We start from the raw sequence: 44,206 nt of genomic DNA on the forward strand, positions 1-44,206 counted from the left end.
GTTTTCCACTGGGCTGGCTGCATGGAAGACTCCCGTTTGTCTGCTATGTACCGTCAGACAGCAGGGCCCCAGGAAAATTCTCGGAATTCCCCTACTTATCGGGGACAGAGCCAAAAAGAACGCCTGCGCCGGAGTCCGGTGCAGGCGTTCTGTCTTGCCAGGTGCCGTCAGGCCCGTTTTATTTGAGCTGCTCCAGCAGGAAGGTGTAGGTCAGCGCCCACATCAGCGCCTGCTGGTCGTTGTTGGCGGCGCCTGCATGACCGCCTTCCGTGTTTTCCCAGTACAGCACGTCGTGGCCTTGCTCCTCCATCTTGGCCACCATCTTGCGCGCATGGCCAGGGTGGACCCGGTCGTCGCGCGTCGATGTGGTCAACAGCACGCGCGGATATTTTTTATCCTTGAAGACGTTCTGGTACGGCGAGTACTTGCTGATGTAGGCCCATTGTTCCGGCACGTCCGGGTCGCCGTACTCTCCCATCCACGAGGCGCCCGCCAGCAGCTTGTTGTAGCGGCGCATGTCGAGCAGCGGCACCTGGCTGACGACGGCGTTGAACAAATCGGGACGCTGCACCAGCACGGCGCCCGTCAGCAGACCGCCATTGCTGCCGCCCATGATGCCCAGGTGGCGCGGGCTGGTGACCTTGCGCTTGATCAGGTCTTGCGCCACGGAGATGAAATCGTCATACGCGCGCTGGCGGTTTTCCTTCAGCGCCGCCTGGTGCCAGCGGGGGCCGAATTCGCCGCCGCCGCGGATATTCGCCAGTACATACACGCCGCCTTTTTCCAGCCAGGCCACGCCCGTGGTGCCACTGTAGCTTGGTTTCAGCGACACTTCGAAGCCGCCGTAGCCATATAGCACGGTGGGGTTGCGGCCGTCGAACTTCGTCTTCTTGCCCATGATGGCGAAATACGGCACCTTGGTGCCATCCTTCGACGTCGATTCGAACTGCTCCACCTTGTATGGCGCCGCGTCGTAGTAGGCGGGCAGGGACTTGATCTTTGTGCGCTTGTCGCTTTGCGCCGTGGCCAGGTACAGGGTGGTGGGGTTGAGGAAGTCCGTCACCGTCAGGAAGTACTGGTCCGAGTCGACCGGATCGAGCGCGCTGACGGCCAGGGTGCCCAGTTTGGGCGCATCGACGGCGCGGCGCTGCCACTTGCCGTTCACGTGGCGCAGTTCCGTCAGGCGGTTCTTGACCTTGTCCAGGGTCGTCACGAGGATGGCTGATTTCGTTGGCGTGACATTGTCCAGCGAAGACGTGGCCGTGGGCGCGTACAGCACTTCCAGCTCTTGCTTGCCTTCCATGAAGGCCTTGAAGTCTGTGGCCAGCAGGGAGCCTTGCAGGTAGGTCTTGCCGTTCACTGTCCAGTCCGAGCGCAAGGTGATGATCAATTGATCACGCACTGTAAACACGGTGGCGTCATCCGGTTTCGGCACTTTCTTCAGGCTTGCACCGTCGCGCAAAAAGGTTTCGCCGCTGTAGAAATCGATTTGCCGCTCGATGAACTGGTGCTCGTGGCCGGGCGTGAAGTCCTTGTAGGCGCCGGCGCTCAGGTCGTCGGCCTTGGCTTCGTACAGTGTTTGCGCCTGCGCCAGCGGCGTGCCGCGCTGCCACTGCTTGATGATGCGCGGGTAGCCGGAACTGGTCATCGTGCCGGGGCCGAAATCTGTGGAGACGAACAGGGTATCCTGGTCGATCCAGCTGGCGCTGCCCTTCGCTTCCGGCAGGCTGAATCCGCCGTCGACAAAGGCGCGTTTTGCCACGTCGTATTCGCGCACCACCTTGGCATCTCCGCCGCCGCGCGACAGGGAAATGAGGCAGCGTTCGCCCTTTGGATACAGGCAGGACGCGCCGCCCCAGACCCAGTTTTCATGCTCGCCGGCGGCCAGCTGGTCGAGGTCGATTACGGTTTCCCAGGTCGGTTCGGCCAGCTGGTACTGCGCCAGCGTGGTGCGGCGCCAGATGCCGCGCACATGCTGGGCGTCGCGCCAGAAATTATAGTAATACTCGCCTTCCTTGCTGACGTAGGGAATGCGCTCCTTTGAATTGAGGATGGTTTTCAGGCGCGCCTGCAGGGCCGGGAAGCCGGGCCGGGCTTCCAATTCCTTGGTGGTGACAGCATTGTGCTGTTTGACCCACGCCAGCGGCTTGTCGCCGAGGACTTCTTCCAGCCACAAATGGGGATCGGCCGGCGCAGTGGAAGCGGCGGGTGCGGGTGCTTGTGCATGGGCGATGCCCGCTGCGGCCAGGCCGAGCAGCATGCTGCTGGCAAAGGTACGATATGACGTCATGTAGGGTTCCTGGTTGGTCCGATGGAGGCCGCGTTGCAGGCAAAACGGCGCAGCCATGGTGCCATGGATTGCTGTAAGGAACCAGTGTCTATGGACGACTACTTAAAAAATAGCATGCTTTTCCAATATTGTTTGCTGGAAAAGGGCAAGGCCGTATAGTCTGCGGCACATGGTGTACCAGTTCTTGCCGTTGCCGTTCCCTGATCCGCGGCGTTCACGGCAACTGATTGACCCACACGGGCGCCGACCAGACGATGTTGCCATCGTCCTGCGTCAGGCGCGCGTAATAGAAATGGGGGCCGGGCGCGGGCGTGACGGTGGTCTCGGCCTGGTCCGATATGGGGGTGACTGAGCCGTTGCCGCCCGGCACGCCGTGCAAGATGGTGACGGCGGCCGCTTGCCGCCCCGCGCTATTGGTGAAATGGATGGCCAGGTGCAGCGGTCCCCGGTTCTCGAAGCGTTCACCCATCAGCCTGCCATTCGCCGTGAACAGCAGCTGCGCATGCTTGTCCATGGTGGCGAAGACGCGGCGCGCGCGCAGCGCTGCGAGGAAACTGTCGCGTGACACGGGCATGCCGGCGGCCGGGCTGGCCACCAGCACGGCCGTGCGGTTGCCATACGCCGCGCCCCAGTTGGCGCAGTGGTTATCCTGGTTGCTGCTGAAGGCCACATGGTAGCCGCCCGCCAGGACCCGGTTGCAAGCCGCTTCGTAATTGCTGCGCCGCGTTTCCGATTCGTCGTCGTTGGTGGAAAAGGCGGAAGTATTCATCACTTCGCACAGCACCATGGCCGCGTCGCCGTCCGGCGTGTAGCCCAGCGGCTGGCCGTCGACGAGAAACTGCCCCGCATAGGCAGGGTGGTTGAATTGCCCGATCCAGCCCTTTTCGCGCATCAGCGCGTACAGGCCCGCATAGTCGCCCTTCGGCGTTTCCACGTCGGCCAGCAGTTCGCCGCTGGCATTTCTTTCCCAGCCCAGCAACTGTTCGCTGTTGACAATGTTTACATGGCCGCCCTTGTTGATGACGCCCCATTCCATGCCGTACAGGGCCAGGAATCCCGGGTGGGCAGCCGTGTAGGCGGCTGCTTCGGCCAGGCCCGTCTGGTACAGGGCCTTGGCTTCGGCAGGCACGGCGGCGGTGTTGGTGCCGTCCGAGCCGTCATACATATGGTTGTGCTCGGATGTCAGCAGCGCGTCGAGCCCATGTTGCTGCGCGTAGACATACGCGTCGATGGGGCCGAAGGGCGCCGTTTGCGGTTCCTGCGCGCCACGGCAAGCGTCCAGCGCCGCGCCGCCGTCGCTGTGGCGCGTCTGGCTGTGCAGGTTGGCGTAGACGATGCGGTAATCCACCTGGCCATCCAGGCTGGACAGGTGTTGTTGCAGTCCCACCTGGAAGGCTGGCACTCTGAGCGCCGTGCCGCGTCCCCGCTGCACCTGGATGTGCCATTGCTGTTCCACCTGCGTCTCCTGTGGCGTATTGGCGTCCGCCACGGCCAGCAGGCGCAACTGGTACAAGCCGTCAGGAACCCGCGCGCGCCGTGCGCGCGTATCGACGGCGGCGCGGCCATCCCAGGGCAGGGCCAGGCTGACGCCACCGGCCACCAGTTGTTTGCTTCCCGACCAGCGCCGCAGCACGGCGCTTTGCGGGCCAGGGCCGGACAGTGTCAATGTCCAGCGCACCGCATGGGTGCGGCCCTCGTCCGGATAGACTAGGCGGATAAGAAACGTACGTGCCTGCGTGGCACTTTCAGCGCGCGCAGCGCGGAAGGGCGCAACGACGGTGGCATCGAGTTCGCTGTGTTCCTTCGGCCCTTGCGCAGCAGCAGTGTTGCTCCACGTAATGAGCAACACGCCGGCGCACACGCAAGCGAGCCATGGTGGCCAAGGTGACCAAGGTGACCGTAAGCGGCGGCGCAGTGTCTTGACCATCGTGGCCTCCCGCGACTGCATCAGATGGTAGTTAGACAAGAACTGCCACGTACTGGTTCTCGCATGCACCAGCAAGTGGCGTGCTTGCACCGTGATTGGCCATGATCTGGCGCAAAGTCCTTGCGAATGGTGCTGCGTGCCCCTCACGGTAGCTGGCACGGCGCTTGCTCAACAGAAGGTACGGATCAACGGCGATCCCCTGAATAAACGCACAACGGTCCAACGACGGACCACATGGACAACGGCGTCCGCTCTGGCTGATTTTTTTCATCGGCGGGGGCGGGCGCCGTTTTTGTTTGCATTTTTGTTATTTTCGGGATACTTCGGGAACCTATCATGGCCAGCCAAAAAGCAACGCGCATCGCGCTCTTCTCCCTCGCCACGCCGCCCATGCGGGCATTCCACCTGACGTGGATGGCATTTTTCGTGTGTTTCTTCGCCTGGTTCGCCTGTGCGCCGCTGATGCCTGTCATCAAGGGCGAGTTTGGACTTTCCCTCGCGCAAGTGGCGAATATCAATATCGCGGCTGTCGCCATCACCATCCTCGTGCGCCTGATCGTGGGGCCATTGTGTGACCGCTACGGCCCGCGCAAGACGTATACGGGTTTGCTGCTGCTGGGTGCCATTCCCGTGCTGGGCGTGGCCGCTTCGCAAAGTTATGAAAGCTTTCTGTTCTTCCGCCTGGGCATTGGCGCCGTCGGTGCCAGCTTTGTCATTACGCAATATCACACCTCCGTGATGTTCGCGCCCCGCGTGGTGGGAACGGCGAATGCGGCAGCTGCCGGCTGGGGCAATGCGGGTGGCGGGGCGGCGCAGGCGCTGATGCCGTTGCTGCTCGGCGCCGTGCTGATGCTGGGCGTGTCCGAATCGCTGGGCTGGCGCATCGCCCTGCTGGTGCCGGGCGTGCTGATGCTGGTGATGGCCGTGCTGTACTGGCGCTATACGCAGGATTGCCCCGAAGGAAATTATTCAGACTTGCGCAAGGCTGGCGTGGCCATCGAGGGTGGCAAAGGTGGTGGCAAAAGCGGTGGCTGGGCCAGCTTCAAGGCCGCCAGTTCCAACTACCGCGTGTGGCTGCTGTTCGTCACCTACGGCGCCTGCTTCGGCATCGAGATTTTCATCCACAACATCGCCGCCGTGTACTACGTCGACCATTTCGGTCTGTCCCTGAAATCGGCGGGTCTTGCCGCCGGCAGCTTCGGCTTGCTGGCCCTGTTTGCCCGCGCCCTGGGCGGCTGGATGTCCGACAAATTGGCCCTGCGCGGCAACCTGAACAGCCGCGTGACCCTGCTGTTCATGCTGATGATAGGCGAAGGCGTGGGCTTGCTGTGGTTTGCGAAAGTCGACAGCGTCACCTATGCCATCATCGCCATGCTGGTCTTCGGCCTGTTCACTCACATGGCTTGCGGCGCGACCTATGCGCTGGTGCCCTTCATCGACAGTAAGGCGCTGGGCGGCGTGGCCGGCATCATCGGCGCGGGTGGCAATGTGGGCGCCGTGGCGGCCGGTTTTCTGATGAAGGGCACGGGCGATATCCGCCAGACCCTGATCATCTTGAGCGCGCTGGTGGTGATCTCGGCCCTGTGCGCCATCGCCGCCCGTTTTACGGGGCTGGCGGCGGAACCGAACATGGCCGCGGCCTGAGGAGAGCAGCATGAACCACCCCTTGAAGATCGTCGTCCTCGGCCATGGCATGGTCGGGCATAAATTCCTCGAACGGCTGGCATTGGAAAATGCGCCGCACCTGCATGTCACCGTGCTGTGTGAAGAGCCGCGTCCCGCCTATGACAGGGTGCACCTGTCCGAATTTTTCAGTGGCAAATCGGCCGAAGACCTGTCCTTGGTGGTGCCCGGCTTTTTCGACAAGGACAACGTCGTGTTGAAGCTCAATGCGCGCGCCGTGTCCATCGACCGCGTGGCGAAAACCGTTACGGCCAGCACGGGCGAAGTGCTGGCCTACGACAAACTGGTGTTCGCCACCGGCTCCACGCCGTTCGTGCCGCCGCTGCCGGGCAAGGAGCGCGATGGCTGCTTCGTCTACCGCACCATCGAAGACCTGGAAGCCATGCTGGCCTGGGGCGCCAAGTCCACCACGGGCGTGGTCATCGGCGGCGGGCTGCTGGGCCTCGAATGCGCGAAGGCCTTGCGCGATTTGAAGCTCGATACTCACGTGGTGGAATTTGCTCCGCGCCTGATGGCCGTGCAGGTCGATGAAGGCGGCGCGCGCATCTTGCGCCGCAAGATCGAGGAACTGGGCGTGACCGTGCACACGCAAAAGAACACCCTGGCCATCGTCGACGGTGTAGCGGCCACGCACCGCATGCAGTTTGCCGACGGCAGTCACCTGGAAGCGGACATGATCGTCTTCTCGGCGGGTATCCGCCCGCGTGACGAGCTGGCGCGCGCCTGCGGCCTGGACGTGGGACCACGCGGCGGCATCGCCATCGACGACAGCTGCGTCACCTCCGACCCCGATATCTACGCGATAGGCGAATGCGCGTTGTGGGGTGGCTTGATCTTCGGCCTGGTGGCGCCCGGCTATGACATGGCGCGCATCGCGGCACGCCACGTGTTGCAGGAGGAAGAGGGCGAAGCCTCGTTCAAGGGCGCCGACATGAGCACCAAGCTCAAACTGATGGGTGTGGACGTGGCCAGCCTGGGCGACCCGCACGGCAATGCGCCCGGTAGCCGCTCCTACCAGTTCATGGACGAGCGCAAGCAGATCTACAAGAAGATCGTCGTCTCCGATTGCGGCAAATACCTGCTGGGCGGTGTGATGGTGGGCGACGCCAGCGAATACGGCACGCTCTTGCAAATGATGCTGAATAAAATCGAGCTGCCGGCATCCCCAGAATTCCTGATCCTGCCGCAGGCGGACGGCCAGCAAAAGGCGGGCCTGGGCGTGGACGCCTTGCCCGATGTGGCGCAAATCTGCTCGTGCAACGACGTCTCGAAAGGCGCGCTGTGCGCCGCCGTGGCCGATGGCGCGACGACGATAGGCGCGCTCAAAAGCTGCACTAAGGCGGGCACGGCCTGCGGCGGCTGCGTGCCGCTGGTGACGCAGATCATGAAGGCGGAAATGCAGAAGCAGGGCCTGGCCGTCAACAACCACGTGTGCGAACACTTTGCTTACTCGCGCCAGGAATTGCACCACCTGGTCCGCGTCGGCAAGATCCGCAGCTTCGGCGCGCTGCTGTCCGCGCATGGCCAGGGTCTCGGTTGCGACGTGTGCAAGCCCGTGGCAGCAAATATCCTCGCTTCGTGCTGGAACGATTTCGTCCTGTCGCCCGTGCATGCCAGCCTGCAGGACAGTAACGATTATTTCCTGGGCAATATCCAGAAGGATGGCACCTACTCCGTCGTGCCGCGCATGCCGGGCGGCGAAGTGACGGCAGACGGCTTGATCGCCGTGGGCATGGTGGCGAAGAAATACGGCCTGTACACCAAGATCACGGGCGGCCAGCGGGTCGACCTGTTCGGCGCGCGCATCGACCAGTTGCCCGCTATCTGGGAGGAATTGATCGCGGCCGGCTTCGAGTCGGGCCACGCCTACGGCAAATCCTTGCGCACGGTCAAATCATGCGTGGGTTCCACCTGGTGCCGCTACGGCGTGGCCGACAGCGTGGGCTTCGCCATCCGCCTGGAAAACCGCTACAAGGGCTTGCGCACGCCGCACAAGATCAAGTTCGGCGTCTCCGGTTGCACGCGCGAATGTGCCGAGGCGCAGGGCAAGGATATCGGCCTGATTGCCACGGAAAAAGGCTGGAATCTGTACGTGTGCGGCAATGGCGGCATGAAGCCGCGCCACGCGGAACTGCTGGCATCTGACCTCGATGAGGACACGCTGGCGCGCTATGTCGACCGCTTCCTGATGTTTTACGTGCGCACGGCCGACCGCCTGCAGCGCACCAGCGTGTGGCGCGACAATCTGGAAGGGGGTCTCGATTATCTCAAGCGCGTCATCATCGACGACAGTCTGGGCATCGCCCACGAGCTGGAAGCGGACATGCAGCACGTGGTCGACACCTATGCATGCGAGTGGCAGGAAGCCGTCTCCAGCCCCGCCGTGCGCCAGCGTTTCCGCCACTTCGTCAACAGCGAGAAAAACGATGAAAACGTGGTATTCGTGGAAGAGCGGGGCCAGATCCGGCCCGCCACGCCCATCGAACGCCGCACCACTGTGATCCCCATCCTTGCCGTGGAGGCGTGAAGCATGAATGCGATGAATGAACTGACCGGCGCCAGCGCCGACAACTGGGTGGCCATCTGCCCCTTGACCGACATCGTGCCCGACACGGGCGTGTGCGCGTTGCTCAATGGACGCCACGTGGCCGTATTCCGCATCGGCGATGCCGCGCCGCGCGTGTACGCGATCGACAATGTCGACCCGAACGCGGGCGCCTCGGTGCTGTCGCGGGGCCTCGTGGGCAGCATCGGCGAGCGCGTCGTTGTCGCCTCGCCCATCTACAAGCAGCATTTCGATCTGGCCAGCGGCGAGTGCCTGGAAGCGCCCGAGCATTCGGTCGCCTCCTGGCCCGCGCGCGTGTTTGCGGACATGGTGTGGGTGGCCATATGAACCCGCCAGCCAAGGCAACTGCGCGCCCCTCGCTGGTGGTGGTCGGCAATGGCATGGCCGGCATGCGCACGGTCGAGGAACTATTGAAACTCGCGCCGGACCTGTATGACATCACCGTGTTCGGCGCCGAGCCGCATGGCAATTACAACCGCATCCTGCTGTCTCCCGTGCTGGCTGGCGAAAAGACGGTGGACGACATCATGCTGCACACGCGCGACTGGTATGCGCACAACGGCATCACCCTGCATGCGGGCGACCCCGTGGTGCGCATTGACCGCAAGGCGCGCACAGTGCAATCGCTGTCCGGCATTTCGGTCAGCTATGACCGCCTGCTGCTGGCTACCGGTTCCACGCCGTTCATCGTGCCCGTGCCGGGCCACACGCTGCCCGGCGTGATCGGTTTTCGCGATATCAGCGATGTCGACACCATGCTGCAGGCGGCGCGCACGCACCGCCACGCGGTGGTCATCGGCGGCGGCTTGCTGGGGCTGGAAGCGGCCAACGGGCTGCAGCGCCAGGGCATGGACGTGACGGTGGTGCACATGAGCGGCGCCCTGATGAACCAGCAGCTCGACGCACCCGCATCGATGTTGCTGAAATCGGCGCTGGAAGCGCGCGGCCTGCGTTTCCTGATGCACGCGCAAACCAGCGAAATCACCGGAACGCACAGGGTGGAAGGCGTGCGTTTTCTTGACGGTAGCAGCATTCCCGCCGACCTGGTGGTGATGACGGCTGGCGTACGCCCCAACATCGCCCTGGCGCAGGCGGCCGGCCTGCACTGCGAACGGGCCATCGTCGTCGATGACTGCCTGCAAAGCTATGACCCGCGCGTGTATGCGGTGGGCGAATGTGTGCAGCACCGGCGCGCCACCTTCGGCCTGGTGGCGCCGATCTGGGAACAGGCGCGCGTGTGCGGCGCGCACCTCGCTGGCGCCGGACACCGGCGCTACGTGCAGCAGGCCAGCGCCACCAAATTGAAAGTGACGGGTATCGACCTGTATTCGGCCGGGGACATCATCGGCGGCGAGGGCAGCGAAGACCTGGTGCTGCGCGATCCGCGCCGTGGTGTCTACAAGCGCCTGGTGGTGCAGGGCAGCCGCCTGGTGGGTGCCGTGCTGTATGGCGAGGTGCAGGACGGTCCCTGGTATTTCGACCTGATCCAGCAGCGCCGCGACATCAGCCAGCTGCGCTCCCATTTATTGTTTGGCCAGGCCCTGTGTGGCCAGGCTGCCTGACAGCGACCAACAGGATACGCCCATGACCACGTGCACGCCCGTAAAAACCACTTGCCCGTACTGCGGCGTCGGCTGCGGCGTGGAAGCGACACGCCTGCCCGACGGCGCCATCCGCATCGCCGGCGATAGCAGCCACCCCGCCAACCAGGGACGCCTGTGCGTGAAAGGCTCGGCCCTGGGCGATACCCTGGGCCCCGACAACCGTTTGCTGCGGCCGCAGGTGCGCGTCGATGGCGTCTTGCAGCCGGCTTCATGGGACGTGGCGCTGGACCAGGTGGCTGGCGGCTTGCGCGCCATTATCGATGCGCACGGCCCTGACGCCGTGGCCCTGTATGTCTCGGGCCAGCTGCTGACGGAAGACTATTACATCGCTAACAAATTCATGAAGGGCTATGTGGGTAGCGCGAATATCGACACCAATTCGCGCCTGTGCATGTCGTCGGCCGTGGCGGGCCACAAGCGCGCGTTTGGCGAGGATATCGTGCCGGGCTGCTATGAAGATCTGGAACTGGCCGACATGGTGGTGCTGGTGGGTTCGAACACGGCCTGGTGCCACCCGATCCTGTTCCAGCGCATCGCCCGCATCAAGGAAAGCCGGCCGGAGATGAAACTGGTGGTGATTGACCCGCGCCGCACCGCTACCTGCGAGCTGGCCGACCTGCACTTGCCCGTGAAGCCGGGCACCGACGTGTGGCTGTTCAACGGCTTGCTGTGCCATCTGGCGCGCGAAGGCGTGGTCAATGAGGCTTTCGTCACGCAGCACAGCTCGGGGCTCGACGCAGCGCTGGCGGCCGCGCACGTGGATTGCGGCGACCCGCTGCAGGTGGCGCGCATTTGCAAGGTCGACCCGCAAGCCTTGCTGGCGTTTTATCAGGCGTTTGCCGCCACGCGCAAGGTCGTCACCGCATTTTCGCAGGGCGTGAACCAGTCATCCTCCGGCACGGACAAGGTCAACAGCATCATCAACTGCCACCTGGCGACGGGGCGCATCGGCCAGCCGGGCATGGGGCCGTTTTCGCTGACGGGCCAGCCGAACGCCATGGGCGGGCGTGAGGTAGGGGGCCTGGCCAACATGCTGGCGGCGCACCTGGAGCTGGATAATCCGCTGCACCGTGATACCGTACAAACATTCTGGGACTCTCCCCGCATCGCCGGTACACCTGGCTTGAAAGCCGTGGAACTGTTCCATGCGATCGAAGCGGGCAAGGTGAAAGCCGTGTGGATTATCGCCACCAATCCGCTGGTCAGCATGCCGGACGCCGAGCAGGTACGCCGCGCGCTGGATAAATGCGAACTGGTGGTGGTGTCGGACATCAGCGCGCAGTCGGATACGAACGCGCATGCCGACGTGCTGCTGCCGGCGCTGGGCTGGGGCGAGAAAGATGGCACGGTGACCAATTCCGAGCGGCGCATCTCGCGCCAGCGCGCCTTCTTGCAGGCGCCCGGCGCGGCGCGCGCCGACTGGCAGGTGCTATGCGACGTGGCCACGCGCATGGGCTATGCAGGCTTCGATTTCACCTCGCCGCAGGCGATCTTCGACGAGCACGCGCGCCTGTCTACCTTCCGCAATGTGGGCGAGCAGGCTCGCCTCTTCAATCTGGCGGGCCTGGACAAGCTGGATGCGGCGCAATACGATGCCCTGGCGCCGCAGCAGTGGCCGCAGGGCCGGGCGCGCCTGTTCGGCGACGGCCGTTTCGCGCATGCGGACGGGCGCGCGCGCTTCGTGCCCACGCCGCCCCGCGCGCCGCAGAACATGCCCGATGAGGACTATCCGCTCATCTTGAATACGGGCCGGGTGCGCGACCAGTGGCATACGATGACGCGCACGGGCAAGGCGGCCAAACTGTCGGGCCATGTCGCCGAAGCGTTCATCGACATCCACCCGCAGGATGCGCTGCTGTACAGCGTGCGCGAAGGCGAGCTGGCGCGCGTTTCCAGCGCCTGGGGCGCCATGGTGGCGCGGGTCGTGCATGGCGGCGGCATCGCGCGTGGCCAGCTCTTCGTGCCGATACACTGGAGCGACGCGAATGCCTCCGACGCGCGCGTGGGCGCCGTCGTCAATCCCGTCGTCGACCCCGTTTCGGGCGAGCCCGAATTCAAGCACACGCCCGTGCGCATCGAGCAGTTCCGCGTGCACTGGCATGCGTTTGTCCTGAGCCGCACGCCCTTGAACCTTGACGGCGTGGCGCACTGGACGCGCATCCAGGGCGAGCAATTCCTGCGCTACGAGCTGGCCGGTCGCCAGCGCATCGAGGACCTGGGCGCCTGGGCACGCACGCTGCTCGGCGTCACGGACGACAACGCCGACTGGCTCGATTATGCGGACGCCAGCGCAGGCGTGTACCGCGCCGTGCACCTCGACGAGGGGCGCATCGCACAATGCGTGTATGTCTCGCCCCGTCCCGACCTGCCGTCGCGCAGCTGGCTGGCTGGCCTGTTTGCGCACGCGCAAATGGATGCGGCGGATCGCGCCGGCGTGCTGCTGGGCCAGCCCATCGGCAAGGGCGTCGATGCCGGTGCCACCGTGTGCTCGTGCTTTGGCGTCGGGCGCAACACCATTTGCGCTGCCATCCAGGATCAAAAACTGACGACGACGGCGCAGGTAACTGCCTGCGTCAAGGCGGGCGGCAATTGCGGCTCCTGCGTGCCGGAGATACGGCAGTTGCTGCTTGAGGCGCGCAGCGCGGCCTGAAAATCTGTCCTTTCCGGTACGGCTTTGTTATATTGCCAGCTCTATCATGGAGAGGCAGTGTGATGACAGCAGCACAACACCCCACGGTCTGGCTGACGGGCTTGAGCGGCGCCGGCAAGTCCAGCATCGCCGACGCACTGGCGCGCCAGCTCAAGGCGCAGGGCTGTGCCGTGGCGCTGCTCGACGGCGACCAGCTGCGCCATGGCTTGAACCGCGACCTGGGTTTTACGCCGGAAGACCGGCATGAAAACATCCGCCGCGTGGCCGAAGTGGCACGCCTGATGAACGCGGCGGGCCTGACCGTCATCGCCGCCTTCATCTCACCCTACCGCGCCGACCGGGCCATGGCCGCCGCCATCATCGGCGCGGCGCATTTCATTGAAGTCCACGTCAGCACGCCGCTGGCCGTGTGCGAGGCGCGCGATCCCAAGGGCCTGTATGCGAAGGCGCGCGCGGGGCAGCTGGCGCAATTCACGGGCATTTCCGCACCTTATGAAGCGCCGCTGGCTGCCGCGCTGACCCTGGACACGGGCACGCTGGCGCTGGACGAGTCGGTCGAGCGCCTGTGCCGGTACTTGCAGCAGCGGCTGTGACGGCGTGGCGACGATGCGACGATGCGCATGAGATTGCGCACATGGCTGCGTGGTCGCCTGCCGGCCAGCAGTATGTATCGCTGGCCAGCGCCGCCGTCTTCATCGATGAAGAACTCGACGCCAGGCGCAACCTGCTGCGCACGATGGCGGACAGCCTGGCGGCCAGCGGCGCGCTGCCGGTGACGACCAGCATCGGCATCGCCATCTTCCTCGAAGGCGCGCTGACGCCGGCGCATTTGCTGGACCTGGCGGACCAGGCCATGTATGCCGCCAAGGGGCAGGGCCGCGATGGCGTGGCGCTGCTCGAGGCGGCGTAGCCGGAGTTACAGGGTGGCGCTCCAGTGGTCGAGCTGCTGCGTGGTGGCCGTGACGCCGCCGCAGACGATGACCAGCACCTTGCGATAGGGCGCCAGTTCCGGCACCTTGCCGTAGACGGCCGCCAGCGCCGCGCCGCAGGCCGGTTCCACCACCAGGCGCTGGTCGCTAATGAAACGCTGGCAGGCATCGACGGCGGCCCTGTCCGAGACCACCACGCTGTGCAGCAGGCGCGTCTGGCTGATGGCGTAGGCTTGCGCGCACACCTGGCGCGCGGCCAGCGAGGTGGCGATGCTGCTCACGGCTGGCAGGGCCACGTGTTCGCGCGCGGCCACGGCGGCGGCCAGCGAGGCCGCGCCTTGCGTCTCCACGGCCACCAGGGCCACGTCGTCCCAGCCGTTGCGCTGCAAGCCTTCGGCCACGCCGGCCAGCAGGCCACCGCCGCCCACCGACAGCACCACCGCGTCCGGTTTCAGGCCCGCGCCGGCTACTTCATCGATCATGCCGGCATGCCCCTGCCACAGCAGCGGGTCGTCGAAGGGATGCAGGAAAGCGTCTTGCGCCGTGAGCATGGCTTGTGCCAGCGCGTTGGCTTCTTGCCAGGCGGCGCCGTGCACGATGACTTCGGCGCCTTCCTGCGCGATCAGGGCCCTGGCCCGCGCGCTGGTCGTTTCCGGCACCACGACGATGACGGGAATGCCCAGCTGGCGTCCCGCGTAGGCCACGGCGATGCCCGCATTGCCGCCGGAAGAAGAGATGAAGCGGCTGGCGCCGCGCCGCGCGTATTCTTCGCAGGCGAGGCCGATGCCGCGGATCTTGAAGGAGCCGGGCGGCTGCAAGGCTTCGAGCTTGAGCCAGATGGCGCGGTCGCTGTGCAGGCTCAGGGCGCGCGAGTTGAGCAGAGGGGTTTCGATGTGCAGGGCCATGCGTGTTCCTGGTAGACGGTCAGGCCTGCATCATAGCCGAAGGGCCTGTGCCACCGTCTCACCCTTGCCGCAAGCCGCTTTAATTCAGGGGCGCGCTCTTGAGCTGATGCGTGCGCGCCACTTCCTTCATCGCCTCAAGCAGGTCGTCGCGCAGCTGGCGCGGCAGTTTGCCGAAGAATTCCTCGTCGTTCTGGTCGGCCATCGCGGCCAGTACGGGCACCAGCGCTTCGCCTTCCGTGGTCAATTCGATCGAGTGCTGGCGGCGGTCGGCCAGCAGGATCGACTTGCTGACCATGCCCTTGCTTTCCAGGCGGTCGATCAGCTTCGATACGGCACCCTTGCTCATGCCGGATACTTGCGCCAGCACCGTGGGCGAAGTGCAGCCCAGGCGGAACATTTCGCGCAGCACCACCCATTCGGACACTGTCACGCCGTTGGCCTCGGCTTTTTTCTGGAAGCTGTGGGAAACGTGGTTGGACACGAAACGCAGCCAGTAGCCGAGATGGGCTTCCAGCTCGCTGACGGGAACGCTGTTGGGATGGGCGGCTTGCGTGGCGGCCGTTTCAAAATTATGGCTCATTTTTCTTCCTTCACTGGGCGGCGTTACCGGCATGGTCAAGGCCTTCACGCTTGCTGTCGAGTGGTTTGTTTCAAAAAAATCATCGTGCTTGAGGTAGTTCTAACACTGTTTTCACAGGAAATCACTGACCGGCAAAGAGTTTTCCCTTTTTTTCTTGCTCTGGGTAAATAAAAAGCAATATCAAGCAAATAATCGTATTGCCAGACAGGAAGATAAAAAAAATAACTCATGTTGCATCAATGGTAACATGATTTTTGCTGAATTGATAAATATTTCAATGGCGATTGATGTCGAATGGCACATGCCTGTTGCGGCGTCCATCAGTTGAACCGTTCCATCAGAAAATCGACGAAGCTGCGCAACTGGGGCGAGCGGTAGCGGTCCGGCAGGTCGACCACGCGGTCGCTCAGGGCCACATCGATGCTCACCTCGGGATAGCGCTCCAGGTACACGGCCATGGCGGGCATCAGCGCTTCCGCGCCGAAGGTGAGGGGGGCCGTGATGCACAGCTTGCCGGTGGGCGCCACTTTGGCAAGCTTGCTATCGCGCAATGAGGCGTGGAGGCCAGGTCTTGGCCGGCGATGGCGCCCGCCACCAGCCGTGGGACGCTCTGCCTCAGGCGGCCACCACCACCTTCACGCCCGCTTCGCGCAATACTTCGGCAAAGCGTGCTGGCGGCGGCGCATCCGTAAACAGGATGTCGATTTGCGCCAGGTCGGCCAGGCGCACCAGCGCCTTGCGGCCGAATTTATGCTGGTCAGCCACCAGCCACACTTCGCGTGACTGCTCGATGATGGCTTGCGCCACCTTCACTTCACGCGCATCGAAGTCGCGCAAGCTGCCGTCTTCGTCGATGCTGGAAATGCCGATGATGCCGATGTCGACCTTGAACTGGCGGATGAAGTCGATGGTGGCTTCGCCCACGATGCCGCGGTCGCGCCCGCGCACCACGCCGCCTGCCACGATGACTTCGCAGGCGGCATTGTCGGCCAGGATGGCCGCCACGTTGAGGTTGTTCGTCACCACGTGCAAGCCTGTGTGTCGGCCCAGCGCGCGCGCCACTTCCTCGGTGGTGGTGCCGATATTGATCAGGAGCGAACAGCCATGCGGCACTTGCGCCGCCACGGCGGCGGCGATGCGCCGCTTGGCTTCGCTGTTGAATACCTGGCGCTGGCTGTAATCGATGTTTTCCACGGACGAAGGCAGACCGACCCCGCCGTGGTAGCGGGCCAGCAGGCGCGCATCTTCCATCTGCTTGACGTCGCGGCGTACGGTTTGCGGCGTCACCTCCAACTGCTGGGCCAGCTCTTCGACGGACATGGTGACCTTCTGGCGCACCACGTCAAGCAGGCGGCGCTGGCGGGGATTCAAAATCATGGGCTTGTCTCTTTAAAAATCACAAACGAATATAAACGAACAAATAGTGATGAAAATATGTTGCTATGGGTTCGTATTATGGCGTAACCTTATTCATATTGCATTCGAATTACATCTGTATTGATCTTAACGACAGTCGCCGGCGATTCCTAGTCTTTCCTCGCCAGCCTTTCCCTGACATACACGGAGTCCCGATGGCCGCAGCACAGCAAGGTGTGGAGACAACGATGGCATGCGACGTGCTGGTGGTCGGCGGCGGTATTAACGGCGCCGGCATCGCGCGCGACGCGGCCGGGCGGGGCTTGTCCGTGGTGCTGTGCGAAAAAGATGACCTGGCTGCCCACACCTCGTCGGCTTCCACCAAGCTGATACACGGCGGCCTGCGCTACCTCGAATACTATGAATTCGGCCTCGTGCGCAAGGCGCTGATCGAGCGCGAAGTGCTGCTGCGCTCGGCGCCGCACATCATGTGGCCGCTGCGCTTTGTCATGCCGCATGCGCAGGGCCAGCGTCCGGCCTGGCTGATACGCGCCGGCTTGTACCTCTACGACATGCTGGCGAAGCGGGAAATCCTGCCTGCCTCCAGCGGAATCGACCTGACCCGTCACGCGGCCGGCACACCGTTAAAACCCCAGTTCAAGCGCGGCTTCGTGTATTCCGATGGCTGGGTCGACGATGCGCGCCTGGTGGTGCTCAACGCCATCGATGCGGCAGACAAGGGCGCGCACGTACTGACGCAGACGCGCTGCACGGCCCTGTCACGCGACGGTGCGGGTGAGGACGCTTCCTGGCTGGCCACCTTGCAACATGCCAGTGGCAGGCAGACGGTGGTGCGCGCACGCAGCGTCGTGAATGCGGCCGGGCCATGGACGGCCGAGTTCCTGCAACAGGCGGCGCCCGGTGGCAAGGGCCGCCATTTGCGCCTGATCAAGGGTAGCCATATCGTCGTCAAGCGCCTGTTCGAGCATGATCATGCGTACATCTTCCAGCATCCGGACGGGCGCATCGTATTTGCCATTCCGTATGAGCACGATTTCACCCTGATCGGCACTACCGACCTCGACTATCACGGCGACACTGGCAAGGTGGAAATCGATGACGAGGAAATTCGTTACTTGTGCGAACTTTCCAGTTATTATTTCAGCAAGCCCATTGTGCCGGCTGACGTAGTCTGGACGTATGCCGGCGTGCGTCCGCTGGTGGAAGACGCGGCGGCCGATGCCAAGGCCGTCACGCGCGATTACCGCTTCGAGCTGGATCAGGACGGTGCGCCGCTGCTGAGTGTTTTTGGCGGCAAGATCACCACCTTCCGCAAGCTGGCCGAGGAGGCGCTGAATTTGCTCGAACCGTTGCTGGTGCCCGAGCCAGGCAAGAGGCGGCCCGCCTGGACGGCCAACGCCTGCCTGCCCGGCGGCGACGTGTTCGGCAGCACGCCGCAGAACAGGTCGGTGCGCGAGTTCGGCCAGTTCGTGCAAGGCTTGCAAGGCGAGTACTCTTGGCTGCCGGCGCCGCTGGTGGCGCGCTATGCACGCGCCTACGGCACGCGCACCCATGTGCTGCTCGATGGGCGCAAGAACCTGGCGGCCATGGGCGAGGAAATCGCCGCCGGCCTGTACGCGGCAGAAGTGGATTATTTGCGGCGCCATGAGTGGGCCGTCAGCGCGGCCGACATCCTGTGGCGGCGCTCCAAGCTGGGCCTGCACCTGCCGCGCGAGACGGCAGGCAGGCTCGACGCCTGGCTGTTGCTGCATCCGTTAGTGTCGTAAGAAGAGCACAGAATACGTTGGCGACCGCGCCCCGCAGAGGGTGCGGCGAAGAATAAGAAACCATCACTGGAGGAGAAGCGCGTGCAACTGGTACTGGACAAGATCAGCAGGAAGCAGGGGGCTGACGACTATTTATATCCGATGTCGCTGGCGCTGGTGCCGGGCGCCATCAACGTCTTGCTGGGCACCACGCGTGCCGGCAAGACAACCCTGATGCGCGTGATGGCGGGCCTGGACAAACCCAGCGGGGGCACCGTCACGGCCGACGGCGTCGACGTGACGGGCGTGCCCGTCAGCCGCCGCAACCTGGCCATGGTGTACCAGCAATTCATCAACTATCCGGCCTTCACCGTGTACGACAATATCGCCTCGCCGCTGCGCCTGCGCAAGGTGCCCGAGGAGCAGATACGCACGAAAGTGCTGGCGCTGGCCGAGCGCCTGCATATCACCCCGTATCTGCAGCGCACGCCAGGTGAACTGTCGGGCGGCCAGCAGCAGCGCACGGCGTTGGGACGCGCACTGATCAAGGATGCCTCGCTGTTGCTGCTCGATGAACCGCTCGTCAATCTCGACTACAAACTGCGCGAGGAGTTGCGCCGCGAATTGACGGAACTGTTTTCCAGTGGCAGCACGACGGTCGTGTATGCCACCACGGAACCGCTGGAAGCGCTGCAGCTGGGCGGCCACGTGGCCGTGCTGCACGAGGGACGCTTGTTGCAGCAGGGACCGACACTCGATGTCTTCAACGCGCCCAATTCCATCGCCGTGGCGCGCACCTTCAGCGATCCGCCCATCAACCTGATTCCCGCGCGCGTGGATGCGCAGGGCGTGGCGCAGGCAGCCGACGGCTTGTCGATTCACCTGAGCGGCGAGCAGCGCGCCCGCCTGGGCGACAGCACGCAGGTGATCCTCGGCGTGCGCGCGCACAGCCTGCATTTATCTCCCCAGTCCGATGGCGACGTGGCCATCGCGGCGCAGGTGGACCTGGCGGAAATCAGCGGCTCGGAAACCTATGTGCATGCGCGCCGTGGCGAGCTGGCCCTGGTGGCGCAGCTCGGTGGCGTGCACAACCTGGACATCGGCAGCGCCTGCACCGTGTATTGCCAGCCCCATGCCTTGCTGATCTTCGCGCAAGACGGCGGGCTGCTGTTTGCTCCTGGGCAATCGACGACAGGAGGAACTTGACATGGCGCGCATCGAACTGGTCGACCTGGCCCACGCCTACAAACCGAACCCGACGGCACCCGCCGATTATGCGCTGCGGCCCATGAGCATGGAATGGCGTGACGGCGGCGCCTACGCCTTGCTGGGGCCGTCCGGCTGCGGCAAGACGACCTTGCTCAATATCATTTCCGGCCTGGTGAAACCGTCGCATGGCAAGGTGTTGTTCGACGGTAAGGATGTGACGCAGCTGCCCACCGAAGCGAGGAATATCGCGCAAGTGTTCCAGTTTCCCGTCATCTACGACACCATGACCGTGCACGACAACCTGGCTTTTCCGCTGCGCAATCGCGGCTGGAAAGAGATCGACGTGAAAAAGCGCGTGCAGCAGGTGGCGCAGATGCTGGAGTTGACGGGCGACTTGAAACTGCGGGCCAGCGGTCTGTCCGTGGACGTCAAGCAAAAGATCTCGCTGGGGCGTGGCCTCGTGCGCCCCGACGTGGCGGCCGTGCTGTTCGATGAACCGCTGACGGTGATCGACCCGCATTTGAAATGGCTGCTGCGCAGGAAGTTGAAGGAAATCCACCACGAACTCAAATTGTCGCTGATCTACGTCACGCATGACCAGGTGGAAGCGCTGACCTTTGCCGATCAGGTGGTCGTCATGACGCAGGGCGAAGTGGTGCAGACGGGCAGCGCGCAAGCGCTGTTCGAGGAGCCCGAGCACACGTTTGTCGGCTATTTCATCGGCAATCCGGGCATGAACTTGCTCGATTGCACCCTGGACGATGGCGGCGTGCGCGTGGCGGGGCAGGTGCTGGCCGTGTCCGCTGCGGCGCGCGCGGCGTTATCGGGTGCGCCAGGCAAGATCACCGTGGGGGTGCGGCCCGAGTTTGTCGAGTGCATCACGACGGGGGAAGGCGGCGAAGACACCCTGGCCGCCACCGTCACGGCCGTGCGCAATATGGGCACGCATTACCTGGCGGAATTCCAGCTGGGCAGCGCCACGGTGGCGGCCAAGCTGCGCGCCATCGAGGCCCTCGCCGGTGATGCTGTGCGGCTGCGCTTTCCGCCGCAACGTACCCTTTTCTATGTCAACGATAAGCGGGTGGCCTGATGATACATAACGGTAAAACCGATAACAACCGCCGCGCCTGGCTACTGATCCTGCCCGTGCTGCTGTGCGTGGCATTTTCCGCCATCCTGCCCCTGATGACGGTGGTGAACTATTCCGTGCAGGATATCCTGAGCCCCACGCAAAAGGTGTTTGTGGGCACCGAGTGGTTCCGCATGGTCATGCTCGACGGCGACTTGCACAGCGCCTTGCTGCGCCAGCTGCTGTTTTCCGGCTCCGTGCTGGCGATCCAGATTCCGCTGGGTATCCTGATCGCCCTGTGCATGCCGGCCGATGGCTGGAAGGCGTCGCTGGCGCTGGTGCTGATCGCACTGCCCTTGCTGATTCCCTGGAACGTGGTGGGCACCATCTGGCAAATCTTTGGCCGCGGCGACATCGGCCTGATGGGCTATACGCTGAACCAGTTGGGCTTTGATTACAACTACAACGGTAATTCGCTCGACGCCTGGCTGACGGTGATGGTGATGGATATCTGGCACTGGACGCCCCTGGTGGTGCTGCTGTGCTATGCGGGCTTGCGTGCCATTCCCGACGCGTATTACCAGGCCGCGCGCATCGACGGCGCTTCGCGCCTGGCCGTGTTCCGCTACATCCAGCTGCCGAAACTGCGCAATGTGCTGATGATCGCCGTCTTGCTGCGCTTCATGGACAGTTTTATGATTTACACGGAACCGTTCGTGCTGACGGGTGGCGGGCCCGGCAATGCCACTACCTTTTTGTCGCAATACCTGACGCAAAAGGCCGTGGGCCAGTTCGACCTGGGTCCGGCGTCCGCGTTTTCCCTGATTTACTTCCTGATCATCCTGCTGTTTTGCTTTGTGCTGTACACGTGGATGCAACGCGTCGGCACGGGAGACCAGAAATGATGCACAAGAAAATGAGCAGCGCCATCCTCGTCGTCTTTTTGCTGGCGTCATTGTTGCCCATCTACTGGATGCTCAATATGTCGCTCAAGACCAACGAGGAAATCGTGGGGGTCTTGAGCCTGTGGCCCCAGCAATTGACGTTCGCCAACTACCACACGATCTTTACGGACCGTTCCTGGTACAGCGGCTACATCAATTCCATGCTTTACGTGGCCTTGAACATGGTGATGTCGGTCACCGTCGCCTTGCCGGCCGCGTATGCGTTTTCGCGCTATAACTTCGTGGGCGACAAACATTTATTCTTCTGGCTGCTGACCAACCGCATGACGCCGCCGGCCGTGTTCCTCGTGCCTTTCTTCCAGCTGTATTCGACGGTGGGCCTGATGGATACGCACCTGGCTGTGGCGCTGGCGCACATGGTCTTCAACGTCCCGCTGGCCGTGTGGATACTGGAAGGCTTCATGTCCGGCGTGCCCAAGGAAATCGACGAGACGGCGTATATCGACGGCTACAGCTTCCCGCGCTTCTTCATCCGCATCTTCTTGCCGATGATCAAGTCGGGCGTGGGCGTGACGGCCTTCTTTTGCTTCATGTTCAGCTGGGTGGAGCTGCTGTTGGCGCGCACCTTGACTTCCGTCAATGCCAAGCCCATTGCCGCCACCATGACGCGCACCGTATCGGCGGCCGGCATGGATTGGGGCGTGCTGGCGGCGGCGGGCGTGCTGACCATCGTGCCCGGCGCGCTGGTGATCTGGTTCGTGCGGCATTACATTGCCAAGGGTTTCGCGATGGGGAGGGTGTGACATGGAAAATACAAGCGATAGCACTGCCAGCCTGTTTGGCTGGATGGCCTGGACGCCGGAAGTGGCCATTTTCTTCATTTGCATCGGCTTGATGCTGGCCGGCATGACGGTGTGGCAAATCCGCTCGCCCAGCATCGAGCGCAAGGGCTTCCTGCCCATGCCGACCACGCGCGGCGACCGCCTGTTCATCGGCTTGCTTACGGCCGCCTACGTGAATCTGGCGTGGGCCGGTTTCACGGAAATGCAGCAGGCCATCGGGGCTGCCATCAGTTTTGCACTTTTAGTAGTGGTAATGCGTTGGGGGTGAGCCGGCTTGCCGGTGTTGATGGAGGCCGGACCGTCAGCAGGCGGCCGGTAATAAAATAAAAGGAGATTCACGATGAAATTGAAGTTCACGGTCTTCGCGGCTGCAGCCATGCTCGTGTCGAATGCGGCCCTGGCAGACGCCAAGCAGGCGCAAACCTGGATCGACAAGGAATTCCAGCCATCCAGCCTGAGCAAGCAGCAACAGCTTGCTGAAATGAAATGGTTCATCGATGCGGCGGCCAAGCTGAAAGCCAAGGGCATCAATGAAATTTCCGTGGTTTCGGAAACCATCGACACCCACGTCTACGAATCGAAGACCCTGACCAAGGCCTTCGAGGAAATCACGGGCATTAAGGTGCGCCACGACATCATCCAGGAAGGCGATGTGGTGGAAAAGCTGCAAACGTCGATGCAGTCGGGCAAGAGCATCTATGACGGCTGGATTTCCGATTCCGACCTGATCGGCACGCACTACCGCTATGGCGCCGTGGAACCGTTGTCCGACTACATGGTTGGCAAGGGCAAGGAATTCACGAATCCCGGCCTGGACTTGAAGGATTTCATCGGTATCAGCTTTACCACGGCGCCCGATGGCAAGGTATATCAATTGCCCGACCAGCAATTTGCCAACCTGTATTGGTTCCGTGCCGACTGGTTCGCGCGCAAGGATCTGCAAGCCAAGTTCAAGGCCAAGTATGGTTACGAGCTGGGCGTGCCGCAAAACTGGTCCGCCTATGAAGACATCGCCGATTTCTTTACGAATGACGTGAAGGAACTGGACGGCAAAAAAGTCTATGGCCACATGGATTATGGCAAGAAAGATCCATCGCTGGGCTGGCGTTTCACCGATGCCTGGCTGTCGATGGCTGGCGCAGCCGACAAGGGCATTCCGAACGGCATGCCGGTCGACGAGTGGGGCATCAAGGTAGCGGCCGACAAGTGCACACCCGTGGGCGCATCGATGTCGCGCGGCGGCGCCACCAATTCACCGGCGGCCGTGTTTGCGCTGACGAAATATATCGACTGGATGAAGAAATATGCGCCGCCGCAAGCGAACGGCATGAATTTCTCGGAATCGGGCCCCGTGCCGGCGCAGGGTGAAATCGCCCAGCAAATCTTCTGGTACACGGCATTTACGGCTGGCATGACGAAGCCGGGCTTGCCGGTGGTCAATAAGGACGGTACGCCGAAATGGCGCATGGCGCCGTCGCCGCATGGCCCGTACTGGAAAGAGGGCATGCAGAATGGCTACCAGGACGTGGGGTCCTGGTTCCTGTTCAAGTCCACGCCGGATGACCGCAAGGCCGCTGCCTGGCTGTATGCGCAATTCGTGACCTCGAAAACCGTGTCGCTGAAGAAATCCATCGTCGGCCTGACCTTCATCCGCGATTCGGACATCCGCCACGATTACTTCACGAAACATGCGAACGAGTACGGCGGTTTGATCGAGTTCTACCGCAGCCCGGCCCGCGTGGCGTGGACGCCGACGGGCAACAATGTGCCCGACTATCCGAAGCTGGCGCAGCTGTGGTGGAAGAACGTGGCCACGGCCATCACGGCGGAAAAAACGCCGCAAGCCGCCATGGATAACCTGGCCGAGGAAATGGACCAGGTCATGGCGCGCCTGCAGCGGGCGGGCATGAAGGCGTGCGCGCCCAAGCTCAATGCCAAAGGCGACCCGAACCAGTATCTGTCGGACCAGCACGCACCATGGAAAAAGCTGGCAAATGAAAAACCGAAGGGTGAAACGATTGCCTACGATAAATTATTGCAGGCGTGGAAAGAAGGCAAGGTAAGGTAGTCGTGTAAGCTTCTGCCGCCGCTTTCCCGGGGCACGGGCGTTTGCCCGTGCCCCTTTCACTGTATAGACGTAGTAGCGACCATGACCAAATACATACTTGCTGTAGATCAGGGCACCACCAGTTCGCGCGCCATCCTGTTTGACCATGCGGGCCGGCCGCACGCCAGCGCGCAGCGTGAATTCCGCCAGATATTTCCCCAGCCGGGCTGGGTCGAACACGACGCGGGCGACATCTGGGCTTCGCAAGAGGGCGTGCTGCAGCAGGTGCTGCGCGACAGCGGCGTGGCCGCATCCGACGTGGCCGCCATCGGCGTGACCAACCAGCGCGAAACGACGGTGCTGTGGGACCGCGCCACGGGCGAACCTGTCGCCAACGCTATCGTCTGGCAAGACCGGCGCAATGCGGCTTACTGCGAGCAACTGGTCGAGCAGGGCAAGGCGGACCTCATCCAGCGCAAGACGGGCCTCGTGCTGGACGCCTATTTTTCCGCCACCAAGCTCAAATGGCTGCTCGACAACGTGCCTGGTGCCCGCGCGCGCGCCGAGCGGGGCGAGCTGGCCTTCGGCACCGTCGACAGCTGGCTGATCTACAAGATGAGCGGCGCCCACATCACGGACACGAGCAACGCGGCGCGCACCATGCTGTTCAATATCCATACGCTGCAATGGGACACGGATTTGCTGGCGCTGCTGGACATTCCCGGCTCGCTGTTGCCCGACGTCGTGCCATCGAGCGGCGTGGCCGCGCACACGCACGTCGACTTGTTGGGCGTGTCCGTGCCGATCGCCGGCATCGCGGGCGACCAGCAGGCCGCCACCTTCGGCCAGGCGTGCCTGAAACCGGGCATGGCAAAGAATACCTACGGTACCGGCTGCTTCATGCTGATGAATGTGGGCAAGCGCCCCCTGTCCTCGAAAAACCGGCTGTTGACGACGGTGGGCTGGAGCCTGGGGCCGGGAACAAATAAAACTGACTACTTGCTCGAAGGCAGCGCCTTTATCGCGGGTGCGGCCGTGCAATGGATGCGCGATGGGCTGGGCATCATCCGCGACTCGTCCGAAGTGGAAGCGCTGGCCACCAGCGTGCCCGATTCGGGCGGCCTGGTCTTCGTGCCCGCCTTCGCGGGCCTCGGCGCGCCGTACTGGGACCCGTATGCGCGCGGCACCCTGATCGGCATCACGCGCGGCACGGGCAAGGCGCACATCGCGCGCGCCGCATTGGAGGGCGTGGCTTACCAGAACGTGGACGTCTTGTCCGCCATGCAGGATGACGCGGGCATCGCCTTGAGCGAGCTGCGCGTCGACGGCGGCGCGGCCCGCAACGACATGCTGATGCAGTTTCAGGCCGACATATTAAATGTGCCCGTGGTGCGCCCCGTGGTGACGGAAACGACAGCTCTGGGCGCCGCCTACCTGGCGGGCCTGGCCGTGGGTTTCTGGGAATCGCAGGAAGAAATCGCCGCGCAATGGCAGGTGGGACGCCGTTTCGAACCGTCCATGGCGGCCGACGAGCGCCTGACGCGCCTGCACAAATGGCAGCGCGCCGTGGAGCGCTCGCGCGACTGGAGCGAGTGAAAACGGGCGCTCAGGGCCGCATGAAATACACGGCATAGCCCACCGTTTCGCGCGGCACGGAATACAGGTCGCGCAGCTCGAAATAGGGCGCATGCACCTGGCCGCTGACGGCGATGCCGCTGCGCTCCAGCGCCAGCCGGAAGCGGGGCACATGAAAATATTGCGTGGCGACCATGGCTGTCTTCCAGCCGTGCGCGCGCATCAGGGTCGCCGCGTTGCGGGCCGTGGCATCCGTGGTCCAGCCTTGATTATCCTCAATGATGGCGCTGGCCGGCACGCCACGCGACTGCAAATAGCGTGCCATCGATGCCGCCTCGTCAAAACCTTCCTTGCCCGTGGCTCCGCTGACGAGGATGCGCGGCGCCCTGCGTTGCTGGAACTGCTTGAGCGCCACGTCGAGCCGCGCCTGCAGGCGGGGGCTGGGCGTGCCATCGGGCGCGATGGTGTTGCCGGGCACGACGATCACATCGGCCGGGGCCAGCTTGTCGTGCAGTCCCGCCAGCACCAGCGCGGCCGTGGCCAGCAGGAAAACACCGACAGTGCTTGAACCGAGCACAGTTATTTTTCGCATCGTTCATCATCAAGTAGGGAATGGACGCATGATACCCGTCCATTCCCTCCGGCGTCAGTTCGCCTGCGCTTTGCGCGCGCGCTGGTTCGACAGGTAAATATTGTCCTTTTCCAGCGGCTTGCCTTCACGCACGGCAGCCAGCCAGTCCTCGGTGCTGGCGACGGCGGCGAAATTCGAATGAAACACGGTGCTGAAGACGCGGTGGATTTCCTCGGCGCTGGCAGTGCCGCCCGCGTTGGCGTAGGGCAGGGAGCCGGTGGCGTCCTGCAGGAACTCGACTTGCAAGCCGTCGTGCGCGGCCTGGTAAATGGTGGCGGCGTCGCAGTTGTGCGTCATGTAGCCAATCACCGTCAGGGTGTCGATGCCGTGGCCCTCCAGCCAGGCGCGCAAGTCTGTACCCGCAAACGCGCTGGCCATGGTCTTGTTGATGCGGTGGTCGGCAGGGAATGCTGAGACGGCCGGATGCAGTTGCCAGCCATCGCTGCCCTTGGCGAAGATGGGGGAGGTTTCCGGCGCATCGTGCTGGACGACGATGACGGGCACGCCGGCGGCGCGGGCGGCAGACATGGCCTGCACGATGTTGGGCAGGGAAATGTCGACGGATGGGTATTCGATGGGCATGTCGCCCGTGAAGTATTCATTTTGTACATCGATGACGAGCAGGGCGCGGCGTGGGGTAGTGGACATGGGTTCTCCTGGAAGGTTGAAAGGAGGAAACAGCTCCTCGATACGGCCATTGTCAGGCTGCGCGATGCAAACAAAAAGTGGCCTGAAGGCCGATATACGATAAAATCGGGCCATGTCTATTATTCCTGCTTCTTCCTCCCCCTTGAGCGTGGCCGTGATCGCCTTCGACGGCATGACGCCGTTTCACTTGTCCGTGCCTTGCCTCGTGTTTGGCGCTCAGACGGACGAGGCCGATCTACCGCCTTTCCACGTGCGCGTGTGCGCCGCCGAACCCTCACCCTTGCGCACGGCGGCCGGCTTCGACATCACGCCCGAGTTCGGGCTGGAAGGATTGGAGGGGGCCGATATCGTCATCATGCCTGCCTGGCACGACGATTGCCGCGACGCGCCGGCGCCATTCATTGAGGCGCTGCAGGCGGCCAGCCGGCGCGGTGCGCGCATGGTGGGCCTGTGTCTGGGCGCGTTTCCGCTGGCGCAGGCGGGCTTGTTGGATGGCAAGAGCGCGGCCACGCACTGGGGCATGGCGGACCGGCTGGCGGCCCGTTATCCGAAGGTCAGGGTGGACCGGGAAGTGCTGTACGTGGACGATGGCGGCGTGCTGACGTCGGCCGGCGTGGCGGCCGGCCTCGACTGCTGTCTGTACCTGCTGCGCCAGCTGGCCGGCGCCGAGGTGGCGAACCGCGTGGCGCGCCGGCTGCTGGTGGCGCCGCACCGCCAGGGCGGGCAGGCGCAATTCATCGAGCGCCCGCTGCCCGTGTCCGGCAGCGAAGGGCGCTTTGCCGACGTGCTCGCCAGCGTGAGCGCCAAGCTGGACCAGGCGCACAGCATCGACGCGCTGGCCGAGCGGGCCGCCATGAGCCGGCGCAATTTTACGCGCCATTTCCGCCAGGTCATGGGCACGTCGTTCAAGCAATGGCTGCTGAACCAGCGCCTGGCGCATGCGCAAGGCATGCTGGAAAAAAGCGCGGCCTCGATCGACGTCGTGGCGCAAGAGGCCGGCTTCGGCACGGCCCTGTCGCTACGCCAGCATTTCCGGGCGAATTTGCAGACGTCGCCCTCGGCGTATCGCAAGCTGTTCCGGCAGCAACTAGGCCAGGTCGGGCAGCCATAGCGCCGCCGGGTCGCGGCTGCCCTGGGCCAGCTTCGCGCTGACGGCGATTTGCTGCGCAATGAAGGCGGCCGGTTCGAAGGCGTAGCGTTCCTGGAAGGACACGGTTTCCGCGCTCATCAGTTCGGCATACGTTTGCATCAGGGTCGAGGCGCAAAGGTAGTTGCCGTGCTCCAGATAGCTTTCTATGGCGGCCATCAGCACGGGGTAGTCCGCATTGTCCTTGCTGCCGCCAAAGTGGAACGACAACTGCTTGCACGCGCGCCAGATGGGATCGAGTTCCCCCGCCGGCACCGCCTGCGTGCGCAGCCATTGCAAGGCCTTGAATGGCGGGCCGCCCAAGGACGGTGGTGAAATGATGGCCTGGATGGCCACTTTGACGGCTGCATCGACTCTTCCCGCGCGCACATACTGGCCATGCAGCAAGGCCAGCGCATCCGTATATTCGGGAACGATGGCCAGCGCCGCTTCCAGCAGCGCGATGGCCGCGTCCGGGTTGCGTTGCGCGATCTGTTCCTTGGCTTCCAGAAAGGCAGCGCGCGGCGAAGCGGGGTCGTCGGCCAGCGACGGCGTGCCGACACACTCGTCCTCCGCGGCTGCATGGGCTTGCAGAAACGCCGCCAGGCTGGAAAAGTGTGGCTGGATACGCCACTCGTCGTGCCACGTCTCGACCACGATCGGTTCGGACGCTTCGCGGCCGATGGGCCAGTACAGGCCGAAAGTGTCGCCATTGCCCAGCGCGCCTTCGGAAAAGGGAGTGAATCCGAGCGGTGGGTACGCTGTCGTGTGTTGCCAGTCCTGGTCTGTCGAGATGTGCGTGAGGCTTGCGGGTAATTGCATGGTGGCACCGGAGCATAAAACGCCAGTGTAGAACAAGAGGACGCAGCGGGCGCGTCCCCGTGGCTTGCTTGCGCGGCTTACTTGCGCGGCTCGTGTATCCGGAATTTCTTCACGACACCCGCCTGGTCGAACATGACGGCCACTTCGCGCGTGCCTTTTTCACCCAGCAGGGGGATCAGCCGCGTCACCTTGGGCGCTTGCAGCTGGTTTTTGTAGACCCAGACTTCATAGCCGGGATCGAAGCTGACGACGGTGGCGTTGCCCAGGGCCGCGTCGAGGTCGAGGCGGGTGGTCTTGCCGACCTTGATGTTCTGATAGATGGCGCCATTGTCCGGCGCGCGGTTGACCTTGTATTCACTGGCGGTGCACATGGCCACGGCCAGGCCCGCGAGGCAGGAAGCTGCCAGTTTTATCAATGTGTTCATATGGACTCCCAGTGTGCATCACTGCTTCCAGTCTCAGAGGGGACGGGCGTGATGTCAGGATAGGAGTGTGCTTGCGTCGCCACGAATGTGCTACGAGATTATACAAAGGCGTAAAAAATGATGCCGACGGTGCCGGCAGGCGGTACCTTCAGCGGTTTTGCAGCACTTCGGTCGAGAGCGCCAGGGTTTCCTTGATTTCTTCCATCACCACATAGCTTTTCGATTGCGCGGCGCCGGGCAGCTGCAGCAGCATGTCGCCCAGCAGCTTGCGGTACTCGGCCATTTCATGGATGCGCGCCTTGATCAGGTAGTCGAAGTCGCCCGACACCAGGTGGCATTCCTGCACTTCGGGAATTTGCAGCACTTCGCGGCGGAATTGCTCGAAGGCGGACGCCGATTTTTGATTGAGCGTAATCTCTACAAAGACGAGCAGCTTGGCGCCCAGCGCGGCCGGGTTCACCTTGGCATGGTAGCCAGTGATGACGCCGTCGCGCTCCATGCGCTTGACCCGTTCGATGCAGGGTGTGATGGACAGGCCCACCTGTTCGCCCAGGTCTTTCATCGAGATGCGGCCATCCTGTTGCAGGATGCGCAGGATGTGGCGGTCCAGCTTGTCGAGGCCACGTGCCGATTCTTTAAGGATTCTCATGATTTATTGCTGAATATCTCGATTTATACGTGAACAAATACTGGCTCTTTCCCAATATGATAGCGGTTAATCTGGCGTCAGCCTAAAAAATATAATGAGGAAACTATGCGTATCGTGATTCTGGGTAGCGGCGTCATCGGCGTCACCAGTGCTTACTATCTGGCCAAGGCAGGACATGAAGTGACCGTCATCGACCGCCAGCCGGGCCCGGCACTGGAAACCAGCTTCGCGAATGCGGGGCAAATCTCGCCCGGCTACGCCTCGCCATGGGCTGCGCCCGGCATTCCCTTGAAAGCCGTGAAGTGGATGATGCAGCGCCACGCGCCCCTGGCCATCTCGCTCGACGGCAGCGCCGCCCAGCTCAAATGGATGTGGCAGATGTTGCGTAACTGCACACCGGAAGCGTATGCGGTGAACAAGGAACGCATGGTGCGCCTGGCTGAATACAGCCGCGACTGCTTCAAGGTGCTGCGCGCGGAGGCGGGCATCACGTATGAAGGCCGCCAGCAAGGCACGATGCAATTGTTCCGCACTGAAAAGCAATACAACGACGCCGCGAAAGATATCGAAGTGTTGAAAGATGCAGGCGTGCCGTATGAAGTGCTGCAGCGCAACGAGCTGTCGCGCGCCGAACCGGCACTGGAAGCGGTCAAGGATAAACTGTTCGGCGGCTTGCGCCTGCCCAACGATGAAACCGGCGATTGCCAGCTGTTTACCACGCGCCTGTCGGAAATGGCTGTGGCGCTGGGCGTGAAGTTCCGTTATGGCGTGGCGATCGACGCGTTGCTGACGCAGGGCGACGAAATTGCTGGCGTGCAATGCGGCGCGGAAATCGTCAAGGCCGATTCCTATGTGGTGGCCCTGGGTTCCTACTCGACCGGCTTCATGAAGCCGCTGCTGGACATTCCTGTGTATCCATTGAAGGGCTATTCGATCACCGTGCCGATCGTCAACGCGGCCAAGGCCCCCGTATCGACCATCCTCGATGAAACCTACAAGATTGCCGTGACGCGTTTTGACGACCGCATCCGCGTGGGCGGCATGGCGGAAATCGCCGGCTACAACCTGAACCTGAACCCGCGCCGCCGCGAAACCCTGGAAATGGTCGTCAACGACCTGTTCCCCGGCGGCGGCAACACGGCGGAAGCCACGTTCTGGACTGGCCTGCGCCCGATGACGCCGGACGGCACGCCGATCGTCGGCCGCACGCCGCTGCGCAACCTGTTCCTGAACACGGGTCACGGCACCCTGGGCTGGACCATGTCCTGCGGTTCGGCGCAATTGCTGGCCGACCTGATGTCGTCGAAACAGCCGGCTATTTTGGCAGACGACCTGTCCGTCAGCCGCTACAGCGGCGCGCAGGGCAATGGCAAACTGCAACACGCGGTGGCCTGAGATGGCGGCCAGCATGCCTCCGAAGGAACGTAGCGGCGCCATCCTGACGGTCGACCTGGACGCCGTGCGCGCCAACTACCGCTTGCTGCGCGACAAGGCCCATCCGGCCGCCTGCTCGGCCGTGGTGAAGTCCGATGCGTATGGCCTCGGCGCCGCGCAAGTGGGCGCGGCCCTGTATGAAGAGGGTTGCCGCCATTTCTTCGTGGCCCACCTGGAAGAGGGCATCAGCCTGCGCCCGCATGTGGCGCCGGACGCGGAAATTTTCGTGCTGCACGGCCCGCCCGTCGATACGGAAGGCGAATTCACCGCCCACGGCTTGATACCCGTGCTCAACAGCGAGCCGCAGGTGGCGGGCTGGCGCAAGCATGCAGCAGCGCTGGGCACCACCCTGAACGCCGTCGTGCAAGTCGATACGGGCATGTCGCGCATGGGCTTGTCGCCGCAGGAAATCGACGCCTGGCTGCTTGACCCTCACTTTCTCGACGGCATCAAGGTGCGCTACATCATGAGCCACCTGGCGTGCGCCGACGAGCGCAACAACCCGATGAATGGCGAGCAACTGGCCCGTTTCAGCGCCATCCGCGCCCGTTTGCCGCAGTACCGCGCCAGCCTGGCCAATTCCTCGGGCATCTTTTTGTCGCCCGACTATCACTTTGACCTGGTGCGCCCCGGTGCGGCCCTGTACGGCATCGCGCCGCAAGGCGACGCGCCCAATCCGCTGCGCTCCGTGGTGCGCCTGCAGGGCAAAGTGCTGCAGACGCGCACGATCGCCGCCGGCGACCACGTGGGCTACAGCCGCCGCTACACGGCCAGCGAGCCGCGCCAGGTGGCGACTATTTCCGTCGGCTATGCCGATGGCTGGCTGCGCAGCATGAGCAACCAGGGCCTGGCCATCGTCGATGGCGTGAAAGTGCCGCAGATCGGCGCCATTTCCATGGATTCCATCACGCTGGACGTGAGCGCCATCGCGCAGGAGCGCGTCGCGCCGGGCAGCCTGGTCGACCTGATCTGCGCCGAACACCCGGTCGACGCCGTGGCGGCCATGGCCAATACCATCGGCTATGAAGTGCTGACAAATCTTGGCGGGCGCTACTACCGCGAGTATCAGGGATTAGCCGGCGCCGCACGCTAAGCAGCGCGAAACCGATGATTGTGTGGCAAGATAGCCCTGACGTGCGTCGCACTTCAGGGCTTTTTTTTAACCATCATCGGGGACTTTCATGAGCCAATATCAAGTTGCAATCATCGTCGGCAGCCTGCGCAAGGATTCCTTCAACCGCAAGTTGGCCGACGCCATCATCAAGCTGGCGCCGCCCGAGTTTTCCTTCAAACATATCGACATCGGTGACTTGCCGCTGTACAACCAGGACGATGATGGCGCGCAGGCTGAGCAGGTGCTGCGCCTCAAATCCGACATTTCCGCTTCGCAAGCCTTGCTCTTCCTCACGCCCGAATACAACCGCTCGATCCCCGGCGTGCTGAAAAACGCCCTCGACCACGGTTCGCGCCCGTACGGCCAGAGCGTGTGGGGCGGCAAGCCGGGCGCCGTGCTCGGTGTTTCCGTGGGCGCCACGGGCACGGCCCTGGCGCAGCAGCATTTGCGCAATGTGCTGGCCTACCTGGACGTGCCCCTGCTGGGCCAGCCAGAGATGTTTATCCAGGCCAAGGACGGCCTGTTCGACGAGCATGGCGGCATCGGCCCGGCCAGTCTGGGCTTCTTCCAGGGGTGGATGCAGCGCTATGTGGACTGGGTCAGGAAACACGCCATTCACGCTTGATGCATATCAAGGCGGCAGCGTTCTGCGTTGCCGCTTGTACACATTCTTTGACCATTGATGCCAAGATTTCAATATTGGCACGGGTGTCTCGGTATAATGCGCCCTTTCTTTAGCGCAATATTTTTTCTTGCCGACGCCATGTGGACTAAACCTGTTCCGCGCATGAACTTGCGCCGTTTGATCGTGCTCGTGGCCTTTGCCAGCGCCCTGGTGTCCCTGGCCAATACGTTTTATGCCAGCTACAGCGTGCAGCGCCAGTTGCTGATCGATACCACTCTGGAAGCGAATCACGCGTATGCGAGCAAGCTGGCCAGCACGGCCGAGGATTTTCTGCAGTCGGCGCGCCAGCAGCTCGCCTACAGCGCGGGCAGCTTGCCTGCGCGCATGGGCGACGAGCAGTGGCTGACGGATGAGGCGCAGCGCCTGCGCCTGCAAACGAACAGCTTCAATTCCGTGCTCATCGTCGATGCCCAGGGCAAGGTGCTGGGCGTGTCGCCGGAAACCCTGGCCCTGAAAAACCGCACGCTCGATTCGGCCGGCGCCGTGCAGGCGCTGCGCGAGCGGCGCCCGCTGGTGACGCAGCCCTACGTCTCTTCGGCAGGCAACCTGGTGGTCTTCATCTCGCATCCCATCATCGGCAAGGATGGCCGCTACCTCGGTTATGTGGGCGGCAGCATCTACCTGAAACAGAAAAATATCCTGTACACCATGCTGGGCCAGCATTACTACCGCGATGGCTCCTACCTGTACGTGGTGGACCAGAAGCGGCGTCTGCTATACCACCCGGACCCTGATCGCCTGGGCGACGTGGCTGGCAGCAATGAAATCATCGACGCCATTATCGCGCAGCAGGGCGGCGGCAACCGGCGCATGTACAACAGCCTGGGCGTGGATATGCTGGCCGGCTACGCCGTCATGCCGTCGACGGGCTGGGGTATCGTGGCGCAGCGTCCGACGGCCATGACACTGGCCCCGCTGAACCAGCTGATGGCCAATACGGTGTGGCATTCGCTGCCGATCGCCTTGCTGAGCCTGCCATTCATCTGGTGGCTGGCCAGCCTGATTTCGCGGCCCCTGGTGCAGCTGGCCGAGGGCGCGCGGCACATGGATGCGCCCGGCACGGCAGAACACATCGCCGCCATCCGCTCGTGGTATGTGGAAGCGGCGCAGATCAAGAAAGCCTTGCTGAAGGGCCTGGCGCTGTTGCAGAACAAGATTGGCAAGCTGAAGACCGATGTGCAGACGGACCCGCTGACGGGCTTGTCGAATCGGCGCGGCATGGCGGCGGCGCTGGACGACTGGCAGGCGCAGGCGCGGCCGTTTTCCGTCATCGCCATCGATATCGACCATTTCAAGCAAGTCAACGACCGCTGGGGCCATGCCGTTGGCGACGAGGTCATCCTGCACCTGGCGCAGCTGATGCGCGCCTGTTCGCGCGATGCTGACGTGCTGTGCCGCAATGGCGGCGATGAATTCATCATGCTGCTGCCCGATGCCGACCTCGACGTGGCCATGCAGGTGGCCGAGCGCCTGCGCGCCAAGGTGGCAGCCGCCGTGATTCCCGGCGCGGGCGCCATCACGGTCTCGCTGGGCGTGGTCTCGTCATCGCACGGCGGGCGCAGCACGGACGCCGTGCTGCTGGCCGCCGACGCGGCCCTGTATGTGGCCAAGGAAAATGGACGCAATTGCGTGGGCATCACGGAGCCCGCCTGACAGGCAGCCGTGCGGCATACACTGATCCGCTGTTTTCTGTTGTATCTGAGCCTGTCCGGTTTGCCCGCCAGCGCTTACCATGTGGCCCTGATCAGGTACGACGAGGACAGCAGGTATGGCAGGGATGGATATTGATGATGTTTGAGCAAGAACCTGGCATCTGCTGCGAGGTCAATGGTCAGCCGCACCCGCTGGCCTTCCTCGATTGCCGCGAACTCAACTACGGCCAGCACAGCGTGCTGCCGCTGCACCCGTTCCGCCTGAGCGTGCCGGAAGCGGCGCTGGCGGGACTGCTCGACGAACCGTTCAACAGTTTCGTGCAGGATTGCCGCGAAGACGACTTGCAATACGAGGAAAGCGACTTGCCCGCGCTCAGGGACGCCGGCTACCCGGACATCATGGCCATGCTGGCGGGCCATCGGCCGCTGCTGGCCGAAATGATTGACGACTTCATGATCGGCGACCTGATGTGCGCCATCGGGCGCGCCAGCGGCTACTGCCGGCCCCGCGCCCGTTACAGGGGCGACGTGGAAGCGGCTGATGGCCGCGCATATTTCACCGTCAATCAAGTGGAGAAAATCCATTTTGCCGCTGGCCAGGTCATATTGGAGGGGCAGGGCTATTACGGCGTGTACGTGATCTGGCTGACGCACGGCGACGGGCGAAAATAGGGACTTGACCTTCCTCGTGTGGGAAGGTTTATAGTCTTGCCATGAACCGTGCCTTTTTACGCTTTCTCGCCCGCTCGCTGCTCTGGCTGCTGGCCGTCACGCTGCCCTTGCAGGGCTTTGCGTCGGCCATGCGCAGCTGCTGCGTGGACGAGCTGGCGGCGGCGGTCACCGTCACCGCTGTAGTCATGCAGGCACCCCAGTGCCACGACATGGGCGACATGGCAGATATGGCCGACATGCAGATGACGGACCAGCCGATGAAAATGGCCATGGACGATGGCGGCACCACGCACCATGGCCACGATTGCAGCAACCATGGCGCTTGCACCGTGGGTGCCACGGCGCCTCCGGGCATGCCGGCCCTGCACGCCTTGACCCTGCGCGCGCCGCCTCCGGCGCTGGCGCCCGATTGCCTGTTCGCCGGGCATATCCCGCTTGGTCCCGAACGTCCCCCGAGAAGCACGCGCTCCGCCTGACCGCCCGTTGAACCTGGCGGTGCCGCCGTCGCACGTCCCTGCATCTGGATCTTGCAGCTTGTACCGGCCGCGCCAGCGTTCCCGTCGCGCGCCCACCGCGCCATACCCTGTCCTTCAAGGAATACCATGAAACAATTATTCAGCCTCACGCTGGCCGCCGGCATTGCGCTTGCCGCGCTGTCGCTGGCCGCCGTCGCGCAGTCTCAGCCTGCCCCGCAAGAGGCGCAAGCGTCCGTGCCGGCTACTACTTACCGCTCCGCTTTCGCCGGCTACCGTCCCGCCGCCGAAGACGACGCCACGCCCGACCAGACCTGGCGCGCCCTCAACGAGAAAGTCGGCAAGGCAGGTGGCCACATGGGCATGATGAAGATGGAGGGCCACAAGAAGGACGGCCACAAGATGCCCATGGATAAGCCCAGTCCCCAGCCCGCTCCCCAGCCCGCCCCGCAACACCAGCATGAAGGACACTGACATGGCCCGTTTCACAAAATCAACTTGCCTGACGCCACTGGCGCTGGCGGCCGTTCTGCTGCTGAATGGCTGCACCAGCTTCAGCCCCGATGGCGGCATGCAGACGGTGTCCGCGCTGGCCGACGCCCGCACGGGCGCACCCGACGCGCTGGCGGACAAGGGCGGCGAGGAAAAATTGGCTAGCCTGCTGGCCCAGCCTTTGGACGCCGACAGCGCCGTGCGCATCGCCCTGATGAACAACCACGCCATGAAAGTGGCGCTGGCCGAACTGGGTGCGTCCGAGGCGGACCTGGTGCAAGCGGGGCGCTTGCGCAATCCCGGCCTGTCGTTCGGCCGCTCGCATGGTAGCAACGGCAATGAAATCGACCGGGGCGTCAGCTTCGACCTGGCCGGCTTGCTGACCATGCCGATGCGCGTGAATATCGAGCGGGGCCGTTTCGAGCAAGCCAAGCTGCAAGCGGCCATCAGCGCCGTGCAACTGGCATCGGATACGCGCCGCGCCTATTTCAATGCTGTCGCTGCCGTGCAGACGCAAGCCTTCATGCAGCGGGCGCTGCTGTCGGCCGAGGCGGGCGCCGAGCTGGCCACGCGCTTGCAGCAGGCGGGCAACTGGAGCCGCCTCGATCAGGCGCGCCAGCAAGTGTTTTATGCCGATGCCGTCGGCGACCTGGCCCGCGCGCGCCACCAGGCTACGGCCACGCGCGAGCACCTGACGCGTTTGCTGGGCCTGTGGGGCAAGCAGACAGCCTTCACTTTGCCATCGCGCCTGCCCGACTTGCCGGCCCAGGCCTTGGACGCCGCCAATATCGAGGCGCAGGCGATGGAGCAGCGCCTCGACGTGCAGAGAGCGAAACTCGATGCGCACGCGACGGCCGACGCGCTGGGCCTGGCCAAGGTGACGGGTTTCATCAATGTGCTCGACGTGGGCTATACCAACAAGAGCACGAGCGAGGCGCCGCGCGAGAATGGCTATCAGGTTTCGCTGGAATTGCCCCTGTTCGACTGGGGTTCGGCGCGCAACGCCAGGGCGCAAGCCTTGTACGAGCAATCGCTGCAGCGTACGGCGGGCACGGCGGTGCGGGCCCGCTCCGAAGTGCGCGAAGCGTATTCCAGCTACCGCACGGCGTATGACCTGGCGCGCCACTACCGCGATGAAGTCGTGCCGCTGCGCAAGACGATCTCGCATGAAGTATTGCTGCGCTACAACGGCATGCTGGCCAGCGTGTTCGAGCTGCTGGCTGACGCGCGCGAGCAGGTCGCCAGCGTCAACAGCGCCATCGAGACCCAACGCGATTTCTGGATCGCCCAAACCGAATTGCAATCGGCCATCAATGGCAGCGGCCCAGCCGCGAAGGAATAATGATGATTACACGTAGAAACTTTTTCATGAATGCAGGCGCCGTCGCCCTGAGTGCCGCGGCCGTCAGCCGCGTGGCTGCGGCCTCGTTGCCGGAAGCCGTCAGCATGGCTGGCGCGGAAACGAAAGCGCCGCCACCACCGCCGAACGGGCGGCCATTCAACCCCGTCGTCACCCTGAATGGCTGGTCCTTGCCCTGGCGCATGAACAACAATGTCAAGGAATTCCATTTGGTGGCCGAACCCGTCGTGCGCGAACTGGCGCCCGGCATGATGGCCAATCTGTGGGGTTACAACGGCCAGTCGCCGGGCCCCACCATCGAAGTGGTGGAGGGCGACCGGGTACGCATCTTTGTCACCAATAAATTACCGGAACACACGAGCGTGCACTGGCATGGCCAGCGCTTGCCCAACGGCATGGATGGCGTCACGGGCCTGACCCAGCCGGGCATTCCTCCCGGCAAGACTTTCGTGTATGAATTCGTTGCCAAGCGGCCTGGCACTTTCATGTACCACCCGCATGCCGATGAAATGACGCAGATGGCCATGGGCATGATGGGCTTCTGGGTGACGCACCCGAAAGACCCGAACTTCATGAAGGTGGACCGCGATTTCGTCTTCCTGCTGAGCAATTACGACATCGATCCCGGCAGCTACACGCCGAAGATCATGACCATGACGGATTTTAATCTGTTCACCTTCAACAGCCGCGTCTTCCCCGGCATCGACCCCATGGTCGTGCGCCAGGGCGACAAGGTACGCGTGCGCGTGGGCAATCTGACCATGACCAACCACCCGATCCACATGCATGGCCATGAATTCGAGGTGACGGGCACGGATGGCGGCTGGACGCGCCCCGAATCGCGCTGGCCTGAAGTGACCACGGACGTGGCCGTGGGCCAGATGCGCGCCGTGGAGTTCACGGCCACGGACCTGGGAGACTGGGCTTTCCACTGCCACAAGTCGCACCATACGATGAATGCCATGGGGCATGACGTGCCCACCATGATCGGCGTCGACCACCAGGGCGTGGCGGCGAAGATCAACCAGCTCGTGCCCGGCTACATGGTGATGGGCGAACGGGGCATGGCTGACATGGGCGAGATGCAGATGCCGATCCCCGACAACACCTTGCCGATGATGGCCGGCGAGGGCCCGTTCGGCGCCATCGGCATGGGCGGCATGTTTACGACAGTCAAGGTGCGCAAGGACCAGAAACCGGGCGATTACCGCGATCCTGGCTGGTACAAGCACCCGGCCGGCAGCGTGGCGTATGAATGGACGGGCGTCTTGCCGGAGCCGGTGCGCGGCCAGGGCGCTGGCAAACCGGTGGCGAAAGGCAGCGTCGAAATGACGGTGCGCAAGCCGGCCGCTCACAGCGGGCATTAATCTCGCGCATTGCCGGCGTCACGACGAACGGCTTGCCTAGCATGGCAAGCCGTTTTGCATGTTGTTTAATATCAAGGAATTATTATGTAGTGACAATCTGAGCATTTTTTTTCGTGATTTTTCTTTATATTCAAGCCAGATCATTCCAGTTACTTTTGGTATCGGCCAGTCTACGGGGGGGAATCATGTTGAACCGGATGAAGGTGGGAACGCGCTTGCTGGCGGCATTTTTTTGTGTCGCGCTGATGGGGGCCGTCGTGGCCGGCATCGGTATCTTCAACATGGGCAAGATCGATACCATGGCGGGGCAGATGTACAACAGTGAATTGATGGGCTTGTCGTACATCAAGGAAGCCAACATCGCCTTGATCAAGGTGGGCCGCGCCCGTAGTAATTTCTTGCTGGCCACTACTCCAGAGGAGCGCGCCACGCGCCAGGCCGACATCGCCAAATTCCTCGACATGAATAAAAGCTACCTTGCCAAGGCGGAACCGCTGTTCGTCACGCCGGCTGCCAAGCAGTTGTTTGCCCGCTTCGCCGCCGTCGAAGCCGTGTACGTCGTCACCATGCAGCAGGCGCTAACCTTGGCGGCGGCCGAACCGCTGGCCCAGCGCAGCGCGCAAATGGTCGATCTGCTCAACAAGACGCGCCAGCATGCCGATGAACTCGACGGTATGCTGGATAAGCTCTCGCTGCAGAAAGAAGAGCGCGCCAGGGCTGCAGCCGCGCAGGCGTCGGGCGTGTACCAGGCCAGCCGCAGCTTCATGCTCGCGCTGGTGCTGGCCAGCATGGTGGCCGGCCTGGCGCTGGGGGCGCTGATCACGCGCGGACTGACGCGCCAGCTGGGCGGCGAACCGGCGTATGCCGTGAGGATCGCGGGCGCCATCGCCGAGGGTGACCTCACCGTGGATATCCGCACGGCCAGCCACGACAACGGCAGTCTGCTGTTTGCCATGAAAACCATGCGCGACAAGCTGGTGGGCATCGTCAGCCAGGTGCGCTCGGGCACGGATACCATCAACACGGCTTCGGGCGAAATCGCCCAGGGCAACCTGGATTTGTCGTCACGCACGGAAGAGCAGGCCAGTTCGCTGGAAGAAACCGCGTCCTCGATGGAGCAGCTGACGTCGGCCGTGCGCCAGAACGCGGACAATGCGCGCCAGGCCAATACGCTGGCCGGCGCCGCCTCCGATGTGGCCGGCAAGGGCGGCGTCGTGGTGGGGCAGGTGGTGCAGACGATGGAATCGATCAATGCCTCCTCACGCAAGATCGTCGACATCATCAGCGTCATCGACGGCATCGCCTTCCAGACCAACATTCTGGCCTTGAACGCGGCCGTGGAAGCGGCCAGGGCGGGCGAGGAGGGGCGAGGTTTCGCCGTCGTGGCGTCCGAAGTGCGCAACCTGGCACAGAGGTCCAGCCAGGCCGCCAAGGAAATCAAGACCCTGATCGGCGACTCCGTCGAGCAGGTGGAAATCGGTTCCAGGCTCGTGCATGACGCGGGCAAGACGATGGATGAAGTCGTCGCCAGCGTGCGCCAGGTGGCCGACATCATGCAGGAAATCACGGCCGCCAGCGCCGAACAGAGTGCCGGCATCGAGCAAGTCAACCAGGCCGTCTTGCAAATGGACCAGGTGACGCAGCAGAACGCGGCCCTGGTGGAGGAGGCGGCGGCTGCCGCCGAGTCGCTGCAAGACCAGGCGCAGACCTTGACGGAACTGGTGGGCGTGTTCCGCCTGCATGCCCAGGCCGAACGAATCGCCGTGGCCTCGCCCAGCAATGTCACGCCACTGCGCCGCCCGGCGCCTCCTGTCAAGCAGGGCGTGCGACGCCTGGCTTGAACGCGGCAGGATCGGGCGCAACACGCACACATGGGCTTGGTGGTAGGCTGTCGCTATTGCGCATTTGCCACTTCCGAGTTCCTCCATGTCATCTCCTTTCCTGCCGCCCTTATGTTTCTCTCTATTGCTGATGTCCCTGGCGCCATTGGCGCAGGCGCAGGACGGCGATCCCGTCCTGCCTTACCGACCTTCCGTGGCCAGTCCCGCCCAGCTGCCTGTGCCAGGCCAACTGGAGTTCGAGGTGGGCGGCCTGCTGTCGAAAACGGACGACACGCGCCGTGCCAGCCTCCCATACACGTTTAAACTGGCGTTCACGCCCGAATGGGGCTTGCTGCTGGAAGGCGAGGGGATCGAGCGCGCGCGCGATGAAACGGGCCGGCGCGAGACGGGCGTGGGCGACACGACCATCGTGCTCAAGCGCGCCTTTGAGCTCGACAGCGCCACGGCGCTGGGCCTGGAACTGGGCTGGAAGTTACCGACGGCCAAGGACGCCATCGGCAGCGGCAAGAGCGACGTGTCGCTGAACGGCATTGTCAGCCGCGACCTGGGCGCCGTGCACATGGACGCCAACCTGAACGCCACGCGCCTGGGGGCGACAGACCCTGGCACGGGCAGGGTACAAACGGGCTGGGCGGCCTCCTTTTCCACGCCCGTCAGCGCGCGCTGGGGCGCAACGGCGGAAGTGTCGGGCACGCGTTTGCGCGGCGCGCCGGCCACCGCGCAGTTGCTGCTGGCGGCCACGTACAGTCCCACGCCGCGGCTGGCCATCGATATCGGCATGGCGCGCGGCTTGACGGCGGCGTCTCCGGACTGGTCGCTGTTCAGCGGACTGGTTGTGCCTTTGGGCAAGCTGTGGTGAGTTTGCCAAGGCTTTCCTTATGTGTCCTTGCGAACAAACTAGCTGACGCACAAGGTCTACAATCAGGACATCACTGATAAAAGGAGTGTCCCGTGAAAACCCTAATGCTTGCCGCCGCCTTGCTGTCGGCCGCCACCGCTGCTGTTGCCCAGGTCTCCGTCACCGTCGGCCAGCCCGGCTTTTACGGACGCATCGACATAGGCGACTATCCCGCGCCGCAATTGATCTACGCCCAGCCCGTCATCGTGCAGCGCCCGCAATACTATTCAGCCCGTCCCATCTATTTGCGCGTGCCGCCCGGTCATGCGAAACATTGGTCCAAGCACTGCCGCAAGTATAATGCCTGTAACCAAGAAGTGTATTTCGTACAAGATAGTTGGTATAACAATCAATATGCTCCCCGCTATCGCCAGCAGCATGGCGATCATGGCCGTCCCGATTATCGCGACCATGACCGTGATCGCGGCCACGATGACAAGCGCAACAAGCATGAAGGCAAGCGCGACAAGCATGAAGGCAAGCGCGACAAGCATGATGACAATCCGGGCAGAGGCCATGGCAACGGCAACGGGCGCAGGGACTAAACAAACAAGCAGGAGGATCTTTGCATAGTAAAATCGTTATCGTAGGTGGTGGCGCAGGCGGCCTGGAGCTGGCCTGCAAACTCAGCCGCAAGCTCGGCCCCGGCCAGGTGACTCTGGTCGACAGCCGCCTGTACCATATCTGGAAGCCGTCGCTGCATGAGGTAGCGGCCGGCACGCTGGACATTCATCAAGAGGGCCTGTCGTACCAGATGCTGGCGCATGACAATGGTTTTACCTATGTCTATGGCCCCCTGATCGCGCTCGACGCGGCGTCGAACAGCCTCTCCGTGGGCGCCATCGCCACCGACAAGGATGAGCAGCTCTTGCCGCAACGGCAGATCCACTACGACCAGCTGGTGCTGGCCGTGGGCAGCACCTCGAATTACTTCGGCGTGCCCGGTGCCAAGGAAAACACGATTTCCCTGAATGCCACGGAAGACGCCGAACGTTTCCGCCTGACGCTGTTGAAACTGCTGGCCATGGCCGAGCAGCGCCAGGGCGACGCGGGCCATCCCGGTGTCGACATCGTCATCATCGGCGGGGGCGCCACGGGCGTGGAGCTGGCGGCCGAATTGCGCGAAGCGAGCGGCGTGTATGCCGCGTATGGTTTCCAGAATCTCAACGCTATCAAGGACGTGCGCATCACCCTGCTCGAAGGGGCGCCGCGCATCCTGGCGCCGCTGCCCGAGCGCGTCTCCATCGCCGCCTCGAAACTGCTGCACAAGCATGGCATCAGCGTGGTGACCGATACGCGCGTCACCACGATCGAAGCCGACAAGGTGACGGTGGCCAGCGGCACCAGCTATGCGGCCGACATCTGCGTGTGGGCCGCCGGCATCCGCGCGCCGGAATTCCTGTCGACGTTGGGCTTGCCGACGAATCGCGCCGGCCAGCTGGAAGTGACGGGCATGCTCAACGTGCAAGGCCATGCGAATATTTTCGCGCTGGGCGACTGCGCCGCCTGCACGGGGCCGGACGGCAAGCTGGTGCCGCCGCGCGCCCAGGCAGCCCATCAGCAAGCCGATTACCTGCTGAAAACCTTCCTGCTGCAAGCGAAGGCCAAGCCGCCGCAAACCAAGCCGTATGAATACCTGGACTACGGTTCGCTGGTGTCGTTTGGCCGCACTACCTCGGTGGGCACCCTGATGGGTTCCCTGAAGGGCCTGAGCTGGTTCGTGGAAGGTTTTGTCGCGCGCATGATGTATGTGAGCCTGCACCTGATGCACCACAACGCCGTGCTGGGCAGCGTGCGCACGGCTGTCATGGCCATGGGCCGTTTCCTGATCAAGCGCAGCACGCCGCAGGTCAAGCTGCATTAAGCCGTTGCTATCAAACTGGAATAGGGGCCTTGCGAACTGAACCCCAAAAGTTGGACACCAACTTTTGGGGTTTTTTCATGACCAAGTACAACGAGCAGTTCAAGCTGACAGTGGTTCGGCAATATCTGGATGGCCGGCAAGGCTATAAAT

40 protein-coding genes are annotated in these 44,206 nt (G+C 63.3%); 29 read left to right on the top strand and 11 right to left on the bottom strand.

Annotated elements, in window-relative coordinates:
* Nucleotides 1–178: 178 nt before the first annotated feature.
* Both ACQ4WN_RS24945 and ACQ4WN_RS24950 read right to left on the bottom strand, forming a co-directional pair.
* Nucleotides 179–2,290 carry a prolyl oligopeptidase family serine peptidase gene (locus ACQ4WN_RS24945; protein WP_436553934.1) on the bottom strand — a complete coding sequence of 704 codons (2,112 nt, stop codon included), beginning with the start codon at nt 2,288–2,290 and terminating at the stop codon, nt 179–181.
* Between the two features lie 214 nt (nt 2,291–2,504).
* Nucleotides 2,505–4,139, bottom strand: a complete 1,635-nt coding sequence (locus tag ACQ4WN_RS24950; RefSeq protein ID WP_436553935.1) for a CehA/McbA family metallohydrolase — start codon at nt 4,137–4,139, stop codon at nt 2,505–2,507.
* Nucleotides 4,140–4,553: 414 nt separating this feature from the next.
* Here ACQ4WN_RS24950 and ACQ4WN_RS24955 point away from each other — a divergent pair, with 414 nt between their 5' ends.
* From ACQ4WN_RS24955 to ACQ4WN_RS24985, 7 genes are all read left to right on the top strand, one after another.
* On the top strand, nt 4,554–5,861 hold the full coding sequence (locus ACQ4WN_RS24955; protein ID WP_436553936.1) for an MFS transporter: 1,308 nt from the start codon (nt 4,554–4,556) through the stop codon (nt 5,859–5,861).
* A 10-nt stretch (nt 5,862–5,871) separates the two neighbouring features.
* Entirely contained in the window at nt 5,872–8,427 is a 2,556-nt protein-coding gene (nirB, locus tag ACQ4WN_RS24960) for a nitrite reductase large subunit NirB (protein ID WP_436553937.1), read from the top strand.
* 12 nt (nt 8,428–8,439) lie between these two features.
* Nucleotides 8,440–8,793 (top strand): nitrite reductase small subunit NirD, encoded by a 354-nt coding sequence (nirD, locus tag ACQ4WN_RS24965; protein ID WP_436553967.1) that lies wholly within the window; start codon nt 8,440–8,442, stop codon nt 8,791–8,793.
* The gene (locus ACQ4WN_RS24970; RefSeq protein ID WP_436553938.1) at nt 8,790–10,028 is read left to right on the top strand and encodes an NAD(P)/FAD-dependent oxidoreductase; all 1,239 of its coding nucleotides are present in this window, start codon (nt 8,790–8,792) and stop codon (nt 10,026–10,028) included. Before nirD ends, ACQ4WN_RS24970 begins: the two co-directional genes overlap by 4 nt.
* Nucleotides 10,029–10,050: 22 nt before the next feature.
* The gene (locus ACQ4WN_RS24975) at nt 10,051–12,720 is read left to right on the top strand and encodes a molybdopterin-dependent oxidoreductase (RefSeq protein ID WP_436553939.1); all 2,670 of its coding nucleotides are present in this window, start codon (nt 10,051–10,053) and stop codon (nt 12,718–12,720) included.
* A 62-nt stretch (nt 12,721–12,782) separates the two neighbouring features.
* Nucleotides 12,783–13,313, top strand: coding sequence for an adenylyl-sulfate kinase (gene cysC, locus ACQ4WN_RS24980; protein WP_436553940.1), 531 nt, complete (start codon nt 12,783–12,785; stop codon nt 13,311–13,313).
* A gap of 41 nt (nt 13,314–13,354) precedes the next feature.
* Entirely contained in the window at nt 13,355–13,630 is a 276-nt protein-coding gene (locus ACQ4WN_RS24985) for a diguanylate cyclase domain-containing protein (RefSeq protein ID WP_436553941.1), read from the top strand.
* 6 nt (nt 13,631–13,636) lie between these two features.
* On the opposite strand, the gene ACQ4WN_RS24990 is transcribed toward ACQ4WN_RS24985, so the two are convergent.
* The 4 genes from ACQ4WN_RS24990 to ACQ4WN_RS25005 form a co-directional block, all read right to left on the bottom strand.
* Nucleotides 13,637–14,554, bottom strand: a complete 918-nt coding sequence (locus tag ACQ4WN_RS24990; protein WP_436553942.1) for a pyridoxal-phosphate dependent enzyme — start codon at nt 14,552–14,554, stop codon at nt 13,637–13,639.
* A gap of 79 nt (nt 14,555–14,633) precedes the next feature.
* The gene (locus ACQ4WN_RS24995; protein WP_436553943.1) at nt 14,634–15,134 is read right to left on the bottom strand and encodes a MarR family winged helix-turn-helix transcriptional regulator; all 501 of its coding nucleotides are present in this window, start codon (nt 15,132–15,134) and stop codon (nt 14,634–14,636) included.
* 320 nt (nt 15,135–15,454) lie between these two features.
* Nucleotides 15,455–15,685: a LysR substrate-binding domain-containing protein gene (locus tag ACQ4WN_RS25000; protein WP_436553944.1), complete on the bottom strand. Its 231-nt coding sequence runs from the start codon at nt 15,683–15,685 to the stop codon at nt 15,455–15,457.
* A gap of 64 nt (nt 15,686–15,749) precedes the next feature.
* Nucleotides 15,750–16,511: a DeoR/GlpR family DNA-binding transcription regulator gene (locus tag ACQ4WN_RS25005; RefSeq protein ID WP_436553945.1), complete on the bottom strand. Its 762-nt coding sequence runs from the start codon at nt 16,509–16,511 to the stop codon at nt 15,750–15,752.
* 227 nt (nt 16,512–16,738) lie between these two features.
* Between ACQ4WN_RS25005 and glpD the strand changes: the two genes are divergently transcribed.
* The 8 genes from glpD to glpK all read left to right on the top strand — a co-directional run bounded on the left by glpD (nt 16,739) and on the right by glpK (nt 25,924).
* On the top strand, nt 16,739–18,277 hold the full coding sequence (gene glpD / locus ACQ4WN_RS25010) for a glycerol-3-phosphate dehydrogenase (protein ID WP_436553946.1): 1,539 nt from the start codon (nt 16,739–16,741) through the stop codon (nt 18,275–18,277).
* An 81-nt stretch (nt 18,278–18,358) separates the two neighbouring features.
* A complete protein-coding gene (locus ACQ4WN_RS25015) occupies nt 18,359–19,462 on the top strand; it encodes an ABC transporter ATP-binding protein (RefSeq protein WP_436553947.1) in 1,104 nt (367 codons plus the stop codon).
* Nucleotide 19,463: 1 nt separating this feature from the next.
* A complete protein-coding gene (locus tag ACQ4WN_RS25020) occupies nt 19,464–20,555 on the top strand; it encodes an ABC transporter ATP-binding protein (protein ID WP_436553948.1) in 1,092 nt (363 codons plus the stop codon).
* Nucleotides 20,555–21,439, top strand: coding sequence for a carbohydrate ABC transporter permease (locus ACQ4WN_RS25025; RefSeq protein ID WP_034754965.1), 885 nt, complete (start codon nt 20,555–20,557; stop codon nt 21,437–21,439). Before ACQ4WN_RS25020 ends, ACQ4WN_RS25025 begins: the two co-directional genes overlap by 1 nt.
* A complete protein-coding gene (locus tag ACQ4WN_RS25030; RefSeq protein WP_436553949.1) occupies nt 21,436–22,242 on the top strand; it encodes a carbohydrate ABC transporter permease in 807 nt (268 codons plus the stop codon). Before ACQ4WN_RS25025 ends, ACQ4WN_RS25030 begins: the two co-directional genes overlap by 4 nt.
* A gap of 31 nt (nt 22,243–22,273) precedes the next feature.
* Nucleotides 22,274–22,549, top strand: a complete 276-nt coding sequence (locus tag ACQ4WN_RS25035; protein ID WP_436553968.1) for a DUF2160 domain-containing protein — start codon at nt 22,274–22,276, stop codon at nt 22,547–22,549.
* 72 nt (nt 22,550–22,621) lie between these two features.
* Nucleotides 22,622–24,349 carry an ABC transporter substrate-binding protein gene (locus ACQ4WN_RS25040; RefSeq protein WP_436553950.1) on the top strand — a complete coding sequence of 576 codons (1,728 nt, stop codon included), beginning with the start codon at nt 22,622–22,624 and terminating at the stop codon, nt 24,347–24,349.
* 81 nt (nt 24,350–24,430) lie between these two features.
* Complete coding sequence (gene glpK / locus ACQ4WN_RS25045; RefSeq protein ID WP_436553951.1) at nt 24,431–25,924, top strand: glycerol kinase GlpK; 1,494 nt, start codon at nt 24,431–24,433, stop codon at nt 25,922–25,924.
* Between the two features lie 10 nt (nt 25,925–25,934).
* Here glpK and ACQ4WN_RS25050 read toward each other — a convergent pair whose 3' ends face one another.
* Nucleotides 25,935–26,495 carry a YdcF family protein gene (locus ACQ4WN_RS25050; RefSeq protein ID WP_436553952.1) on the bottom strand — a complete coding sequence of 187 codons (561 nt, stop codon included), beginning with the start codon at nt 26,493–26,495 and terminating at the stop codon, nt 25,935–25,937.
* A 54-nt stretch (nt 26,496–26,549) separates the two neighbouring features.
* Nucleotides 26,550–27,182 (bottom strand): cysteine hydrolase family protein, encoded by a 633-nt coding sequence (locus tag ACQ4WN_RS25055; RefSeq protein ID WP_436553953.1) that lies wholly within the window; start codon nt 27,180–27,182, stop codon nt 26,550–26,552.
* 142 nt (nt 27,183–27,324) lie between these two features.
* Between ACQ4WN_RS25055 and ACQ4WN_RS25060 the strand changes: the two genes are divergently transcribed.
* Nucleotides 27,325–28,293, top strand: coding sequence for a GlxA family transcriptional regulator (locus ACQ4WN_RS25060; RefSeq protein WP_436553969.1), 969 nt, complete (start codon nt 27,325–27,327; stop codon nt 28,291–28,293).
* On the opposite strand, the gene ACQ4WN_RS25065 is transcribed toward ACQ4WN_RS25060, so the two are convergent.
* From ACQ4WN_RS25065 to ACQ4WN_RS25075, 3 genes are all read right to left on the bottom strand, one after another.
* Entirely contained in the window at nt 28,270–29,130 is an 861-nt protein-coding gene (locus tag ACQ4WN_RS25065) for a tetratricopeptide repeat protein (protein ID WP_436553954.1), read from the bottom strand. The genes ACQ4WN_RS25060 and ACQ4WN_RS25065 overlap by 24 nt on opposite strands.
* 77 nt (nt 29,131–29,207) lie before the next feature.
* Nucleotides 29,208–29,555 carry a hypothetical protein gene (locus ACQ4WN_RS25070; RefSeq protein ID WP_070222194.1) on the bottom strand — a complete coding sequence of 116 codons (348 nt, stop codon included), beginning with the start codon at nt 29,553–29,555 and terminating at the stop codon, nt 29,208–29,210.
* 148 nt (nt 29,556–29,703) lie between these two features.
* Nucleotides 29,704–30,204, bottom strand: coding sequence for an Lrp/AsnC ligand binding domain-containing protein (locus ACQ4WN_RS25075; RefSeq protein WP_071322999.1), 501 nt, complete (start codon nt 30,202–30,204; stop codon nt 29,704–29,706).
* Between the two features lie 105 nt (nt 30,205–30,309).
* Between ACQ4WN_RS25075 and ACQ4WN_RS25080 the strand changes: the two genes are divergently transcribed.
* The 13 genes from ACQ4WN_RS25080 (at nt 30,310) to ACQ4WN_RS25140 (ending at nt 44,056) form a co-directional block, all read left to right on the top strand.
* A complete protein-coding gene (locus ACQ4WN_RS25080; RefSeq protein WP_436553955.1) occupies nt 30,310–31,599 on the top strand; it encodes a D-amino acid dehydrogenase in 1,290 nt (429 codons plus the stop codon).
* Between the two features lie 13 nt (nt 31,600–31,612).
* The gene (alr, locus tag ACQ4WN_RS25085) at nt 31,613–32,731 is read left to right on the top strand and encodes an alanine racemase (protein ID WP_436553956.1); all 1,119 of its coding nucleotides are present in this window, start codon (nt 31,613–31,615) and stop codon (nt 32,729–32,731) included.
* A gap of 88 nt (nt 32,732–32,819) precedes the next feature.
* The gene (locus tag ACQ4WN_RS25090; RefSeq protein WP_353656460.1) at nt 32,820–33,377 is read left to right on the top strand and encodes an NADPH-dependent FMN reductase; all 558 of its coding nucleotides are present in this window, start codon (nt 32,820–32,822) and stop codon (nt 33,375–33,377) included.
* A 138-nt stretch (nt 33,378–33,515) separates the two neighbouring features.
* The gene (locus tag ACQ4WN_RS25095; RefSeq protein WP_436553957.1) at nt 33,516–35,090 is read left to right on the top strand and encodes a sensor domain-containing diguanylate cyclase; all 1,575 of its coding nucleotides are present in this window, start codon (nt 33,516–33,518) and stop codon (nt 35,088–35,090) included.
* A 134-nt stretch (nt 35,091–35,224) separates the two neighbouring features.
* Nucleotides 35,225–35,761 (top strand): hypothetical protein, encoded by a 537-nt coding sequence (locus tag ACQ4WN_RS25100; protein WP_436553958.1) that lies wholly within the window; start codon nt 35,225–35,227, stop codon nt 35,759–35,761.
* Nucleotides 35,762–35,802: 41 nt separating this feature from the next.
* Nucleotides 35,803–36,237 (top strand): hypothetical protein, encoded by a 435-nt coding sequence (locus ACQ4WN_RS25105; protein WP_436553959.1) that lies wholly within the window; start codon nt 35,803–35,805, stop codon nt 36,235–36,237.
* A gap of 126 nt (nt 36,238–36,363) precedes the next feature.
* A complete protein-coding gene (locus tag ACQ4WN_RS25110; RefSeq protein WP_436553960.1) occupies nt 36,364–36,708 on the top strand; it encodes a hypothetical protein in 345 nt (114 codons plus the stop codon).
* A gap of 1 nt (nt 36,709) precedes the next feature.
* Complete coding sequence (locus ACQ4WN_RS25115; RefSeq protein ID WP_436553961.1) at nt 36,710–38,068, top strand: TolC family protein; 1,359 nt, start codon at nt 36,710–36,712, stop codon at nt 38,066–38,068.
* Between the two features lie 2 nt (nt 38,069–38,070).
* Nucleotides 38,071–39,453 carry a multicopper oxidase family protein gene (locus ACQ4WN_RS25120; RefSeq protein ID WP_436553962.1) on the top strand — a complete coding sequence of 461 codons (1,383 nt, stop codon included), beginning with the start codon at nt 38,071–38,073 and terminating at the stop codon, nt 39,451–39,453.
* A gap of 185 nt (nt 39,454–39,638) precedes the next feature.
* Nucleotides 39,639–41,294 (top strand): methyl-accepting chemotaxis protein, encoded by a 1,656-nt coding sequence (locus ACQ4WN_RS25125; protein WP_436553963.1) that lies wholly within the window; start codon nt 39,639–39,641, stop codon nt 41,292–41,294.
* An 85-nt stretch (nt 41,295–41,379) separates the two neighbouring features.
* A complete protein-coding gene (locus ACQ4WN_RS25130; RefSeq protein WP_436553964.1) occupies nt 41,380–42,153 on the top strand; it encodes a transporter in 774 nt (257 codons plus the stop codon).
* Between the two features lie 92 nt (nt 42,154–42,245).
* Nucleotides 42,246–42,737: a hypothetical protein gene (locus ACQ4WN_RS25135; RefSeq protein WP_436553965.1), complete on the top strand. Its 492-nt coding sequence runs from the start codon at nt 42,246–42,248 to the stop codon at nt 42,735–42,737.
* A 20-nt stretch (nt 42,738–42,757) separates the two neighbouring features.
* A complete protein-coding gene (locus ACQ4WN_RS25140) occupies nt 42,758–44,056 on the top strand; it encodes an NAD(P)/FAD-dependent oxidoreductase (protein ID WP_436553966.1) in 1,299 nt (432 codons plus the stop codon).
* Nucleotides 44,057–44,206: the final 150 nt, after the last annotated feature.

Source organism: Janthinobacterium pasteuri (genome assembly GCF_051380775.1).
Taxonomy (GTDB): Bacteria; Pseudomonadota; Gammaproteobacteria; order Burkholderiales; family Burkholderiaceae_D; genus Janthinobacterium.

Excerpts from the sequence above, each read along its gene's own strand:
- ACQ4WN_RS24945 (WP_436553934.1), bottom strand. The coding sequence starts at position 2,290 with ATGACGTCATATCGTACCTTTGCCAGCAGCATGCTGCTCGGCCTGGCC.
- ACQ4WN_RS24955 (WP_436553936.1), top strand. The coding sequence starts at position 4,554 with ATGGCCAGCCAAAAAGCAACGCGCATCGCGCTCTTCTCCCTCGCCACG.
- nirB (WP_436553937.1), top strand. The coding sequence starts at position 5,872 with ATGAACCACCCCTTGAAGATCGTCGTCCTCGGCCATGGCATGGTCGGG.
- nirD (WP_436553967.1), top strand. The coding sequence starts at position 8,440 with ATGAATGAACTGACCGGCGCCAGCGCCGACAACTGGGTGGCCATCTGC.
- ACQ4WN_RS24970 (WP_436553938.1), top strand. The coding sequence starts at position 8,790 with ATGAACCCGCCAGCCAAGGCAACTGCGCGCCCCTCGCTGGTGGTGGTC.
- ACQ4WN_RS24975 (WP_436553939.1), top strand. The coding sequence starts at position 10,051 with ATGACCACGTGCACGCCCGTAAAAACCACTTGCCCGTACTGCGGCGTC.
- cysC (WP_436553940.1), top strand. The coding sequence starts at position 12,783 with ATGACAGCAGCACAACACCCCACGGTCTGGCTGACGGGCTTGAGCGGC.
- ACQ4WN_RS24985 (WP_436553941.1), top strand. The coding sequence starts at position 13,355 with ATGGCTGCGTGGTCGCCTGCCGGCCAGCAGTATGTATCGCTGGCCAGC.
- ACQ4WN_RS24990 (WP_436553942.1), bottom strand. The coding sequence starts at position 14,554 with ATGGCCCTGCACATCGAAACCCCTCTGCTCAACTCGCGCGCCCTGAGC.
- ACQ4WN_RS24995 (WP_436553943.1), bottom strand. The coding sequence starts at position 15,134 with ATGAGCCATAATTTTGAAACGGCCGCCACGCAAGCCGCCCATCCCAAC.
- ACQ4WN_RS25005 (WP_436553945.1), bottom strand. The coding sequence starts at position 16,511 with ATGATTTTGAATCCCCGCCAGCGCCGCCTGCTTGACGTGGTGCGCCAG.
- glpD (WP_436553946.1), top strand. The coding sequence starts at position 16,739 with ATGGCATGCGACGTGCTGGTGGTCGGCGGCGGTATTAACGGCGCCGGC.
- ACQ4WN_RS25020 (WP_436553948.1), top strand. The coding sequence starts at position 19,464 with ATGGCGCGCATCGAACTGGTCGACCTGGCCCACGCCTACAAACCGAAC.
- ACQ4WN_RS25025 (WP_034754965.1), top strand. The coding sequence starts at position 20,555 with ATGATACATAACGGTAAAACCGATAACAACCGCCGCGCCTGGCTACTG.
- ACQ4WN_RS25030 (WP_436553949.1), top strand. The coding sequence starts at position 21,436 with ATGATGCACAAGAAAATGAGCAGCGCCATCCTCGTCGTCTTTTTGCTG.
- ACQ4WN_RS25040 (WP_436553950.1), top strand. The coding sequence starts at position 22,622 with ATGAAATTGAAGTTCACGGTCTTCGCGGCTGCAGCCATGCTCGTGTCG.
- glpK (WP_436553951.1), top strand. The coding sequence starts at position 24,431 with ATGACCAAATACATACTTGCTGTAGATCAGGGCACCACCAGTTCGCGC.
- ACQ4WN_RS25050 (WP_436553952.1), bottom strand. The coding sequence starts at position 26,495 with ATGCGAAAAATAACTGTGCTCGGTTCAAGCACTGTCGGTGTTTTCCTG.
- ACQ4WN_RS25055 (WP_436553953.1), bottom strand. The coding sequence starts at position 27,182 with ATGTCCACTACCCCACGCCGCGCCCTGCTCGTCATCGATGTACAAAAT.
- ACQ4WN_RS25065 (WP_436553954.1), bottom strand. The coding sequence starts at position 29,130 with ATGCAATTACCCGCAAGCCTCACGCACATCTCGACAGACCAGGACTGG.
- ACQ4WN_RS25070 (WP_070222194.1), bottom strand. The coding sequence starts at position 29,555 with ATGAACACATTGATAAAACTGGCAGCTTCCTGCCTCGCGGGCCTGGCC.
- ACQ4WN_RS25075 (WP_071322999.1), bottom strand. The coding sequence starts at position 30,204 with ATGAGAATCCTTAAAGAATCGGCACGTGGCCTCGACAAGCTGGACCGC.
- ACQ4WN_RS25080 (WP_436553955.1), top strand. The coding sequence starts at position 30,310 with ATGCGTATCGTGATTCTGGGTAGCGGCGTCATCGGCGTCACCAGTGCT.
- alr (WP_436553956.1), top strand. The coding sequence starts at position 31,613 with ATGCCTCCGAAGGAACGTAGCGGCGCCATCCTGACGGTCGACCTGGAC.
- ACQ4WN_RS25090 (WP_353656460.1), top strand. The coding sequence starts at position 32,820 with ATGAGCCAATATCAAGTTGCAATCATCGTCGGCAGCCTGCGCAAGGAT.
- ACQ4WN_RS25095 (WP_436553957.1), top strand. The coding sequence starts at position 33,516 with ATGTGGACTAAACCTGTTCCGCGCATGAACTTGCGCCGTTTGATCGTG.
- ACQ4WN_RS25100 (WP_436553958.1), top strand. The coding sequence starts at position 35,225 with ATGATGTTTGAGCAAGAACCTGGCATCTGCTGCGAGGTCAATGGTCAG.
- ACQ4WN_RS25105 (WP_436553959.1), top strand. The coding sequence starts at position 35,803 with ATGAACCGTGCCTTTTTACGCTTTCTCGCCCGCTCGCTGCTCTGGCTG.
- ACQ4WN_RS25110 (WP_436553960.1), top strand. The coding sequence starts at position 36,364 with ATGAAACAATTATTCAGCCTCACGCTGGCCGCCGGCATTGCGCTTGCC.
- ACQ4WN_RS25115 (WP_436553961.1), top strand. The coding sequence starts at position 36,710 with ATGGCCCGTTTCACAAAATCAACTTGCCTGACGCCACTGGCGCTGGCG.
- ACQ4WN_RS25120 (WP_436553962.1), top strand. The coding sequence starts at position 38,071 with ATGATTACACGTAGAAACTTTTTCATGAATGCAGGCGCCGTCGCCCTG.
- ACQ4WN_RS25125 (WP_436553963.1), top strand. The coding sequence starts at position 39,639 with ATGTTGAACCGGATGAAGGTGGGAACGCGCTTGCTGGCGGCATTTTTT.
- ACQ4WN_RS25130 (WP_436553964.1), top strand. The coding sequence starts at position 41,380 with ATGTCATCTCCTTTCCTGCCGCCCTTATGTTTCTCTCTATTGCTGATG.